Origin of the sequence: Parabacteroides sp. D25, assembly GCF_000307475.1 — a bacterium.
Classification (GTDB): Bacteria; Bacteroidota; Bacteroidia; order Bacteroidales; family Tannerellaceae; genus Parabacteroides; species Parabacteroides distasonis.
Genome location: NZ_JH976500.1, coordinates 810,700 through 867,557, shown reverse-complemented (window position 1 = coordinate 867,557; position 56,858 = coordinate 810,700). Strand labels below are relative to the sequence as shown.

Below are 56,858 nucleotides of genomic sequence, written 5' to 3'. Positions count from 1 at the left end.
AAAGAGGCTGTGAATTGGTAACAGAGGTTCGACAGAACATGGTCTATAAAAGTAATCGGACTGTTATATAGGAAGATGATAACCACCCGCTTGAGTTGCGGGTGGCTTTAAAAAAATCATATGGAGTATCAGAAGTGATAGTCGATGACTCCTCCGATATAGAGTATCGTTCCCGGTTCAAGCGTGCAGACAAACTCCATAAATGCAAAAGATTTTTCGGCAAATGACTGGTATCCCTCTCCGTCCAAATAGAAATGATACGCAATATCCAATGGATTTTCCAATGCCTTTTCAAGTTGATAAACAGGGCCTACAAACTCCAACATATTTTCCGTCGTAATAGCTTCAGCTTTCTTACGGATGTTAGTCACAAAGTTCTCTTTCCATTGTTCCACACCACCAATGTAGCGCATGGTGTCATCGCCTACAAGTTCGAATATATCTTTGGGTAGGGCAGTATTGACCAAATAACGAATATCTTCCTTACGTTCTTCGTCATCTATCTCCGCACAATAGTCATAGAAACTGCCATCTCCCTGATGGAGAGTGTCTTCATTCAGATAGTTTTCTTTTTCTATCCCCATTTTAGAAATCTGAAAAATTCGGCTGTGCATAATTTTAAAATTTAAATGATTAAACTTTATTCCCTTTGCTTGAAGCTCTTCCGGCTTCTTGTCAGGAATGATTTTTATGCGAAATTGACAGCAAGGAAAGGATGGATAAGGCAAGTGAATAGTGAATGGAATGAAGTGGAATACCCAAATCTTCGATATGCGGAAGGCTGCCACAAGTATCCGGAAACTGTTAGCGCAGCGTTACTTGACGACCATTCTAAAGCTGTATCTTTGCATACAAAATCTCTCAGATAAGAACTGCCGATGTGCGATATAAAGAATATCCGGATTGGAAGAATATAAAAGACTGGAGAAGCACTCTGCGACTGTATAAAAGGGCTGGAGGCGACAAAGTCTCTCCAATCTGCATGGCAAATTAGAGAGGCTTATCGGATAATGATAGTTCGCTGAACGCTGTCAGCATACCGTCATTTCGTTTTCTGCATCGGATTAGTCTTAGCCTGCGGCATATTCATAGATGTTACAGAAAGATTTGTCATTTTCATTTTTCCATTGTTCGGCAATAGCAAGAATTTCTGTTATTGATTCGACAGACTGACCGCTTATCTCTTCAAACCACTTGAATATTTCTGTCTGGTTGACAAAATATTCCTTGTACCATTTGTCGTCTGGAGTACATAGGTCTGCAATGTACTTGTCGGGAAAGTATTTGCCCTCTTGGTCATTTGTCCAATACTCAGCCAGACCTGGCTCTTCCGATTGATAGAAATAACATAGTGTTGGGAATTTCTCACATACAAGTTCAAATGTTTCATCACACGGAGACCAAGCTGTTTCCGTTGTGAATTTCAAGATATTGCCCTCCATTTCGAGGTTACTCCAGTCACCTCGGCAATGAATTTTGTTATAATCGCCACCCAAAGCATTCACAAGGCATCCCAACCATGTTTTACCGAAACCGTTAGGAACAGACGGTTCTTTCTGTTCTTGTAACCTTTTCATCAACTTGTAGAGGCTTTTTACTTCTTCCGCGTCACCCTCTATAGCATATGACGCACTGCACCAATTTGGCATAATCGTAATTTTTTATATTAGAATTTCTTTTATTCCCTTTTTTAAAGCCTTCCGACTTCGCCCAAAAGGAGTGTTTTCATGTGCGTTTCAAACGGTGAATGCAAAAACAACGGACAAGGAACCAGAAATGAAATTTTATGAATACCGGAATCTGTGATTACGGAAGGTTACGTCAAATTTCATTTCAGGTAGTGACAGCGGTACTTGGACCGTGTTTGTCCACCGTACCTTTGCACACGAAAACAGACCTACGGCGTATGTCAGGTCAATAAATGTGTTATACTGTTAGAAATGGAGTACGACGAGTAAACAAGGAATAAGAGCGGTAACGGGAGTTCGGTGGAGCATGGCTATAAGAGTAATCAGGCTGAATATACAATACAAGGAAATGCTATCCACCTGCTTTGGCTACAGGTGGATATGTTGTTGTCATTCCGCACCTCTTATGATGGTGAGTTGGTCGGGACGGTTAGGAAACCAATAAGAATCACTGTCAATATATACACATCTGCCACTATTACAGAGATTCCCAAAAGCTAAGACCTCACAAGGTCCAAATATCACTCCATAATCGTTTGTAAACGCCACCATATCTCCCACACTCAAGTCGTTTTCCGTATCCATCACTTTGGAAAGGTGGTCGTAAAACTCAATACCTTCAGCTTCACGTTCTGTTTTCCAACGCAAAAAGTCTTCTTTATGACTTCTACCGGTATGTATCGGTGATAATTCTGAAGGAAAAACCTCCGCTTCCGAAGTATCAGATGCAATCAAAATAACGCTATCCTCTTCAATGTTTTCCGGAATAGAAGCCACTTGGTAAACCCCATTAGACAGACCACTATCTGGGTCATGCCAATAAAGAAGATTACCCAGCTTGATAAAATCGTATTTTCCCATATTCTTTGATTTATTATTTCCCTTTGCTTGAAGCTCTTTCGGCTTCTTGCCGGGGATTGATTTTTATGCAGGATTAACAGTGGAATAAGGGCGATAAGACAAGTAAACAGTGAATGGAATGGAACGGAATACCCACCCTTCGAATGTCAGAGCAGAAGCAGGCTTGTCCTTTTATACCTTGCAATGAGAAGGGGACTGAAAGTCAATCTTTGATTTGAGGAAGGCTGCCGTAAAATATCCAGGAACCGTTAGCATAGCGGTGCTTGACAATCGCCCGGACACTGTACCTTTGCATATAAAATCTCTTCGGCCAGATTTGCCGATGGTGCGATAAGGGAATACTCAGAATGGAAAAACATAAAAAGGGGTATCATGTTATAGGCGAAATATATAACAGAGCTAATATAAGTCCTAAAAAAATATTTTTGCTATCTTTGCCAACGTATTATATAATATTAAGAACATAACAATGAAAAAAACATTTACACAAATCTGTGAATTGTTCGATCAATTCTCAAAAGATGCCAACCTCCAGATGGAGAAAGGCAACAAAGCTGCCGGAACTCGTGCCCGCAAAGTATCACTTGAACTTGAAAAACTTCTCAAACAGTTCAGAAAAGAGTCACTTGAAGCATCGAAATAACTTTCATTCTGGTTCTGACAGTAGGAATATGGCGAACTTCACGTGTACCATATCGAAAAAGCCTCTTCGCTTCACAGCGGAGAGGCTTCATTGATTATGACAAAGTTAAACATCAATTATGCGAAATTTCTATTTCGCTTTTGGAAAAAACAACTCCACTTTCGTATGTCTGTTGGCTTCCACGGGCATATAGTCGGCAATTCCACCTTTGCTAACTCTGATAATCCGCTTGGCTGGTATTCCACGTTGTTCCAGTTCTGCGGTAATAAAACCTGCTCTCGATATACTCAAAGAATCATTGATACTTGATGTTCCTGTAGAACTGTCGGCAGCACCAGTTACCCTCACGGATAAACTGTATTTCTTAGCTACACGAGCCAGTTCGTCAAGATTAAGCCTCTGTGAGGTATCCGTCAAATGTGTCGTATTGAGAGCAAAGAAGAAATAGATGGGTGCACCGATGCACTCTCCATCAGCGTATGAAAGAACCGTGGAATCCATAGCGAGAGTGTCCTGATGGGCGGACGGCACATTTCGGGAAGCCGTATAATTATACGATGGCTTTCCATTCTCAGTCTGAAGAATAGTCGTGTCAAGAGGTGACGACCCGTCCCAATAGCTATGCTTCAACCTTGCACGAAGCGAGTTCAAACCGCTATAATTATTTATAGGATATCTGCATCCGGTTATATCGTCGTTGTCAAAGATATGGCTATATGTATCGAGTAGTCCTTCGATTTCCAGAATTTTCTTTAATTCCACGAGCGTTCGCTTGTCTTGATTGTGACGTCCCACATAACGCCTGTTCTCCTCCGAAAGGAAGTTACCATAATCGACAAGCAGTTCGTTCCGATGGATGTAGGGTGCTGTATCCACCGCGCGCTTCCAGCCGACCTTACCGAGATGAAAGGTGAATCCGGCAGTCAGCGAAAGCATGTGATCGCCCGGACGGTTTGGATAGCCATACCCGTCGAAATCCTGGAATGTAGTTGTGTTAGAGAGTTCCAGCATAGCACTAACCCGTTTGGAAATACGGTATTGTGTTTGTATGCCGTAAGAAAGCGCAAAGGGATTGTTCCCGTTGGTGGCGTTATGTAGCAGACCGACACCCATAAAGGGTGCAAGTCTCCAACGTACCTGTTCCTGTCGGGCATATCTGCGTCCAAGGAGATTCCACAGGAGATCTGCATGGATATAATGGTAATCCTGCGTAGATAATTGTGCATCCTTAAACTGCAAGCCACTATAATTTACCCTTGCGCCGACCAAAGGAGTAAACCACTTGCCGACAGCGAGGCTGTACGAAGGTTTCACTCGTCCAAAAAGGTCTTCACAACCGAGAGGTGTACCAAGAAGAACTGTCGCACCTCCGGATATGCTAACAAACCAGTTGCCGGTTCGGGATGCCGGAAGTAGCACCCCGTTGAGATAGACGGGCTGCATCGGTTGAAGCAATTCCGCTACTTCATAATGAATAGTGTGTCGTACAGTGTCCTTCTGTACGGGTTGTACACTTGCTTGTGCCTGCAACGTGCAGAGCAAAGCGAAGATGAAAATAATTTGTTTCGTCATATTCCAATGATTTCATTAGTTATACTTTTAATCAGGTGTAAGGCGTATGCCATTTACCGTTTAGATTTCTTGCCGATAGTCGAGCGCATCATGCGGCTCGCCATCCTCATACAGCGGAGTGCCCATGCCCGATTGTCCTCGTCCTCGTCGCGTCCCCATTTGAGGTCACTCCCTCCGCCTCCACCACCATGTGATTCGGCAAATGTAGTGGCATCATCTACCATTCCGAGAAATAGCATTGTCGCACAGTGCATGATTTCCGTACCCCGCTCGGCGATAGACTGTACCAGTGAATCGTCAAAGAGCTGTCGTTCTGAAACATTCATTTGTGCCGATGCGTTACGATACTCGCTGATTATACTCTCCAGTAGGACGTCTTTAAACAAGCTATCCACTTTGGAGTGTACATCACGGGAATATTGATAGGCCTCCTCTTTGAGTTCTTCGGTACGTTCTTCAATGGCCCCCATATCCTTTTTCAGTTCGATGAGTTGCCGGTCAGCCGTCTGCAACTTTTCCTGCTTGTCTGCCAGTTGTCTGATGATTCCTTGCAGCTCTTTTTCCAACATTTGTATTTGGATTGCCAATTCTGCCGCATTGCCTTTGTTTTCTTTTAAATTGTACTCGGCTGCCGATAACAAAGTTTCTTTTTCAGTTTTCTGCTTTTCAAGATTGCTAACCATTGTCGTAAGCCCTTTGACTCTGCGTTCTGCCAACCGGATGTCTGATTGAAGTTCACCCAATACCTGTTGATGGCGTTTGATATTATCCTCGATTGTTGTACACTCTTCAGACAACATTCGGCGGTATTCCTCAGTCGTTCTGTGCCGTGCACCCGTTTCGGATATGCTTGTTCCTCTTGACATTCCCCACTTTGTATTGACTTCTGCGAAAAAGTCCGTATGAAGTTGTTTCATTCTTGCACTATATTCAAACTTATCCTTACCGGCGAAGATTTCCTTGTACGCAAAGCGACTATCCTTGATTGGCAGAAGCGTACAGTGGATATGCGGGTTCAATTCATCCAGATGTACAATGAATGCAGCGATGTTCTGCTCACCATATCTGCCACAAACGAATGAATAAACATCCTTCGCCCAGCGTTCAATGTCACGCTTCCGTTCGATGCGGGTATTGTCCGCACCTTTTTCAAAGTCCACCTGTTGCGTACCGAAAGCAAGTTCCTGCATTCGCTTCCGTGAACCGCCGAAGATGATATTTACCACCGTGCGGTATTTTGGTTCGAGCAGCCCCTCATTAGGATCTTTGATTCCACGGTGACTTAATATGTCCGCCATCCGTTTGGGAATGCTACGGCTTGTGTCGATGGGATGTATTTTACCTCCGGGCGCAATCTCGAAGTTCAGCCGTTTACGCGTAGGATCATAATTTCCCTTACTCATAGCGTACTTCTCTGCCTTTTCACTACGGTCACGCAGATGTTCATTACTTTGGGCGGTGGTAATCCCTTTCGACACCTGCACGTCAAGTACCTGTTTTTGATTTGCCATACGTTTTTCATATTGTTTCGGACAATCTACCGTGTCCCAGCTTGCTGCTTGTTCGGACACCCTTCCCACCAACGTCAGGCAGGTGGGGTATTAGGCTCCCCCTTCCCTTTGTTCGTGGCAGACGGGCAAGCCCAGATGCCTTCTATAACTGGCAGGGATCTTCACTGGATACAAAAGTAGATTGTTGCGGTTATACGTTCTGTTTTCAATCTCCAATCTGGTACGTTGCCTCTTGTGCCTTTGCAGCGAATGCCAGAAAAGGCTTAAAAAGCGTTTTAAGGAACTCCCTGTCATCTTCATCATAATCGGTATTGTCATCCCTATCTACATCAAGAATAAGCCCGGCAATACCTTTCGAAGTTGCGACAAGTCCTGTCCAGTCCCCATACAATTCCAATCGGAAGTAGTCCATAAACTCTGCACTGTCGTCGAATCTCGACTTACGCAGTGCCCGTTGTATGGCGGCAAATGCAATGCACTCCAAAGCTACCATACGAATCTTGACAGCCCGTTCATCATCATCCGCTGCCAGATTGATGCGAGTGATACTGTCCGGAGATGGGCAGTTATCGCATATGCCAGCTTCATCCATTGCCCGACGAACAAGTTGTTCACACTTGATACCGGTCTCGTCAAGGGACACTTTGCCGATTATCCAATCGGACAATACCTCACGTAGCTGTTCTGCAAGGTTCAACTTCTTCTGTCCATTGCAAGACTCCGTGGATTGGCTGGTTTGCACAGTCATGGTAATGATGACGCTTTTGGAAAGCCGGATGCGATTCAACAAGCCGAACTCTTCCATTACATCCAAAAAAGAACGGACAGTAGCCCTATGCCAATGCCATTCCGATGAAAGGTCGGAAACAGTCACGTGGCACTGGTTGGGTTGAAGTTCGTAGCCTTTGTTCCTTAAAAAAGGGGAAACAAAACCTGCCAAAGATTTATCCAACAAATCACAGAAGGCTTCTGTCTTTGTTTTTCGTTCACCGACTTTTTCCTTGAGGTAGTCAAATACTTCTCTGTCTGCCAATATAGGGACAGCTATTTTCTGCTTGGTTTTCATTTTCATTTCATTTTTAAATTATTACTATTGTGCGGATATATCAGTGTTGCCGCTATCCGCATCTTGCGGCAATATCGCGTGATGATGGTCATAATAACTTTCGGCTAATAGTCCGGGGAATTTCATCCATTCAGAGATTATGCCTATGTCCTGAAATTCGGTCATAACCCGAACAGAGGGATAGAACAGGGCAGCCAAAAGAAGATAGGCGGCAGTTACCGCCGTCGTGTACAAGTGTGGAACAAAACTGATGGCCAATGCCACCAATGAGAGTATGGCAAACATACATGGTCGGTCACATAAACCTCTTAATAACTTGTCCGCTCTCCTAAATGAATATATAGTGGCACAGACAGCGGTTGAAAGAAAAATACCTAACTCTCCAACATGTCCGCTGATGTAAACATAGTGGAAGAGCAATAGCAAAATCAATACGACCCGTACATATAGTTTACGAGCCTTTACACTGTGTATCATAGCATCATAGAACCTTACCATAAAAGAACGGTGGCTCTTGTACAATGTTAATGGCAATACGAAAAGTATTATACAGAAGATAAGTTGTAGTATATTCCAAATCATAAATAATAGGGTTTTTCGCGTATTTGAATGGGTGGTATCACCAACTCTAATTGGACAATATTGTGGGTGGCCAACAGGATGATAACTTCGGCATCCCTCGGTGAAAGGTATATCGCTGCTTTCTTAATACGTTGCTTGAACGTATGCTCCTGCTTGCGGTAGGCTGCCAATGCCTTATCCAGTTTATGTTCTGGAATTGTCCATGTCATGCCTTTGGCGTATGAGCCTTTGTCTTTGTAAGCCCGCAGTATCAACGTGCGGGAAACAATGTAGTTGATATATCCGTTTCTTGACAAAGCATACTCCTTGTAGAAATTGTCATCAACAACCTCTATCCACGTCCGGTATTCCCTAATCCAATAAACCATTTGTCGGTATAGTGTATCCCGCATAACATGGCCATTAAAGGAAATTCATCAAGAGATCGTCTTTGTTCTTCTTATACTTGAATGTACCACTTTTGGAATGAAGTTCCAAATCAAGGCACAGCTCGCCGTACATCTGCTCAAGAGAATCATAGATGGTAACAAGAATGCTATTTACCTTACCGTCTGCATCTGTCTTGCAATTCATCTTGAACATCTGTCCAAATGCTGGGTTGGAGTATGCACAGGTGCTATGCCCGAATTTGTCAGCGTGCGTGGGGATGTGGTGGTAGAGAGTTATAAGCTCCATATCGTCCTCAAACAGATCCATCACTTCCTCCAAGTCGTAAGGGTCGCGTAGCGGGAAGGTCAGTAGGGCGTAGTCACCGTAGAATTGTGCTTCCTCCATTGTCGTCACATCAAGCAGTTGCGGTAGTTGCAGAGGGACAAATGTCATAAAGTCATTGAAAAAATGTCGTAACATATTCATATTTTTATATTGTTAGAGCGTCTGTATGAAAATATCCATAAGCATTCCTGGCAATTCAGTCAGTTGACCACTTTCCGATTGCAGGATTCGGCTCAAGGTTTTGAACGTCACAGGTGTCTGTGCCGCCATCCGGTCAAGTTGTTTCCGTTCTTTATCGGAAAGCAATGTCATAGAGAATCCGTCCAATGAAGTATAAGGTTGGATAAGCATCCATATATAGGCATGTGCTTGCGAAGAGGTCTTGATTTTTTTGTTCCGAACATCTTCTATACAAATCTGCATATTTTGTATTTGGCGACGGTTGGTGCGCATCGTCAAATAAAGCATAGCCTCCCGATAGGTAATCTCTTTTCTCTCGGCGGCAAGGAATATCTGCGAACAACACTGTTCGGTACCACGTGTGATGTCAGCCATACTCTCACCCTCGAAATCGTGCAAGTGAGAGAGGAACGCACGGAATATGGCATCTTCTTTAGTGATATAAGTAATCAGTTCATTGCGGCTATGTATGCCATTACGGATAGTTCGGGTCAGTAACATACGGTATGCCGCAAGGATTTGCTCTTTGTTACCCTTATGAAACGGAAGGTTATCCAGTGAGTTGAAAAATGGGCGGATTTCTCCAGCGGCATGATGCAGTTCCTCATCATTGTTATAAGGTGAGAACTCTCCTTTGAGAGCTAAAAGTTCCTGATAAGTACGCGTCTTTGAGAGGGCTAAGCGTGAGAACTCAATGCGGATAGAATCATGCAGTCTGATACACTCTTCACGCTGATTGGAATGGGGGTGACTGATCGTATCATTCCGGAAATGCCTAAAAACAGAGTCTTTTACAGTTTGCCATTGTAGGATATGTTCGGTCAATACTTGAAATGAAGAATCTTTCTGACGTCGTATATTGTACAAATACTCCCTGTATATTCCGGCAGGATCGTTCGTAGCTTCAGACAATGATTTGCCATTTCTATCGCTGCATGATATCAGGCCCAATATGGTCAATGAAACGATACATCTTCCAGTCAAAAATGATGGAGCCTTGTAGTATGATTTTAAAATTTTCATATTCAACAATTCATATTTAACAATGCAAATCTATATATTATTTTTGTTGCAAAAGCCCTTTTATATCGCATTTAGTATAATTTTTGGTATCATATTAACAATATGATTGTCAATGAAAATAAGTGCAAGAAAAAGAGCTAAAAAAAGGATTCAGCGAGATTTTTTCCACGATATGATTTTAGATTCAAATGAAAGTGCTATATTTGCACTTGTTATCAAAACAGTGTATATTAAAATGGCAAAAGTTGGCTATATATTCAAGGAAAATAATGACAGTTTTGATGCTGAGAGAGAATGGATGCAGCGATACGGTTGTGTACAAATCGTAGAGGAAACAGTTGAACATGAAACATTGAGACCTATGTGGAAACAGCTTATGGCGAATCTTCAAAGGGGCGATGAAATAGTCATATCCAAATTCAGCAATGCCGCACGCGGCTTAAGAGAACTGGCCGCGTTCATCGAACTATGCCGTATCAAAATTGTACGTGTCATATCCATTCATGATAGAGTTGATACTCGCGGTGAATTATTCCCCGGTACGACAGCAGCCGATGTGTTGTGGATAATAGGGGCATTTCCGGAAGAAATTGCCGCACTACGAAAATATTCCGCTCATGTCGAGAAGTTACGCCAGAATATCAAAGCCCCGGCTGTGCCAAAGGTATTACCTAAAGCTGAACGAGATAAGACAATCGTGGATATGTATATCAACGGTCATTCTTTCGATGATATTTGGGCTGCAAGCGGTTTTAGCAGCAAAAGTTCTATTTGGCGCATACTCAATAAATATGGCGTAAAACTTGATCGTGGCCAAACCAGCGGTCCGCGTGTCAAACAGAAACCGGAAGAGGACGGAACAAATGAAGGTGATTCCTGATAGAATTTTCACATAATCAAGATCGTATATTTGTTTTTCGGTTATTATTTTGTATTTTTATTATTGTTAAAACTATAAAAGTAAGACTTATGGGAGATATTATAATTGTATTGCTGGTATTCTGGGTTGTCGGCAAGCTCCTGAAGGGCGTGTTTGGCGGTTTCAGTAAAAGCAGTTTCAAAGATGATAAGTAGGCCAGCCAAGGGATGGGTACATACGGCCAAAAAGACTGGTTCAAGAGGCGTGAAATTGTAAAAAGGGAGTGGAATGGAATAAATATAAACGGAGCTTCCGGCAACAGGAATCCAGGATACATCGGTTGCGATATACCCTGAATCCATGTTGGATATTGTCTGTCCGGGAATGTTTAGGTTTTCCACCTGTACCCCTCGTCTGTCAGTTCCAAGTATTCCTTTAATTCCGGTTTTACGAAAAAAAGAATTTCAAAGGCTTCGTTACTTCCGTCATCGGGGAATGTCATGTCGGTTTCTCCATTTCGGATAATCCCTTTACCCACGTTGGAACCAAGGTCTTCATCCGCATAGGCATACAGAAACTCGATGTCCGGAAATTTCTCGGAGAGTGTTTGGATAAGCAGCGGCACACCTGCCCAAGCCGTATCAAACCAAAGCACGTTCGGTTCTTCAAAATTCTGATTAAGGGCATTCCATTTTGTACCCCAGTTGGCGATAGACCACTCGTACCAAGTGGTATAACCGTACTTTCTTTGATTTTCCAGATACAATACTCCAAGCTGTAACGCTTCTTTTCTGCCTTCTTCCGTCAATCCTTCCATCCATTGAATGACTTTCAAATCGTCCGGAGAATTGAATGGCTTGCGTTGCATTGCTTTGAGATATTTCATACCAAATTCCCCAGAAGTGGACGCCTCTATCAGTAGGTCCTTTGGCATAGGGATAATGTTGTTGAAATCAATATAGCAAGGCGTACTGTCTTCATCAGTTTCTCCTTTTAAGAAATCCATCACATTTTGTACTGTTTCTCTGTCTGCGTTTATTTCTAAACGGTTTGTTACATAATTGGGCATGATTTTAATTGTTTAAAAATTGGTTAGTATTAACTTTTATTTTCCCTATTGTCGGTTCTTTACTGATTGAACCGTTTTGGGATTTATGGATGCGGCAAACGGCTGTTGATACAGCTTCATACGGCAACTTTTCTTGCCAAATTACTCTTGCGCAGGAAGGAAGAATTTTGCAAGAAATACATTTCAAGTAGCCGAATCAAGCGCGACAGCCGACCTTTGCATCTGATAAAACCAAACCGGTGATAGGATGAAGAATAGATGGGAGATAAAATGAAAAATAATTAATATAAAAGAGGAATGCTATTCTTTTTGCAGAAATATAAAAAAGGAATAGAATGATATAATTATAAAAGAAGGACTATTATTGCCCTCTCAATTATAAGAGGGTATGTTCTCAAACCCCGACCCTTGTTTGTAATAATGTAATACCGTAACACCTCCGTTAAAGGTCGTTACGGTATTTTTTTGAATTATTCTTGTGTTACTTCCATAGCCTTGCTGTATTCTTTGATTTGCTCCATTGTCAGCCATTCGGGTTTTTCGTTTCCCCGGAAGCTGTCGTGGATTTTCGTCATATACTCAATTTGTGTCTTTTCAGAACCAGCCCACAAACGACGAGGACTTTTGTTTCCAAAGCCAAGATAATATTCACAGTCGGCTTGCAAACGACCCAATAACATATACCTGAATTTTAAATCATGCTGTAATACTTCTTCTATTGTCATACTCGTTTTCGTTTTAATTAAGTTTTTTATTTTCCCTTTTTTCAAGTTTTTCGACTTTGCCTGAAGGGTTGTTTTTCATGTGCGTCCCAAACGACGAAGCAGGAACGCAGTGCAAGGAATCGGGAATGAAATTTTATGAATACCGAAATCTATGATTTAGGAAGATTACGTCAAATTTCATTTCGGATAGCGTAGCGATACTTGGATAGCGTTCGTTCGCCGTAATTTTGCACACGAAAACAAGACCGGGCGAAAGTCTGGATAACGACAAGAAATATCAACATTCATTACATAAGGACTGTAAAAGAGAGCAGGCAGTTACGCTGCTATAAAAGGGAAACAAGGAAATTAAAAAAGTGGGCACGGGGCAATCTGTAAAAAAGGTGGCTGCCGCCTGTCTTCGGGCAAAAGAAGATACCATACCGATAGGATTTAACCAGTACGGTATCTCTTTGGTAGTCATCAGTACCATACTTTCAGAAAACCATTTAAAAACATTCGATATTCGCCTCTTGGAAAATCTGCGGGGCATGCTGATAAAGCAAAGGAAGATTCAATACCGCCATTGGATATTCCACAAATCCGCTTCTACGCTTGTAACCGGAATAAGTCGCTAAATTATTTGTCTCCAGAAACTCCATTGCATCCGGATAATGGTTCACATCAATAAATGTACGGTCTGGCAAATCGAGTGCATCCATGCTCTCCAAATTGACGGATAGCACGATATACTCTGCTTCATCTTCCACACTTTGCAAAGTAAGTGCTAACCAGCCATTGCCATAAAATTGAGGCATGAGATAAAAGCGTTCTCCACGAAACTCGTATTCTTTCCGCATTAGGGAGCTGTCCGGCTCTACCAAGCAAAATTCATCCTCTCCAGAAACAAATTCTGTTGATGGGTCGCTGACATCCATATACGTTCCATTTACATTGTGACACAAATACTCTGTATTTTCTGAACGAACAATCACAAATTGAATTTCCATACTTTTAAAATTTAGCTATTAAACATCATATTCTTTTTTTCCCTTTTTTCGGAAGCCTTTAGGCTCCTCCAGTCGGGATTTGATTTTTACGTGCATTCAAGATTGCCTTTAAGGAAAAGCAGGCAAGGAATTTGGACAGAATTTTTACAGTTGCGGTATGGAGCGTATGCGACATTTGAGCGATTGAAAATCGGGAAAGCTACTGAAAAATTGTGTTCAAATAGCGTAGCGGTACTTGAATGTTTTTCCGTGGCAATACCTTTGCACAGGAAAAAACAAGTCCTGACTGGTAGCAGCCTGAAACGAAATAATTTCGTTTTATACAAGGGTAAAACGGAGTGATAAAAAAGGGAATGACCACACAAAGAACAGCCGACAAAAGCCGGCTTTCTTTTGTTCCTGTGGGAGGAGCTGAAGCATTCAATCCGTTACATCATAATAATAGCTTAGCTCGTCATCTTTCAGATACTCCATTGCATATTGACTGGCTTGTGCCCAAAGGGTATTATACAATGTCGCAATTTCTGGCCTTGTTTCATAATACTGCCATATCTTATGGTTAAGCACTAAAACCAGTTCCGTGAGATACTTGTAGTTCTCTTTCCACTCCTTAAAAGCACGGTTGAAAGTGTCCTGTACCGCCGAAAGACCAAATCGGTCAGCAATGGAAAAATCATTCCAAAAGGTTGTTTGCAATTCATAACCGTTCTCTAACATAAATTCTCTGAATGTCATAATGCCTCAAATTTTAAAGATTAATATTTTATTTATTTCCCTTCGATACTTCCTGTACCGAAAGGTTGATTATTTTTCTGCCCACGGGATTGGCGGCCAGAACAGGCAAGGAGGATGCGGAAAATACACTCTTCGATATTTCGGAGAGGAAGATTTTACAGCAGCAAGTGTCAGCGGTCCTTGACAGGACAGACAGCCGACAATCGAATTTTGCAGGGAAATAACCAGGCTTGCGGGACAGAAATATAGGGGGGTAGCTGGGATGGGGCTATAAAGGAGAGCCGGAGTCTAAAAAAGGAAACTGACACAAGCGGCCACCTACAACAGTTGGGCGGGGACATTCATAAATGTGTAAAAAGGACTGGTTTCCCACCACATTTTTGCAGAAATATACGGCATAAAACACAAGTGCCGTAACAGCCTCTTGAGAAAGCGTTACGGCATTTGTTTAAGTACAGGTTACAGGCTTTTTACCTGAACGAGGTTGTCCTGTAGAGTTTTCCAGCCATACACTGCTGCCACATAGGGGTGGAGGGAACGTGTAACTTGGCGAAAACCATTCTCGTCAATTTCATAGTTGTAGATTTTTGCGGCAATCTGTTCTGCGTCGTCACGATTTTCAGCGACACGGTACAAAACATAATTCGTGCCATCATGGTGCGACATACGGCCTCGTATATCGTAGCCGTCACCGTACCACTCTGCATCATACTGTGTAGATTGTAATATCCTGGCAATGTTGTCACCCAAAATTTGATAGCCTTGTTTGCGTCCGTTCCACAATCCTAAATCTCCAAATGCAATAATGACTCCATTGACATCCTTGTTTAGGTTCTTCCGCTCATCCCCCAATTCATTATACACTTCGTCCGACCACTCTTCATCGCTGACTTTGTAGGCATCATCGTCCAGTTCTTCTCGCTTGAAATTTTGATAGTACTCTCTTGCTGTTTCATCCAATAGAGCATCACTTGACCAAATTATTTGTTTCATACATTAGACATTATATAGAATAAAGTTTTAGGGTACTGATAATCATAAGCCCTGTTCTTTATTCTGTATAAACTCTATTCTAATTTTTTATTTTCCCTTCCCTTCAGAGGCTCTTACCTCGTCCGGTGGGATTTGATTTTACGTGCAAACCACAAGGCGGAAGAAGGGAACAATGCAAGGAGGAAGCGGAATCCGAAGGATTTCATTTGAACGGCATTGACTGCAAATGAAACGCGCCTTGCAGGTTCACTTCCGACTTAACTTCGCACTGTAAAATTAATGGACGGCGGATGTAACCTCACTTCTGGGAAGAATACATGGTTATAAGAGGGACTGGAAAGCTACTCAAAGGTATGGAATTGAGAGAGTCTTCTTTTTTCTATTGAAAATCGTAATCTGCCTGTTCATCAAGCGGAGCTAAGTATAACAGTATTACCGGGTGAAGATTTCATTTGGAGTTTGGCATCGCAACAGCCACTTATAAAAGTATGATGCGTATTAATCCGGTCATGAGCAAAACAAAGCGACCAGAAGGTCGCTTTGTTCATGATAAGGCAAGAATTATTTCTTGCCTTTTTTCACGGGTTTTATCGGCTTTTCAGGAACATCCTCCTTTTCGATAGGAGGATAAAACTTGACAGCCACCATAACAATACGATTGTGCTTCACACCGCCCTTATCGGTCCACTCTTCAGACCTAAAGTAGCCTTCAATGGTGAGCATCGTACCTTTGGTCAGTTGGTCGAATGACCCAGTATTCTCGTTTTTACGCCAAGTCTCAATATTCATAAAGGCTGAAATGCGGTTGGTTTCCTCGGCATTCCTTTCCTGACGGCTTACGGCCAATGGGAAACGTGCGACACTGCTGTTGGTGAACTCTCGGATTTCAGCGTCTTTACCTAAGAATCCGGTTACTGTGAAATTGTTTTCAATCTTTTTCATGTTGAATTGCTTTTAGAAGTTATTAAATCAATTTTTACACTGCCTAAAAAGTAGATGTCGTTTAAGGGATGCGCCAAGGATAGCGCGTCAATACGCTTTATTTTTAGCCACAGGCAAAATCGAAGGCTCGATAAAGGAAGATTGAGGCGGCTACGCCATTGGTCAAGACAACCATGTCGTTCCCGTCGGCATACTATCTTTGCAGAGGAAAAATGATGATTGCTTCGATAAAAAGCGATTATGGAAAATGGGAAACAAGTAAACCGGTAATGATAAGGAAAAAGAGCAAATCCAAATGTTGGCACAAAGGCGAGACATCCGTCCGAAAGTCAGTGAAGAATAGCAAAGCCAAAGCGAGACATGCCTGGTTTGAATTGAGACTGTAACAAACAAAATACCGTCCAATCAGAAAAAAGGTCATTGCATAAGGAATGGGGCAGCCAAGAGTGGATAGAAGCGTAGGCAGCCCATCCTTGGAGGATAGTGATATCCGCATCGAAAAAAAATGGAACTGGAAGGAAAAACGGCAGGGAGAACCAGACTTTTCACAAAGTGGTTTCCAATTCGCTTTGCGCGAATGGCTGGTTTCTACAAAAGGGAGTGGCGCAGCCAAAAGAAAAAGTTATAAAAGGAAAATGGAAGTAAGGCTGAAATGGGTGATTCCATTCCAGCCAGTCGATGATATTTGTCCAAAGGTGTCATTGAAATTCAACCATCATAATACGATGCTCGAATATTTTGGTTTTGTCGCTGGGACATCGCTGGCAAACCCAAAGGTGTCGTGCACCGTAACCGTATGTGAAATACTCATCAAGTGGAGTTTTTTTCTCCAACTGTCTCATGCTTTCACGCAATTCCGCCTCATTGCCAGAAAAAAGAATCGTGTTAATGATTCGGAAATAAAGTTCAGTTACCTCGTCACAATAGGGGCAAAAGCTGTGTTCAATTGTTACTTTCATGCTTCTTTTGATTTTTATTGTACTTCGATTATATCTTCAATTCGACCATATAGGACAGAACGTAGTGCGGTTTTGTCAATGGCATAATATTCGGCAATATGTCCGTGTTGTTTCACAAAATACCGTTTGAGAACATCGGAGAAGTCAAAACGGTAGCCCATTAAAGCGATACCTCTTTTGAAATAGCAGCACTCTTTCACATTGCGGGTGAGCCAGTTCTTTTCTTCCCGACTCAACTTGTCGCCATTATCAAGACGTTCCCGTAATTTGTAAACCTTGCTATCTTTCAGTTTTTCCAATTCGGGCACATCCCATTGGACGAATTTCATTGCTATCTGTGTCATGGTTTCTATGTTGTAAAATTGTAAAAATTACTTCGTCAACAGTATTTAATAATCTCTCTTTGCCACAGATGAAACGAACAGTGATTTTGTTGTCGAAATCACCGACAATCGTTCCATCCGTGTGTCTCTTATAGAAATAAGTAAAGTGTAGGATAGACCATAATTTTACTTTATCTTCTTCTACTCATTCAGTTACTAATTTGACCTTCCATTCTCCCTGAGAGAATATTCTAAAGCTCACGTACTCGTTTTCAAATTCATAGGATAGAATCTTGATATAGACTTTATCTTTGTCCTCCAACGATTCTACCATTTTTTTGATTTCTTCTTCTGGATACACCCAACGAGAGGAAAATTCTGCATCTACACTATCACCATATCGATTGGTAAATTCGCTGAAAGTGTCGTTCAAGAAAGCCTCTATTTTGTCGAGGTCTGTTTTATTTTCCGTTCTTGCGTGGAAAATGTTGGTTGCATAATTTGCCATAAATACTAAGTTTTAAGTTTGTTACTTTCCCTCCTGTAGCATTTCACTTACTTTCGGGCTTGATTGAAATTATGTCGCTTCAATAGGTGGCATGGCTATGTATGCAGGGTTTCACTACAAAATACTACCTCTGCGAAGCGGAGCGTGGAGATTTTGTAGTGAACCTTCAGGTTACAACCTTGCATACAATAAAGACATGGCAAATACCTTTGCGACACAATTCCCATCAGCCAGACCGAAAGTTGAAATGCGAGCATGTGGGAGTTTGCTCGGTACGGATATGTGTAAAAAGTGGCTATGAAGTAAAAGAGTATCGCAGCGAAAAGAGAAAAGAGGCAAGAGCTTATCTTCTCTTTTGGCTGTATGAGTAGAATGGGAAAATCACAAAAGTAACATGAAAATCCAGTTTGGTTTAGTTTGTTAGCCTTATATATGCTAAACTAAATTAAACTAAATATAGGCAGGCATTTTTGGCTGCCTGTACAAAAAAGATTATCTTTGCTAAAGCAATACAACTTCAAGAGATAATAATTTGCATTCTCTTTATGAGCTGCAAATAATTTGTTAGTTAAAGTTAGGAGCAAATTCTTCGAATGATGAGAGCAGATAAAATTGCTCGGAATGCACTCTGAAAGCAAACAAACGAAAAGAAAGAAACAGAGTGCAAATAGAAAAATAAGAAATCACTTTAATTCCTATTTTTGTTCCTTATTTGTTTCTCTATTAAAACTACACACCTTATAATATATTGATTATAAAATATTTAAGTGTGCATTTTTAAAAGAGTTAAGAATATTACAAATATCTAAGGAATACATCGACTCCCAGCAACATCCGATCCGCATCAAGGAAGAGTCCCCAAGGCCCACTCCCGAGCGTCAAGCCCAACGCCCTTTCGTTCGCTTGGATTGCTTATACGGTTTCGCTTGTAACCCTTGCTCTTTCGCTTGTCCTCAAAAGGCAATCACCAAAAGCTCCACCAGCGTAACGCCCGAGATCGATTACGAAAAATGTACCGGCTGTATGCAATGCGTATCCCATTGTCCGGGGCTGGCTATTTTCGGCTACGATACCCGGAAGCAAAACTTATTCTTACCGGTAGAATACGAGGTAGAAGTAGGTGCCGAGGTGTGGCTTGTCGATGATAACGGGAAGAAACAAGGCGAAGGTATCATTGAGAAAGTATTAAAGAAGCCGACAAAAACAAACGTGGCCCGTGTGAAAGCGGCAGGAATGGAAAACGATGCCTTATTGAATATCACAGGATTCATCGTAAAAGAAAACTATCCGGAGGAGATCGACTTCAAGCAAGAGCCGGAGTGTGAGTCGGAGACCTATGTTTGCCATTGCGAGGACGTATCTTTGGACGAGCTACTTTCCGCCATTGGGGATCGTAAATATATCTCCGTCGACGAGGTAAAACATATCACCCGCCTAGGAATGGGGCCATGCCGTGGAAAACGCTGCATACCCCGCCTACGCATGAAACTAAGGGAAAAAGGTATCGAACTGGTAGGCGACGCTACCCCCCGTGCTCCCCTATCTACTCGCTTCGTCCTAGGGGAAATGTATCCACAGCGTCAGATAGCGGATACCTATAAAGTAGATTCTGGAAAGCAGGTTCGTAAGACGGAAGTCTTAATCGCCGGCGGAGGTATAGGTGGTAGCGCATTGTTCCGTTATTTTGCGGAAGCCGGTAAAAAGACCGTGCTTATTAATGCGGATCGAGGATCATCATGGCGTAATATCGGTGGTGGTCGTCCAGCGTTCTCGATCCCCGAATTAGCGGAGATCGCCCGTAATAACCAAACGATATTCGAGGAGACACAAAAAGAATACGATATCCATTACCGTGAGATACGCTATATCACGTTCGCCCACGACGAGGCTACCTACAATGATCTGGAACGTTCCTGCGGTTGGTCCAACGCTTATTTGATCGACAAGAAAGACTTTCAGAAAGAGGTGTCCCCCTACTTCAACACGAACCAAAACACCTATTTCGCCGCACAAATCTCCCAGCATTGTTGGCAAGCTACCCCGGGGCGTGTGATAGACTTTATACGAAACAAAGGCAAAGAGCGGCAAGGTGAGGTTTGGGAAGACACACACCTAGTGGAAGTACACAAAAACGGTAGAAAATATCACGTCTTATTATATACGCATGATAAGCGATACATCGAATACGAATGCGATCATTTCGTGAACGCCCTCGGTTATAGCGCCGAGCGTTTCGCCCGCATGCTAGGCCTTTACACCGGCCTCTATCCGGTCAAGTACCAAGCGTTGATTACCCATCGCCTACCGAATCTGGGTAAAAACGGGGATATCCTCGATATGTTGATAGACCGCCGGAAACGTAACGACTTCTCCGCTGTCTACGGTCAGCAATTCGCCGAGACCGGACAGATTATCGCTTGCGCCTCCCCCGCTGTCGACGCTAAAGCGGAGATCAGCAACTTTGATGAGTTGAAGTTTAATACCCGTCGTTTCATGGAGATCATCTCCGAGGTGTTCTGCGATTGGATTCCATCGTTAGCCACAGTACCCGTACAAGCCACATGGTCCGGTTATTATGTAGAGCCTCGCTACATTATCGATCCGGATAACGGACTATTCGTAGGTTTGCAAGGTCACGGCTTCATGCTCGCTCAATACTTGGCTAAACTATACGTAGATAAAGCGTTAGGCCGTACCGTTCCGGATTATATGGAGCGATTGAGGCTCGATGGAGACGGAATTAGTGAGAAAGCTTTCAAATAAACTATAAATAAAATAAAGCCTCCTCTATCACAATTGGTAAGGGGAGGTTTTGATAAAACCAATCTTTTCTATTTTCGTTATTCTATATCCATAAATAGTAATCATATGAATATAGAAACAACAGACAACTCTCCTTTGCTACAGGAATGTATAGAAGAATTGATCAATAGTAAAATCGATGAGGGGAAAGGAAGAACCGCTGGGAATTATCGAAGCGCATGGAATAAATTATCCACCTTTTTAGGTCCGAGGGTAATGGAATTTATATTTGCCGACTTAACGACCGATTTTCTTCATCACTATCTTTTATGGTTGATGCAAGGGGAAGACGGGAAACAGGCTCCCTTGAAACCGGGTAGTTTGGACTTCTACATTCGTAATCTAAAGACAATGTACAACAAGATCGCCCAAGATAAACAAATGGATGTTCCGAGAGAAAGCCCGTTCTCTGGCCTGCAGATAAAGGTCCCACCCACCCGGAAAAGGGCTTTGCCAAGTCTCGACCTACAAAATCTGGCGACTCTTGAGCGGCCCAAAAACCCATACGCCTGTACGGCCCTTCACTTGGCTCTTTTCTTATTTTACGCTAGAGGTATGTGCTTCGTGGATGTCTTTAATCTGCGACACAGCAATATAAACGATGATTATATCCACTACGTACGTAGCAAGACTGGCGTAGCGATGCAAGTAAAGATCACCCCCGAGATAAAGAACATCATATTCTCTTATCGGCGTTTCAATAACCCGTGGATATTCCCTTTCTTACACGAGAAAATCAGCGGAGAGGGAGAAGTCACGGCTCAGTCCGCGCTTCGGAGAGTGAACCGCCACTTAAAGAAAATGGGAGAGCAATTACACTTCGAACAGCCATTCACTACCTATGTGATGCGGCATAGCTGGGCTTCCATGATGCTGGAGGCGAATTCGGAAATCGGCATTATCAGCCAATCCTTAGGACATATGTCCCTACGGACTATCGAGATCTATCTTGGCCGGATATCAGTATCTAAAATAGACAGGGCCTCCGATAATATGTTGAACAATTTGGTTCGCAGCTCTTCCACCCGACAAAGAAGTAAAAATAAGGTGATGGCTTTAAGAGACAATCGGCAAGAAATGCAAGAAGCTCATTTCCTCGATTGCCTCTAAGTTATTCTCATTTATTTAAGATAGTTCATGCAGGAATGCCAAAGGGTAGATTCGTCAAGGCATTCCTGCACAGCCCTTAGAATGGATACTATTTCTCTTCACCAAAATTAACGGTATTCTCGACATTGTCCACATCATCAAAGACAGCCACGTTGCCGTTTGTTATCGTTACACGGAGGTCGGCACTATTAGGGCCGGCGATATTCACCGTCAGCTTATAATGATAATCTTGATAGATATTGTAATCGGTCACCAAGTCACCCCAAGATAGAATTTATACTATTTATCCGTCATTCTGAGAGTTGTCTCTTTCTGCGTAAGAAAGAGACATTTTTTTTCTCCATACTTCTTTATTCTCAATCACTTCTGTTTTTCGATTCATTTTACATTATCGTTTATTTTACCGTTTGTCTCTTTACATCTCACTACTCATTTAACATTTAGGACTTACTGTCCGAAACGGCACGCACGAGGTAGCACGATTCCCGACGGGGGAACCGTGTAAAGATCCATACATGCAAACTTCATATTGTTACATGACGTTGAATTGATAAGGACTAGGAAATACGAAGGCGCAGACATCTTGCCGTTATGTCCGTGCCTTTATGATTGACTAAACCGTGATCGCAATATTACGATCCGTGGTTTAAATGTCTAATTGTTTCGATTTTGTCTATATTCATTAGGTGTAACCCCAACCATTTTCTTGAACCAACGGCTGAAATGTTGCGGATATGGAAATCCCAATTCGTAGGATATCTCGCTGATGGATTTGGTGACATCGAATACACGCTCTTTCGCTATATCGAGCATCTTCTGCTGGATATGTTTCAACGCAGAAACACCGGTTTCCTTTTTCAGAAGGTCGCTTAGATAGTTAGCCGACAGGCAAAGCTTGTCGGCACAATACTGCACGGTGGGCGTACCTTTACTTATGGGAAGATTGGACGCAAGATAATCATCCAGCGTTTGCTCAAATCGGGCTAAGATGTCAAGATTCACATTCTCCCGCGTTTCGAATTGACGGTCATAGAACCGCTCACAATAATCAAGTAGGAGTTTTATATTGTCTGTAATCAGTGATTTCGTATGCTTGTCTATGGGATGGAGCAATTCTTCTCTGATTTTGCACATGCAGTCAATAATGGTTCGCCTTTCCTGTTCAGACAAGTGGAGTGCTTCATTGGCGGAATAGGAGAAGAAACTATAGTTTTTGATGAATTGGGCTAACGGAGTGTTACGTACCAGTTCGGGATGAAAAGCGAGCAGCCATCCACCGGGTTGATGCAACTGACCGTCATCGTCAGACCCCATGACCTGCCCCGGAGCGAGAAAAAGCATCGTGCCTTGCTGATAGTCATAGATGCTACGACCATATTTAAGAGTACCACAGTCCGGGTCTTTCATCAAGATAGCATACAAATTATAGAGTTTCGGACAGAAATGTACCGGATTAGCCTCTCGCGCATCGATGACCGTAACCAGCGGATGCAACGTTTCCATACCGAAATAATCGTTGTATTGCTGCACAGTGTCTATTCTCTTTATCTCATTCATCTTCAATTGTATTTGGCTTCGATTGCAAAGATAACCTTTTCTTTCATACGTTTCTCACCGTCCGATGAAATTGGTTATTATATCTGTGGAATTGATACAGTCTACACCCCAAATAACCGCTATTTTTTCAATAAAAACTTTTAAATAATAATTATATGGGAACAAGAAAAATTATCTGTATGTAAATCCCGCAAAACGAAACGTGATGGTTGTGAAAAACGAAATGCGTTTATTGAAACAAAAACGAAATGTGCTTCAAATTTAATCCGCAAAGTAACCGTCTATTTGCAAAATCAAAGCAAAACACCTTCTTTATACATAAAAAGAAACGGCATTCAAATGGACTTCTAACCCTATTTGAATACCGTTTTTTATTGCCGGCTGTGGTAAAAAAGCGTCTACTAAAGTTGTTTATTCCATACTTTTTTCGTACCTTTACAAGGTAGTTAAGATGGGTTGTTATAGCCTTTTATCGTATGTCGAATAGGCTTCTACTTGCGGGATGCGACGTATAATGCCTTTCCCGATGTTATCCAAACAACGTCCTAACGTCCGGATCATGGCCGGAATGATCTCCTGTTCATAAAAGATGCGAGGCCGCATACCATAGTCTATTTTTACTATCTCCTGCTCGCAAATATCGCCGGTGTCATAGCCGGAGTCTGCCCAAAACCATGTGGCGGCGGTTATCGGTTCCCCTCGTTTATACGCCCATTTGATAGATGATGCCCCGCGCCCATAAGGTAATGGGGACGGATGGAATATCAACGTACCCCAGTTCGCCTCTTTCAGTTCTTCATCGGAAACTTTCACCGTAAGGAGTGGCGCAATGGCAAGGTCACAACGATACCCCTCACACCAAAGCGTATGCCCTTTTGCCTTAACGAACATTTCGGCCGCTTTGAATGCCACCGACTCGCAATTTCCCAATATTTTAATTACCATTCCCTATATATTTAAATGCCTGAACCGCCCTGAAATGGCCGCCATAACCGGTTGCCGCACGATCAGACTTATTTAACCTTTGGGCCGAACGTGCCATCGAAGCCGCGCTGCGCCCTTTATTAACTCCATATAAATGTGCTCCGGTTTGTATCCACTTTTTAGAGTGACGTAACGCTCCACATAGTTGCGGGTGTGAAGTGTGAAAGAACACCGGGTAAGGTTTACCACATCTACCATGTCCCTGAAGATGATATTCACAAACGGCCGCTAAAAATTTAGTACCAACACCTATTCCCTGCCATTCGGGAAGTACTACCAACCGGGTGGACCGGTAAGCCTTTGCCGTAAAGAGTGGTGTTACCGCTAAATGGCAGACGGGCTCACCACCGACAAAGCCCACGAAATACTCGGCCGCAACCGGCATAGGAAGGTCTAAATAATAATGCCGCTTAAACAATCTTGGGAATATAGTTCCCCTGACTTTATAAATTTGAAGTTCGAGTTTTGGGCGTTGCCGAAGGCAGTCACGGTCGTAAAACCGTGCCTCCGCAGTATCATACACCCAGTCAGGTTGTAGCCATTCGATTATATCATAGTGGCAGGAAAGAAGCACGATCTGCCCTCCGCCACGTCTCCACGTCTTCGAGAATGCCGCGGCTCCGACTTTGGCTATCTGCCGGTCAATGACTGATGTAAACTCGTCCACCACGGCGTGCTGCGGTCGCTCGCACGCCAAACGCGCAAGGCCCGCCCGGAACTTCTCGCCGTTGCTCAACACATGAAATGGCCGGAGCCATGCCGGAACATCACCAAGGCCAACGGCCGAAAGCATACCCGTCACCGTGTTGAAGTCTCCGTCAGGAGCAATACAGTCCACAATCGGCTTATCCTTATCCCAGCCGGAATAGAGGTCATAAATAGGTTCTTTGAATATTTTGTTTCCAATACTGGTTTTTCCACTACCGGATGGTCCGACTATCAGTCCGATTTGCCATTCCCGGTCCTCGATTGGTAGCTCTACTGTCTTTTCCCAATCACAGCCTTTTTCTGCGTTGAAAAGGCTTTTTACCCGTGCGGCCCGATAGCTGTTGAAGTCGCTACAATGGTGTTGTACCTCTATTTTCATACATTCACCACTTTAAGGGTTAGACCTTCTTTCAAGAGACGTTCGTAAATCTCCTTTTGTTCTTTTTCATCTGTGCAAATGACGATTACGCCATATTGCGGCTTGTAAGTGTACTTGCTCATACTTTGTTTTGTTTTATGGGTTTGGAACAAAGGTAGAGCCAAACTATTGGACGAACTAATTTAAACCGAACGTTATACTGCACCGCTTGTGCAGTCACTTTGGAAACGTTTCAAAAGACCATACACTTTCCGTTCGCTCACGGCATACCTTTCAGAAAGTATAGCTACAATATAGGACACTTTTTCACCATTCTTGTACAGATTCATATAATCGGAATACAAGTCAATATACTGGGTATCTTCGAGGCGTATTCCCGTCTCATGTAACTTTTTCAACAACTCACGATTGAAGTTTAGTATCTCTATCACTTTCATACAAACAAAAATTTAGTACCTTTGCAATGTCTCACTTATTAAACAACAAAAAAACACCCAAGTGGCGTGGCAGAGGGCATTTGCCCCCGGCCGCGCGCCGCTTGGGTGTGTAAAGTTGAATAGTAAGTGAGACGACTGTTTTAACAGGCCGGGGGCTTTTTTCTATCCCTTCCCCCGCAGGGATTCATCCATTACCCGGCTTCATACAAAGCCAAGTCCAATGCGTCCTTTTTCTTCCATCCTTCAGACAACGCATCTTGTATGTGCTTCATCGCTTTCACGTAGAAATCCTGAAGGTCTGAGACCGTTTCAAACGTCCTGTAATACGGCTCATCATCCGCACCCAGCTTGAACGTCACCGGCAGGTTCCGCCCTCCCGTTTGGACGGCAAGATCGTATGCGGCTTTATAGTTGAACTGGTTCTCGCCGGACAGCCATACCGGAATTTCCTCGTATGTGAATCCGGAAAGGATGGCCTTGTCAGTCTCCCGGTTATACCAGGCCGTGACCGTTGACCGTATCTCCTCGTCGGTCGGCTTATGGTTGAACTCCTCTTCCATGTAAGAAGCGGAACCGTCTTCCTTCTTTTGCACGTCCCAGCGGACGCGCCACTTTCCTTTCACCGGGTTCGTGCATTCCAGCAGCGACACACCGGCACTTCCTTCTACTCGTTTCATGTAAACACGTATTTGGTTCTACCTTTGCCAAACGTTTCCGTCTTTATCGTTGTCTCAAACGGAAAACCGTCCGGCATTTCCCTTACCTGCGCAAGGATGTTTTTCATTTCTTCCGAATTAGTGAAAAACTTCTTGGACTCGCCATTCTGCTCGATACTCACGATACAGCGGTCCTCGCCCTGCTCTGTCTTGATTCCCGTTTCAAAGTCTTTCACTATGATGGGAAGGTTTACCAGTTCCCGGATGCTTACCACAGTGCCGGGAAAACGTTTCTTGCCGTCCTCCGGCTTATAGGAAACGTTCAAATCTTTAAATGATCTCATTTCTTTGCCTGTTAATTTTTTAAACAACATATTACAATCCGCATGCTTGGCCATGCCATAAAAGCTGGCAACCAGCTCACGCCGTCTTCTTCTCGATTTTACCTCGTGCATTTTTCGGGCAAATTTCTGCTTGATACGCTTCCTGAGCCGGACATGGTCCGGAGCATAAATCACGTACCCCAAAAAGTCAATGCCCTCGCCCACCGGGAACACCCTCTCATTTGGCTTTATGGAAAGCCCGATAGAGTTTATCCGCTCATGGACGGCATCACGAATCTTCCACAATTCCGCTTTCGTTTTACCGAGCACGACACCGTCATCACAATATCGATAGTAATAACGGATACCGTACTTATCTTTCAAAAAATGATCTAAATAAACAGACAACAACAAATTGCCCAGCCCCTGCGAACTCCTCAGGCCGATACTGATACCCTCAGGCATCAGCCGGACAAAGTTATCCAGCATGGCGATGAGCTTCCTGTCCTTGAATATCCGGTTCACGCAATACATCACGAAATCTTGTTTCACGCTTTCGTAGAACTTCTTGATGTCAAACTTATAACAGAACCGCGTGCCTTCCGGATCTTCTTTCATATCACGGCGAATATACGCCATCAGATCGTGCGAGCCACGTTTTTTGATGCTGGCCGAAGTGGTTCGGATAAACCGTTTCCTCAAACGCTTGTCTACGATGGTCATGATAGCGTGTACGGCGATACGGTCTCTCATGCTTAGTACCTGAATACGTCGTAACTTGCCACCTTCCACTATATCCCGTTCATGATAATCCTTCACCCGGAAACTTCCGGATGAGATAAGTGCGGTCAGTTCATCCAACACCTCTTCCTTATGCGCAAGCAGGTAACGCCCTTGGCGGCTACGCTTTCTTTTCGTGCCGCGAAGGACTTGATTAAAGGAATCCTCCATATTGGACGGTTCTATAATCTCTTCTACTATGTAACCTTCTCTACGCATTTTATATCAAATTACGGCCACACGGCCTTCAATCTCCCGGGCCTGACTTCTTCGAGCCTTACGGCCTACCAAACTCTACCCGACGCTTGTTTTTTCAGTTTTCCAACCCTTCCGGGCCGCTGTTACTGGGGCTTGTTTCCCTCGGCTCCACGGTGGGGACAAGTCCCCGGTGTTGTACGCCGATTTGAATTTCCTTCGATTGTTGTTCAGACGGGAACCGATATTCGAGTTCGAGTTCGAGGCATCGTTATTCGCATTCGCGTACGACACACCACCATTCGCATTCGCATTGTTGTACCCACGAAAAACCACACGGCTTAAAGGAAACGCCACCCTTTGAAACACAAAGGTATTATTTTTCATGCGGAAACACCGGTGATTTTATATTTTCGACGGGCTTACGCCCGTTTTTCGTTCGCTTCGGATCACACAAACGGGAACGAAAACGCTTTACGCTTTGTCGCTTCGCTCCCGTTTTCGATCATGCTTTCTCGGACAACGCCTTGTACGCTTCCACGCTTTCCGCTTTGACGATCCGACCGCGGAAGGCCAGACGGGAACCGATACACGAGTTCGAGTGCGAGGCATCGTAACCCGCATTCGCGTACGACACACCACCATTCGCATTCGCATAGCTGCACCCACGAAAAACCACACGGCTGGCTGCGGTAGATATGTAGTATTTATCGCAATAATACGTGCTGGACGAGCCGTTTGCGCTTCCTACTGGCACCATATCCATATACTTACCGTGTGCGACACCTACTATCCATTGGTCACTCGAGGTCTTGCCTTTGACAAAACGGATACTGCCGTCTGGCATCCAAATACGCCATTTGCCTGAATTACCGCTATCGTTGGGTAAATCAACACCGTCCATCATGTCGTATTTATGGCCGTAGATGTCCTCATAGCCAAGACAACTGATATTGTTTACCTGCGTCACGGTCGGAGAACCATACTCGTCCTGGCCACGATACCAGGCATATTGGTGGATTTGGTTATTGTCCACAAGCGAGTTCGTTATCTTGTTGTTTATTTTATACGCTTCATCATAACCGATCGTATCCTGCATGCCGTAGCCCGCCGTACCGCCCGTTATGCGGTTGTTTGTATGCTGACCGCCTCCGCATTGCTCCTGGCTGTCACGACGCCCATAACGGGCATAAAACAGGTTTGCGATACGCGAGTGCATCAATGCGTCTATCTGTTGCATACCACGTTGCTGGCTATAATAATGGAAGTCGATCCAGTTCATGCTGGCCGTCGTGGAATTACCCGTTATGCATGAACGCAACTTGCTACCTACCACGCTGCTACCCACCACGGCGCAAAGGTGCTCCTCGTTGGCCACCCAATCGGGCTCCATATCCTCGATCTTGTCGCTGTTACTTAGGACCACCTTGTCAAACTCGGCCGTGTTCAGGATCGAGAAGTGCAAGGCAGTGGCGTCCTCCGGAACATCCGATATCAAGTACATGCCGGCCTCGAACTTCAGACCGATCGTAGGGACCACGATGGTTTTGACCACGTTTCCGGAGCCGTCAACAAATAGACTGCCGACCAAACCCGTACCGGGAACACTCGGAAAACGTACACGCTTATAGCCTTGTACATCCACCTTGCAGACTGAATAGGTCTTGTCCGTGCTATAAGAATCCTTCAACGTGGGTTTGCCACTCAAAAGTTTGCGCTCTGTAAGGAAACCGCCCTGCGTGCCTTTGATGTCGTCCAACGTCAGCACCGTCACGTCCGGAACAGGAGGCATATCGTCAGGGCCGTTGGAACTGTAACAGCTGTAATATTTCTCGTTCAGGTAGTCATTGACACCTTTCGACCAAAAGAACGGTTCGTACATCATCCAGTCGCCCTCGCTGCTGTCAAGTTTGGCTGCGCTGCCATCGTAGTATTTATTACTGCTGGTATCATCCAACGGACAATAGGTCATCTCGCCGTCCGGATTGTTCACGTCAACCGTCTGGCCCGCCATCTCCACTTTACGGCTCGTGGGCTTTTTCGTCACCTTGGCAAGCACACGGTGGCGCTTCTTGAGGATCGCCGCCACGTGGGCATTCATGACGTAAGTATTGCCATACTTATAACCGGTCTCGTTGTCCGGGTTGGAAATGTTGGCATCGTCCGGAGCGCTTTCGTCCGACTCGATGATACTGTAGGCCGGTTGCACGATCTCCAGTTCAGGGTACCGCTCCCTGTATCTGTCCGCTTCTTCGTCCTCCATGTACTTTGTCAGGCGGAGCCTGCCACGCAATCCGGAATGACGGTTGTCTATCGCTCCGGTGGAGGTATAGGTACCATAATCGTAGTATTTTCCGAGCAGCCTGCCGTCATCCTCCATATCGATGTCAAGGACAAAACGCTCCAGTTTACCGCTACCGTTCAACTTGGCCTGATGAAGACGTTCCAGCATGGCAAACCCGTCAATGCCCGGACAACCCATGAACCGGTAGCCTCGCACGTTACCGATGCCATCCAGTACCAATCCGCTCTCTGCCAACCTGGGAAGATATTCCAGAAACAGTTCCTCTATCGTTTCCGGCAAGCATAACTGCACAACAGGCGCACCGGTGGCAAGTTTCACGCGGGTAAGCCCCGTGCCTCTCACGTCCAGCTTCTTCAACCGTCCCTGCCAGCTCAAGTCCAAGGTCGTCACGTTGCCGTTATCGCCATTCCGTGCCAGCAGGTTGTTGCGCATATTAAGCTCTTCCAGAAGAAGCATGCCGTTCGTAGAGGCCATGAATGAACCGTTACGATAACCGCTGGCTTTCTCCACGCTCATGTCAAGTTTAACCAATGAGGTAAGCAAGCCGAAATTGAATCCGATGGCGAACGCGTCCTCATGCCACACCAGCTCCTTGATTTTGGCCGCGCCGATAATCTTCAGCGGGTCGTTCTCACCGAAGGCACGGGCCAGCTGCAGGGAGTGGAGCACGTCCGCATCCACCACGCCGCTGTCGGCCTGCACGCCGTTGCTGGTGGAAAGCTGCACACGGTACGGGATGGTCAGCCGGTACTGCATCGGCTTCAATTTGTATGCCTTGTCCAGCGATGCCGTACTCTGGTAGAACTGGGCGCCCAGCGTAGAGACATAACCGTACTCCACCTGCTTCAGGTCATACCTGCGCTGGATGAAGTAGTTCCGGTGCGCCTTTAACGAACCCTTCAGACCGTAGATCTGCGGGTAGGTCTGTTTCGCGCCGTCCGCACCCACCGGCATCTCGTTCAGGAACGGATACACATACTTGAAGATACCTGATTTGTTGTACAGCCGGCTGCACCACCTCTTCATCTGCTCGGTGTCGAAATGGTCAACGGCCTTCTGGATGCTGAAGGCACTCATGAAGCTGGTACCGCCGTTCACACCCCTGGTCATCACTTCCTCCAGCAGATTACCCATATTGCCCAATATCAGGTTCCACAGCCAGCTGTTGTGTCCCTGCATCACATAGGCCCCGTCCCGCTTGGTCTGCCGGTTGTCATCATACTTCCCGGTCAGGAACGACTTGTTGTCCGAACCCAGCTGGCAGTCTCCGTCGTAATAGGTTATCCACCACATCACGCCGTCCCACGTCCGCACAAGCATGTTTTTCGCCAGCTGGTCCACACCCAGGTTGAACTGTACATACAGGTAGTAGGCGGCCAGGTTGGGAAGGTTGAAATACTTCCCGGCTTCCGCCTTGAAGGTCGGGCTCACCCATTTGGCCGTCGGGAACTTGTTGCCGTCATCCTCATAGTCCACCCCGTCAAACGTGTGCGTCTCCTTGTTATAGGTCATGCCCTTGCCGGCAGGCGTTTCCTTCACGCATTTATATAGGAAACTCATCATGCGGTCAAGCGCCTTGTACATCTTGTCGTACTTGTCACCGGTGCCCAGGTGTTCCTTGATGTTCGGTTCTTCTTCGGCATCGCCTCCGCCATCGTTCCAGAACACGTCTTTCGGGTGGTTGAACTCGAAACCGCCGTCAAAGTTGAAATCCATGAAGTCCATATGGTCGGGCTCCGTGGACGGAAGCCAGCGGAACAGGCACAGGTCGTTCGAGTTGTTCAACGTCTCGATGCAGATGGGCAGGTATTCCTTCGGCCGGTCGCCGTTCGCCTGCAGGTAGTTCAACGTATCGCCGGTCCCCCACTGTTCTTCGCCGATGGTCTTGTCCTGGCCGAATATCGGGTAGCTGTCGCTCTTCTCGTTGTTCATGTTGTACTGGCCGTAGTAGGTCAGATCCTCATCCACGCTCTTTGCCACAAACAGGTCACAGGGCAAGCCGTCAATGGCCGAGCGTATGTCTTCCTTGCACGTATCCGCATGGTCGGCGGCATACTGCTGGGCAGGGGTCAGGATGCCCATTTCCTTCATGCCGTCATGAATGAACTTCGCGCCACCGGTGTTGGTGGTCATGGAGGAGTCCGAAAAGTCACACTTCGCACAGGCGAGTTTTGCCCCAACCGAGTTGTCCCGCAGTCGGAACAGGTTCTTCTTACCCTCCGTAGCTGTCGGGTTGCTCTGCTGCCCGTTACCGTCTATCTCGCCGTAGCTCATCCGTGCCGTGTAGCCACTGGCTGTCTTCTGGAAGTAGAAGCGCAGGTTCTTGCGGGCATAGTTCACCGAACTGGTACCCTGGATACGCAGATAAATGTCACGGGCTATCCAGTCCAGCGCCCGGTTCTCACCGTTGTAGAATCTAACTTCCCGGCACAGCTTGTTGGCCTTCTTGTTGTTCAGCTGGGCCAGCGCGTCCATCACGTTCAGCGTGTCGCTCTCGCTTGGCACCTCACTGCCCACGCTGCCCGTGCCTATCAGTACCAGGATCGAGTTCCGCCGCTTCTTCATCAGTCCCATCAGCTTCTCCATGCTCACCGTGTCCCCCTCGTTCAGCACGCGGTTGTCCTCATCCAGCGAGCGCACGCCCGGTTCCCCGTCGGCATCCTCCAGATGGTTGCGGTCCACGATGTAGTTGTTAAGCACCTCGTCCGAGGTCAGCGCCTTGTTATAGATGCGCACGCTCTTCACGTTCAGGTCAGCCCCCTCCGATTTAAACTCCAGCTGGCTCCGGATGTCAAAGCTCACCTTGTCCAGCCACTTCGAGGCGGCCGACTCCTCCCCGTTCACATAAAAGCCGATCAGCGTCCGCTGCTCGTTGGTCTCCACGTCCGGGTAGAACACGTAAGTGATGCGGATATTCTTACCGGGTTCAAACTTCGTACCCACCGAGTCCTCATAGCGCAGGACCTGACCGGCATCCATCGCCTCCGTCACCACGCCGGTAAGGAACTTCGCCTCCTCCGGGGTCACCACCAGCCCGTAACGGTTGCCGTTTTGCAGGGTGCCCAGACAGGTGATCAGCTCCGCGTCGGTGTCAGTCACGTTGGCCGTGCTGTATTCTATCTCCAACGTCATGCCCACGTCGCGGATGGCAAAACCCTCGGGCTTGTCCGCCTCATTGAACGGGCGATAACCGCCGTCTGCCGTCAGTGTCATGCCCGCACCGCCGGCCAGCAGCAGGCGGTCCTTGTGCCAGCCGCTTCCTGCGCCGTATTCGTTCACGCTCCACAGCACATCACGGAATTCCATCCGTTTGTCCCCGCTCACCCAGCTTTCCGGGTTGTTTTCCGTGTTGCTTCGCCCGAAGGCATCGAACGTGCACACGGCATCCGGTGCCAGCGTGGCTTCAATGTCGGGGTGCGATGTGGTGTTCACCTGCACCTCAAGCACGGCATCACCGCACGACACACGGTAATCCAGCGGTTCCACGTTCACGTTCGTACGCCCGTAGCTGCCGGTCTCACCGCGCTGCAGCAGGTCTTCCTTCACCACACTGCCCCGGCTGGTCACTTTCACACGGGCCGTGTACGCATCCCTGTCATAGCCGGCATACGTGAAGTTCCACGCCGTGAACTGCTCGGCCTCCAGTACGGGGTGCTTCCAGTCACGCTGGAACCCTGCCGCCCGGTGGTTGAACATCATGCCGGCATAGGCCGTCACACCTTCCCCGGCTTTCAGCAGGGTCAGGTAGTGTATCTCGCTCACCACGCCGGAGTTCTCGTGCAGCGCATAGGCTTCCACCACGTTCATGCCCTCCCGCATTTCACTCAGCGCAACGGTGACGTTCTTCTGCTGGACACCGGAACCGGCTGACAGGCCAAGCGTATAGGGCTGCCCGCCGTTGATACGGTAGTAGATGTTCTTCTCGCCACTCGTTCCCTTAGCTGTAAATGGGATGTTCACGTCGTTCCGGTATCCCCCGTCAGCCAGTCCGTTCCCAACCGAATAAGTGGTACTTAGTTCCATAGCCACCATCGTCACCCTGGCGGTAGCGGTTTTCATCAGCGTACCGCCATCATAACCGGCCTGCGCCTCCACCTGCACGGTGTAGGTCGTGGCATCCTTCAGGTAAGGCGACGCGTCAAAAGTATAGCTCTGACCGGCCGTAACGCCGACAAACTCCGCATCCTGGAATTCCGAAAGGACCGTGGAGCCACGTTTTACGACCACCTTGGCCTTCAGGTCGCTGTAGCCACTCACCTCGCCGCCACCGGCCGTGCCCACGCCAACGGCATATCTCACCACGAAACCGGTACCCAACGACAAATACTGGGAAGCGGGCAAGGAGGAACCCGAAGCATCGGTCAGGTCTATATTCACCACCACCTTGTCATCGTCGCTATACTTGGAAAAGCGCACCTCCCTGTCGCTTTCCCCGCCTTCGCCATCCTTCTGCGTGACTGTCATCACGTACTGAGTGCCGTCCTCGCTGTCCGTCACGTCGATATTCGTCACGGTACCCACCAGCGAGGCGAACACCGCGCCGCTCGTGGGGGCTTTCGTCTCACCGGCGACCAGCTCCTCCGTAGGGGTGGCCTTGTCATCGATACTTTTGATATAGTTCTCCACCAACCGGCCGCTCACCGGAAGATTACCCGTGGACTCGTCACCGGACCAATCGGTCTTCTGCATATCCAGACCGTCCTCGTCATACACTTTTTTCGCCATATCGTTATTCTTTAAAAGTTATTTCATCCGTTTCCAGCCATCCGTTCGGCTCCAGGGTTTGTCACCGCGCCAAAAGCCCGCGCCGAAACAGCTCCGGATGGCTTGCCAAACCAGCCTGGCCCCTATATAGACCGTCGCCACCACCCGTTCGCCTACACGGATGGCCGTCACCTCTTTGTTTCCAACACTTATCATACCTATTCCTCCTCGTAAATCAGGTAAATGGTCTTGCCGTCCTTTTCCGGGAGACTCTCAAAGTCTTCCTCGGTCATCTCCTTATGTTTGTAACCTTGGGCTATCGCGTCCTCGGCCTTCTTCGCGGCCGCCTCCGCCTTTGCCGCCGATTCACCCGCGGTTTGGATAGCTTTCTTTGTCTCCTGGGTGGCCGCTTCCATTTTCGGGGCCAGTTCCTCCACCCTTTCGGCCGCCGCGATGGCCCTTGTCGCCGCGTCATCGGCCGATTTGGTGAGCAAATTGATAGGAACGCTCACCAGCTTGTCTCCTTTCTGTCCCGGTAGGGACTTTACCCCGCTCAGCGAGCCGACCGTCTCAAGGGATTCGACACTCTTCGATTCCGCCTTGATCGCCTCCAAAACCTGGGCGATATCCGATTCTGTCAGTGCCATGTCAAACCCCTCCCTCTATCAGTTCATAAACCTGGCCGTAACCGCCGGCCGTCAGGCTCTCGCCGCACACCTCCTTGATAAGCGTACCCTCCTCGGTGGTGATCTCAAGGATTCCACCGCCTTGGATGATACGCTGGCACAGGACGTAAGCCTTGAACTTCTCGTCACGCCCCACGGGCTTGTCCTTCCCGTAATTGAACAGGGCCTCCGCCACGGCGGTGGCGACGTTGTCACCGTCAAGCTCGTTCCCTTTGAACCCCCTGAATCTCCTGTTTAAGTCAACTTTCATATTCTTTGGTTTTAAATGTTTATTCTCCTGTATAGCCGACAATGATGCCGCCCCTCACGATAAGGCGGATCTTGTCAAGGTCGGGATTTTCCGACATGCCGCCACCCCAGTTCACTCCCTCGTTATACACGTATGTACCGTCGGAATTACGGCTCTTGATGTACCGGAACCCTTTCGACGCGCAAACATCACTTATCAATCCGTTACCGGTGTCCCTTACATCTACCGGACCGACAAAGAACCCGGCATAGGTCATACCGCTGGCCGGATAGGTCAAGGGGCCTGTCGACGCGTATATGGCGGCCCCGCCGGAGGTCGCCCCGACCGACTTCACGCCGAACCGCCCGTCGGTGGCGCCATTGAAGGCCACGTCCACGATCCCCTCCGTCGAGGAGCTCGAGACCCCCAGTTTCAAACTCCGGGAATCGTTACCGAAATAATCGCGGCTCTTCCAATACAAGCGGCCGGACTCGATGGTGAAGCCGCCTATCTTGCCTTTATCGGCCTTGACGATCCCGCTGACGTTCGCGTTCCGGGTCTCGATGCTCCCGTCCGTGAGGACCTTGAAATAGCCGTTCGCCGTAACAAGCCCCTCCAGCTCGATCTGGTCGGCCCGGATGGTGACACCGGAAACAAGGTCCCCGAACTCGTCACGCTTGACATAGACCTTCAAATCCGCGCTCTTGACAAGACCGTTGTCGCTCACCCCTTGGGCGAACAGCTTGGAAAAATCAGCGGTCGTCACCAGGCCGGACTTGTTCTTCAGGCTTCCGTCAGCGTTGAAACGCTCGGATATGAGCCTGTTGTACTTCGATGTCGTAATGATGGATGACTCCTCCAGCACGTTACCGTCCTTGTCGAAATTCGCCGCCGCGATCTTGATCATCTTGTCCGACTGCTCGAAGAACGTGGCGTACTTATATGCCAGGGCATCCGTCCGGTCTGTCGAGAATACCAACAGGGACACTTGGATGACACCCGTGAACGACAGCTTGAAGTCCCCCGTCCCGTTCCACAATCCGGAATGGTTGAGTACCTTTTCCCCGCCGACCGGCAAATCACCGTCGTAAGCGAACATATTGAAGTTCTCGAATCCCGCCTTATTCCCGTTCACGAACTCGATACGAAGATGGCCGGCTTCGATCACCTTGTAATGGAAGGACAGGTAGACATAGCCCGGAATGCGAAGCCCGTCCCCGTTCAACTCCTTGAAATCGGGGATCGTGCGGAAATCCCCGTTCTTCTGCATGATGTAGCTGTTCGTTATCCTGACGTAAGGAACCTTGCCGGTCTTTACGACCTCCACGTTGCCGTTCTCGCTCGATGACAACAGTTTGTTACCGGCAAGAATCCACTTGCCGCCGAAAGTCAGGAACGCGGCCTTGTACCCGCTTATCCATTTACTCATCCCCTCGGTAAACGTGGTGTTATCGAAAAAGCTCTGCTCCTCCCTCACCTCGTCACGCAGACCTTCTACGGCGGACTGTATCTTACCCTCCGTAATTTCAAATTTCGTCAGGATATCCTCGCCGGTCATAAGGATAAACGTACCCTTGAGGTACACGTTGTCGCCATAAAGACCGTTCCCGTGCGGCTGGTTATTCGCAGGGAAAGCGCTGTCCTTGATACCGTCGAGATTACCCACCCGGCAACGCAAACAGCCGTTGAAGTTTTTCGCGTTCACGCCGTCCAGTATGTCAACACGTGGCTGGCCGTCCTCGGTAGCCGATATGCTGATCAGGTTCTGCCGGAGCGGGTTTTCCGTGTTACCCATCAACACGCACTCATCACCCGCCTTCGGTTCCGTCCCGCCAAACTCCCTCTGGGGTACCGTTATCCCTTCCGTGTCGCCTTCCGACACTTCCACCCAGTAACCCAGAATCTCCGCCCCCGTAAAAACGGCACAGCGCATCAGGTCGTGCGCCACGAACGTGTTCTCCTGCTCAAAGGTGATGCGGTAATTGTTGCCCTCCTTGGTCACGGTCTTGATCTTACCGTTGGCTGCGGATACAACCAGCTGCCCCCTTACGCTGCGAACCGTTTCTATGAGCAGTTCCAAGGCTACCAACGTCTGCCGGATGGTCGCCTTGTCTATCGTGAGATTACTCAGCCCCGTTATTTTATCTATCCATAGCTGCCAACCCTCGCCGAACATGCCGTCCACGAAACGGGTACTGCGGAGCAATTCCCGGATAACAGCCGTCAGAAACTCGGCGTTCCCGTCGCCGTCAACATTGCCTCCGGATTCACCGGCTTTGTAATCCCCAAAATAAGCCCCTTTCAGAAAACCGATCACCTCGGCAGCGGTATCCCGATGGCGTTTACTCAGGAATTCCCTTTGGCTTCTTTTTGCCGAGAAAAGGTTGTTGTCGGTCGGCAGCGTATTATCGAAGCTCCGGATAATATCGGGAAGCCCGGAACTTTCGGCCTTGGCTTTCGTATAGCTTTTCAATTCCCCTATACTGTCGTTTACCCTGTCAAATTTCGACACCTGCAGGGCGTCGCTGATCTCCAGGTCCATCTCCCCGGGAAGGTTTACCCTGCGGGTGATCTTCGTAATGCGGCTCCTGCGGTAACCGTCTTTCGGGAAATACTCCGAGCTCTCCAATTTTACGCGCCGGCCGACAAACAGATCGGCCTCCTGCTGCTCGATCCACACATGATCGGTCGGAGCCTTGTAAGCGGCAATATCCAGCCAGTGGTCCTTATTGTATTCGTCCACCGCGGCTGCAAATTCCTCCTCTGCCAACCGGTAATATTTATCCGGCATCCGGATATTCCAAAGGATATAGGTGTCCCCGGCCTTCGGGACGAGCTTGCCGCCCGGAAGCTGCGTGTCATCGCCGTAAGGCCAGATCGTGACGATCTCGAACTCACGGGTGGCACTATCGAAGTTCACCTCGAAATAATGGTCGTCCCCCTCTCCCAGCCCGGAAAGGTCACCGCTCTGGAAGGAGACGCGTTTCGTCTCACCGGCCAACTCATAATCGTTAGGATCGAAATCCATCCCGCCGTCCTTGAAGTAATAGACGGTAAAGGCCTTACCTTCCTCGTCCGTCACCTCCTCGCTCCGGACACTGCTTATCGTTCCCACCCGCCGGGGATAGATATCGCTGAAGGCGGCCTGTTCGTAGTGGTCATAGATACCGTACTCGTCCACGCCCACCTCCACGTACTTCTTTTTTCCGGGGAGCATCAGGCGGGGGCTGCCGTACTTCTCGGCGTCGATGTTCCGGCTGCTGCCGATCGGGAAAAGGCGTGTGTAGAACTTCGCCGTATTGCTCGTATCCCGCTCCAGGGAGGTCAGCCCCTTGCCGTATCCCAACGTGATCTCCTCACCGTGTTCGCAACGGCACACGTTCACCGTCTGCCCCTCGACCCACCACTCGGCCTTGCCTCCCACCTTGCCGGCGATCTCCTTCAAAGCCTGGTCGCAGTACATGCCCTCATAGTCGATCACGATAAGATCGGTACCGTCCACCTGCCCCACCTTCCAGTCGGTAATGTTACCCATGCCATCGTTGATGGCCTTCACCACCATCGCCACATGGTCCCGCGGCGTGGCCGTCAATGTAAACAGGGGATTGGTGTCGCCGTCCGTTGTCTCCAGCACGAGAAAACGCCTGATCAGGCTCTCGATACCGTACAGCTTCAGGTTATACTCCCACTCGCTCCCGCTTTTCTCTTTCGGGGTGTACCGCTCCGTCAGCCAGTACCGCTCGCCCATGTAGTCCGTGAAGTCGCCTACATCAAGGGGGATATGGGCATAATGCGTGAAGGAGAGCGCCAGCACGTTGTCGCCCTGCACCTCCTTGCTCTGCGTCGAACTGTCACTTGCGGCCACGTCCGCACGCTTGGCCCCGGCTTTATCGTATATCGTTAGAAGCATATTCGAATCGTCTTTGAATGGTTATATAATCGGTACCGGCTCGCGGAACTTCACCTTGAATTTCCCGGCGTGGACCCCTTCCTTCCACAAATAGGTCAGCGGGGTGAACTTCGGACTGTCCGTGTATTTCACGTGCAGGGTCAGATCAAGCTGGGGAAACGCGATGTCGAGCCACCCGTCCTTCCCTTTTTTCAGAAAATTGATGAACGCGAAATATTTCCGCAGCCATCCCTCCTTTGTCTTGTTATACAGGGCAAAGTGCAGCGTCACGTCACGCGCCTCGTTCCTCGGGGTAAGGACCGCGCTGTATTTCTCCCCGTCCTCCTCCCGTATGTCCACGGCCGTCTCCTTCTTCGTCTTGCTCGGGGTCAGGATCGCCGAGAGGTTATCCATGCCACCGCGCCGGTCCTCCACCAGGAACACGCCGTATTCCGTCCAGATGTCCGTGCCGTTCACCAGCACCAGCCCGCCCAATATATCTGCCATGTCATTTCACTTTTAGTCCGTCACGTATCATTTTCTTTATCTCATCCTTTATCTCGCCCAGGTGTCCGGCACTCACACCGGTGTTCTCGGCTATCCGGGCCAGGTGGCCTTCGGCCGTGTCCATCTTCTCCGACACGCTTTCCAGCCGGTCGTCCATGCTGCTCCAGTGCTGCAGCCCACCGGTGAACATGCCCTCCAGCTTCGTACCCTGATCCTGCGTCATGGCCGTAAAGCCGCCCGCTTTCGCACTTTGGCTCGTACCGCCCTGCTGCGTCTTGTCATAACCGGTGGCTGCCGCCAGGTTGTCACGCAGGTCCACCGCCTCTTCCACATACTGCAAGTATTCATCGGCCAAAGCCTTCCGTTCCGCTTCCGTCAGGTCGTTGTCTTCCATCGCCTTGCCGAACCGTTCCCACCAGCCCTTCAACTTCTCGCTGTACATCTCACCGATCTTGTTGCTCAGCATCGCCCGCATGAAGTACTCGGATATATCCTCCGCCGCCTCCTTCGCGCCATACTTCATGTCCATCAGGTTATCGATAAAGCTGCCGTACATGCCATCGAACGAAATGCCGGTAAGCCCTTCGTACAGCCGGTCGGTCAGTTCCTCCAGCTTTCCGGCCTGGTCTATGTAGTCATCCAGTTTCTCGGTAAGCCGCCCGCCGTAACCGCCCTTGCCCGTGTCCTGTATCTGTGTCCACATGTCCACGTTGCTTCTGAGGGCCTTCATCTCCTCCGGACTCAGGCTCCACAGACTGCCGTCCCACTGGCGGCCGATCTGTCCGCTCAGCTTGTCTATCTGTGCCTGGGAAAAACCATCCCAATAATAATTCCAGGAGCGGTGGCTGCCGTGGTAACCGGCCTGCGCCATCGCCATCTGAAGGTAGTTCGAATCCGTCTCTTGCTGCATCCGGTAAGCATCGCGGTAAGCGGCTACGGATTTGGTACCCTTGCTCTGTTTGATAGTGTCGGTCAAGTCCTCAATAGAAGTCTGAAGCATTTCGTTCCGGCTGGTCAGCCGGTCCATCGTGGCCTGCACCTCTTTCGCGTTACTTCCATTCCAGTTGATGGTGCCACCTAAACTGAACAATGTCTTCACCGCGCCGCCTACCGCCTTGACACCGCCGGTAATGACGCTCATCGGTTTGGTCAGGTCGATGCTTTCCAAGCCGTCCAGCGTCTGCCCTAAACCTTCCAGGTATTCGCCCATCCATTCCGGCGGATCGATACCGAACTGTTCCACCAGTCCCAGCAGGTCTTCTGCCGCTCCCACGTATTCCTTCACCTGCCCCACGCTGCCGTGCAGGGCGTCCGTAGCCTCGGCCAGTGCCCCCTGCCTCGCGTTTCGGGCGGCATCCAACGCGGCCCGGGCATTCTTCTGCTCGGCTTCAGTCCCTTCTTCCACGGCCTTGTTATAGGCTTCCTGGGCCTCCTTGACGGATAAGGTCGTGGATTTTACCCGCGACAAGGATGATTCCAATGCCGCAAAGGGATTGCGCTCGCTAAGTTTCCTGTCGATGGCGTCAATGGCACGCACCAGGTCTTTCAGGCTGTCCGGCTGCAAGTCCTTCTGGGTATCGATATATTCCTTCAGACGGGTACGGAGGGATTGGAGGCTTTCGGAGGATACCTTGTCGAGGTCCCCGAATACGGCTTCCCAATTCAATCCGTCCTTCAATTCCTTCAGATCAAGACCGGCCATCTTTTCCTTCAGTTCTTCCTGAAGTGTTTTCCGACCGCCTTCCGTGGTAGCTTCCGCGATACGTTTTTCATACTCCTTGGTAATGGCCAGTTTCTTTTCTTCATAGCTCCCATATTCCGCCAGGTAATCACGCATGGCCTGGGCTTCTTTTTCCCTCTCATCTTCAAAAATGGCGGCAAGAGCCGCGCTCCGGTTCTTATCGTTGGAGTCGCGTGCGCCGGCAAGGGCATCCCTCTGACCGGGAGTCAGGCCATTGCCACCGGTGGAAACACCGGCTTCCTTGTTTTCACGTTTCCATTCGGCTTCCTGACGGGCTATTTCTTCTTTTCTCTTGTTATAGTCGTATTCGATCTGTGCCAGTTTCTTTTCAGTGCCGTCTTTCATCCGGTCTATCTCCTCTTTCCGATTCTCGGCCTGGAGTGCGGCAAGTTCCTGCGCCAGCCTACGCTCTGTAGCCATACGCTGCCTGGCTTCCGTTTCCGTTTTTTTACCGGACTGTTTAGGATCGGAGTGTCCGCCGATATTTCCCTTCCTGGCGGCTTCGGCGGCTTTCCTCGTTTCCTCCTCCGCCTTCTTCAGATAACCGTCACGCTTGTTCTCCGCATTTTTCAGCAGGATATCATAAGCCTCCTGATCATGTTTTCGGATAGCCTCCTGCGCGTCATACACCTGGCCGACTTCCGCCATATTGCTTTGTATCAAATACTGCCCTATCTTTCCGAAGAATCCCATAGCACTTTCAGCCTCTTCCGGTTTCTGGGCCTTGATCTTGTTTACTTCTTCGTCAGCTTCGGCCGCCTTGCTGACCAGATTCTGGACGTTGGCCTGATGAAGCAAGACCTGCACGTAGTCCTCGCTCTTTTGGGTAAGGGTATCGTACCACTCGGAAAGGGTTTTATAATAACCGAAACTTTCCCCGTATTTGCGGTTCAGTTCCTCCACCTTCGCCTTTTCCTGCTCCTTGCTGCCGGTGAAGTCCTTTATTTCACCGATAACCGATTTCAGCTCAAAGCGGGTACGCACCATCTGGGCGCGGCCGTCCTTCTCGATCTCGGTCATTTCCTTCAACGAGATATTGAATTCGTCCACGCCTTTCTTGGCGCTGAACAAATCCTTCGTCCACTCCACAATCTCGTCACCGTACATCACAAGCAGCATGATGCCGGTCGTAAGTGCCGTCTGCCAGGAAAAAAGAGAAGAGAGTACCTGCTTCCATACCGGCGTGCCTTTCTGCCCCGACTTCCGCAGCTCGTCGTATTCCTTACGGGCACGGGCCAGCTCATCGGTGAATATCGGCAGGTTGTTGCTGATGGCCAGAAAGAACATCTGCGGTCCCATGGCCAACGAGGGCATCTCACGGGCAATCTGCTGGATGCTGTTATGCAAGCCGTTAAACTGGCGCTGCGCATTGGGAATGTCCGGCGGGGTGACCTGTACGGTTTCCGATTCCGCCTGAAGCTGTCTCAACTTGCCACGCAATTCCTCAAGCTGCTTTTCCAGCGCATGGATCTGGGCGATGTTGGCGCTCTGGTCCAGATTGGGGGCGGCCGTCTCACCGGCAAGGCGCAGCCTTTCCAGTTCCGCCTCCAACACCCTGACGGTGTTACGAAGCTCCAGCGCCTCACGCCCGGCCTTGTCCATGCCGGGCGTAAGGCCGTCCTTCATCAAAAATTCAACTTCTACAGGTTTCATTCCAGTCTGCTTTGAAAAAATCCTACAATATCGTCCGCCTCGTCCTCCACGCTACGGTCCGTTCTCCGGCTGCCTTCACCGCCGCCTTTCTTCCGCCTCACATACCGGGGCGCGTCGCTCAGCATCATGATCAGCGTCTGCCAGTTCACCCCGTCAAGGATGTAATCCACGCTCCAGCCGGTCGCCGATGCAATCTGCCATATAAATCCGAAGGGGCTATGTGAACATTCATACTCTGTCCTTAACTCCCCTTCCCTTTTTGGCTCAGTCTCGGCTTCATCGGGTTCGCCCGATCCACCGATCTGATAATACGCATAAAATCCTTCGTGCCCATCAGACGCTCGAACGTCCGGAACACGGCCACCAGGAACCTCCAATCGACAAGCTCCCGGAGTATCCATGCCGTCAGCCCTATGCCTACACGCCGGGCCACGCAGCCCCGGCATACCGTATAAGCCAACATCCGGCTGACGCCTTTTCCGTACTTTGCCACAAAGGCCATTTCCTCCGCCTTGTCCTTCGGTTTCCAGCCGGGTGCCATACCCAGCCTCAGATACTCCCTGGCCAGCAGCATCTGGCCCCGAAGCCGGGGACGCTTCATCGTCACACGCAGTTCCAGGGGATGCTTCTTAAAGGGAACGCGCCACCTTTTAAGAGGAACGGACACGCCACCGTCCAGCAACGCGTCCGCACACTCCATTTCTATCAGTTGCTCCAACCGGTCATCCATACGCTAACCCTCCTCGTCCGAGGTCTGTACTTCCGCCGCAGGCAGTCTGTATTCACCCCACTCATCCGGCAAGGCATCCGTATCGAACACGCCGTAGGGCTGCGAGCCGTCCGCCGGCATCGCCACCTCCAGTGTACACTCGATCTTCGCCGTTTCCGTAAGTGTCAGCTTACCGCCCAAATTGGAGAGCAGCGTCGCGTTGGGCATCAGGACGCTCTTACCCGACACAAGGGCAAGTTCCCAGGGGCCTTGCATCACCATCGCAGCCGAAGGGGCGGTCCAACCGATCGGATTTTCCTTCGACACGTCGGAGCTCTTGTGGTGGAGGGAGCCGCCAAGCAGCTTGTGCAGGTTCTTGTAATCCATCTGGATCACGTTGAACGTCGGTGCTATGCTGCCGTTCGACTGGGCGATGACCAGCACCGGGGCACCGGGTACCTGTTCCGCCTCGATTTTCGCCGCCTCAGGCTTCTGGCCGCCCAGGTCAAAGGAGCCTTTCTCGATGTAGCCCACGATAAAATCCTTATATTTCACGGCACCGATGCCGTACATGAAATTCTTATCCGCCATCTTTCTTTTGTTTTTGAATTAATATTACCGCTAAAACGCATATCACTATTCCAGTCCCAAAACCATAGAAGAAGATTTGAACGGGGCTTGAACGCCGTTTTACCTCCGCTTCGTACAAATCCGCCATTTCCTCCCAGGCTTCCCTGTACGTCTCGGACCTGCCCGCATAATACTCGACCAGGATTTGCAGACTGTCGCAGCTCGCGTGCACGGCGATCACGTCTCCGTCGCGGCTTACCGACACGTTCGCCTGCCCGCTCTTTCCGCTATACGACGCCTTGGGGGGCAGCTTCATCAAACTGTCAGCCGGTATCGCCAGCCGTACCTCCGACTTCGGGACCGCCTCCGTCCGTACAAGGAGGACTTCTTTGGCCATACTGTCCACCGCCATCCGATTCGCCTCCGTCCGGGAGGTCTCCTTCACTGTCTTTCGGGTGCTCGCGCAACCGGAAAAGCACAGGACAATCACCAGAATGCTTGCAATTGCCGGCATCACCGATAGCCTTGCGAAGACGGGCCATCTCACGTTTGGTTGAGCAAAACTCCTTCTTGGTCGCACGCAGTTCTTCCCGGGTCTCATTCAATTCCTTCTTTAATGGTTCAACAATATTATCTATCAATATCCGGGTGGCTTGCTCAGTGTTGTCAATCCGGACCGTCTCGGCCTCGGCCCTCGCCTTCTCCGCCTCGGCATTCGCCTTGCGGACCGTAGCCTTCAGCGTGAGAAGCCCGATGACAGCCGCCAATAAACCGCCGCCCAGTACCAGGTTGAGTATTTCACTAAGCTCCATCTCTGATACCTGTTTATGCCTTGCTTTCCGATTTCTTGACTATAAGGCCGATAAGCCATTGTACCAGTCCCGTGTCCGCGATCCCGTTCGCGACAAGGGACGCACCTAAACCGTAAAGCAGGGCTATATACCACTGGACATCCGACACGAATCCGGCATCCAGCCACCACAGCAACATGGCGCCCGCAATACCGACGCACCAGCTGACAATCTGGGTAACCAACCCGTTCATTTTCGGGAACAGGGACTTGATCCCTTCCGTCAGCAACACCACCATACCGGAAAAACCGGCGAAAGTGGCGATCATGCCGTCATAGTCCACAGCGGTGGATACATCGCCCGTCTCAGCGAACACGGCTGACACAGAGCAAAGCATCAGCGCAAAAAACAAAATCAACTTTCTCATTTCTTTCTTCTTTTTTATTGGTTAATACCGATCTCTTTAAGCCATTTCTGTACGTCAAAGCTGGGGCAGGCTTTCGCCGCCAGCTCATTGTGTCCTACAATCCGAACGTCGGGGAAACGGCGGTGGAAGTCCTTCACATAACGTTCGAGGGCTTTCTTCTGACAGGCGGTACGCGTGTCCTTCGGAGTCTTGCCGTCAGCGGCACACCCTCCGGCATACACGATATGCCGGGAAACGGAGTTATAACCCGCCGCACCGTTGGTGATTTCCCACGGGTCGACATTTGCGTCCTCGTTGTTATCCACAAGGCGTTCAACGCCTCCGTTCAGGTGGAACAGGTCGGTGTAGCCTACCTGTTTCCAGCCACGGCCGCCCTCGCTTACCGGGGCGGTGTGCCAACGGCGGATGTCCGCCGATGACACCTCACGGCCCTCCGCCGTGGCCGTGCAATGGATGACAAGGTATTTCAACCCGGCCATTACGCACCCCCTCCCTGCTTTTTGGCGGTCAGGGTGATTTTGGCCGTCTTACTACGATCGGCATCAAGGGTGAGGGTGATCGTGCCGGTCTTGTCGTTGCCGGTCGTGTTAGGCTCTGCAGTAACGGTCAGGTCCTCGTCCGTTTCCACCACCTTGAAACCTGCCGGAGCTGCGCTCGCTTTCCATTCACCGGAAGCCGTTACCGTAACCTTCTGCGTACCGCCGGTATTCTCGAACGTGAGGGTGGCCGGTTCTACGGAAATGGTTTTCTCTGCGGCCTTGAACACGGGGTTGGTACGGGTATCCAGCACGACAGCCTCCTCGCCGAAAGCGATGTTCGTGTCCGCCTTCATCAGCAATTTGAAGAAATACAACTCGCTGGCGTTGGATACCTTGTCGATCTGGATCACGTCCTCGTCATCCTGCAAGTTGACAGCGGCGAAGAAATTGCCGTCCGCGCCCATCGAGCAAAGGGTGGTCACGATCAGATCGTCCGGCCACGCGGAGAGCGTCTCGATGGTGATGCCCTTGTAACGCTTGCTGTTTACGTCCGTCTCGCTGGCGTTCTTGGCCTCCCGTTCGGTCAACTCATCGTCGTACTTGTCGAAATCGTTAACGCTCATGATAATGCGCAGGTTCGGATTGTTACGGATGGCCACGGGGATAGCCTTACGCACGGCCTTCAACTTCTCCAGCATGGTCGCCGGCTTACCCGATACGATGATAAGCTCGGTATCTTTCGTCATCTGTGTCAGGATACCGTTCATCAGATGGTCGTCGTCATCCCCATACGTGCCGTTGATAAAATGGTCGCCCAGCTCGAACTTCACCTGCTTGGTCAGCTCGGCCAGCAGGGCGTTCTGTCCTTCAGGGGGCAGTTCGGCGAACACGAGGTTGCCCTTGGGCTGCCACTTGCGCCAAATCTGCTCGAAGGCGCGGGGATTGAACACGGTAAAGGCCATGAAGTCCACCGGGTCAAGGGATTTCTCCGAATAGTTGAAATTCCCCTTGGAATCCTTAATGTCCGGGTGTTCCTTACGTTTCTGCAACATCTTGCCGCTTTTAAGACGCGGCAGGCTGATCTTTTTCTCCACACCGGGAATGACCATGATCAGCCCCTTCTCGACGATCTCGTTCCCCGTGGCGGCAAGCGTCAGGATCTGCTCCAGTACCTCGCCGTTGTAATTGGTGTTCTTTACTACTATTGCCATTGTTTATCGGTTTAGTTTGTTCTTGATTTCCGACATGCGCTTGTCCCACGGGCTTTCGCCTCCCACTTCCACGCGCAGGTCAGTGGTCACTCTCTTTTTCGGTTTCAGGCTCCGAAGGGCTTTCTCCCCGTTCTCGCGGTCAGAGCTAAGCAGGTTCTCATACACCGGACGCGTGGTCGCGTCGATACGGCCGTCGGCCTCGGCATCGTCCAGCAATTTTTTCCTTGCCGCCTCGTCCTCCTCCTTGGCCTTGTCCGTAAAAGCCTTGTTCTCTTTTTTCAACCTGTCCACCTCGGCTGTCAGGCCGGGAACCTTTCCCGCCTCCTCCTCGAGCGCGTCCATCACGCGGAACACGTCCGAGTCCGTCGCGCAATCCTTGAAGCGCGGACGTTTCTTTACTTCTTCTAAATTCATTTGGGTATCGTTTAATGGCTGTTCAAGCCGGTTGTTGAATATGCGGTAAACCTGTTCGGGCGTACTGTCCTCCGGTACGGGATCGGCATCATAGACCCCGTCGATAAAACCCAGCGCGAGGGCCTCGTCCGCCTTCAGCCAGTGGTCGGCGTCGTCAAAGTAACGCGCCCGGATTTCCTCCACGCTGGTGCCCAGTCTCGGGGCGTACATCTCGCAGAGGGTGTTTTCCAACGCCTCCACCTCTTCCAAACAGCGCCTGAGTTCCGTCTTGTTGCCGTAACACCCCCCCGAAACGCTGTGCAGCATCAGTCTCGCGTACTTGCTCATCTCGACGGGCTTTCCGCACAGGGCGATCACGCTGGCCATGCTGGCGGCGATGCCGTCCACATAAATATGGATATCCGCCTTGCTGCCGCGCAGGGCGTTGAAGATGGCAATACCCGTATAGACATCGCCACCGTTGCTGTTTATCCTGACATCGATCCTTTTTCCCGATGCCTCCGCCTCCATGAGCTCGCGAACTATGGCGGCCGCCGTGACATCGCTGTATTCGCCGATGTCACCGTACAAAAGGATGCAGCAGGCGTCCTCACCGGGTATCATATTAAAAAAACGGTTCATTTCTCTATATCGCTTAGGGCGGGTTCCCGCCGTGTTTACGGTGCAAAAATGAAGGTATTTAGGGGATCAGGCAAATCGGATTTTTATCATACACGGCTTATAATGTTATCATTACGCTATAAAGTTGTATCATGCGGCAAGTTTTTTCCCGAACGTCGTTTTTTAGCCACCTTTGTCTAAAAAAAGACACTATGGCGGATAAAATGACTACCGGACAGCGCAAGGAATGGGCGAAACTGCTCTTCGTAAAGGAAAACCTCACGCAGGCGGAAATCGCCGAGCGGGTGGGGGTATCGCGCGTCACCGTGAACAAATGGATCAACGCAGAAAACTGGGAACACCTGAAGGTATCGGTCACGATCACCAAGGAGGAACAACTAAAGAACCTGTACCGACAACTGGCCGAGCTCAACGGCAAGATCGCCCAGCGGGAACAGGGACAGCGGTTTCCCAACGCCGCGGAGGCGGATACCATCTCCAAGCTGGCGAACGCCATCAAGAAGATGGAAACGGAGGTCGGACTGGCGGATATCACGTCCGTGTTCGCCGACCTGCTCAAATGGTTGCGTACCTACGACGCGGAGCAGGCCAAACAGGTCTGCCCGCTGCTGGACGCTTTTGTCAAATCAAAACTCGCATAGGACATGGCAAAGAAAAGGCTTACACCACAGGACCGGATGGCATTGGAAGGGTGGAACGAACTGGTCGCTTCCATCCGGGAAAGCTCGGACATCAACCCGGCGGATTCCACCGCCGAGATCGAGGCCAGAAAAAAAGGGCTGGAGGTGGACGACGAGGCATGGTTCCGCTACTACTTCGCGCAGTATTACACCTGCAATCCCGCCGACTTCCACAAGAGGGCGACACGGCGTATGATGGCGCATGAAAGATGGTACGAGGTCAGGGCCTGGTCACGAGAGCTGGCCAAGTCCGCACGCGCCATGATGGAGATCATCAAGCTGGCGCTGACCCGCCGGGTGCGCAACGTGCTGCTCATCTCCAACTCGCAGGACAACGCCCAGCGTCTGCTCCTGCCCTTCATGGCCAATCTCGAGGAGAACCAGCGTATCATACAGGACTACGGAACGCAGAAAAAGCCGGGCGCGTGGGAAACAGGGGAATTTACCTGCCAGTCGGGATGTTCCTTCCGCGCCATCGGAGCCGGGCAGTCGCCCCGTGGTACACGTAACAAGAACTTCCGCCCGGACTGCATCCTGATTGACGATATAGACACCGACGAGGAATGCCGCAACCCGGAACGCATCAAGGCCAAATGGAAGTGGCTGGAAGAGGCACTGATACCGACCATGTCCGTATCCGGACATTACCGGGTGCTGTTCAACGGGAACATCATCGCGGCGGACTGCTGCATCACACGCGCCATCGAAAAGGCGGAGGAACTGAAGGCGAAGGGCATCGGGCATGTGGATATCATCAACATACGGGGTAAAAACGGCGTATCCTCATGGCCCGAGAAGAACTCGGAAGAGGACATCGACCTGTTCCTATCCCTGGTCAGCGCGTCCGCCGCCCAGAAGGAGTTTTTCAACAACCCGGTGGCCGACGGCGAGGTGTTCCAGGAGATCGCCTACGGGAAAGTGCCCGCCCTCTCCAAATTCAAGTTCCTCGTCATCTACGGCGACCCCTCACCGGGCGAGAACAAAAGCAAGAAGAGCTCCACAAAGGCGCTCTGCCTCCTGGGAAAAATCAGCGGGCGGTTATATGTCATCAAGGCATTTCTCGACCGGGGATTGAACGCGGAGTTCATCCAGTGGTACGTGCAGCTACTGGATTTCGTAGGCGGACGATGCCCCGTGTACTGTTACATGGAGAACAACAAATTGCAAGACCCCTTCTTCCAGCAGGTGTTCCAGCCACTGGTCAGAAAGGTGCGCCGCGAGCAGGGCGTGGAACTCTACATCAGAGGCGACGAGGACAAGAAAACAGACAAGGCCACCCGTATCGAAGCCAACCTCGAACCGCTCAACCGGGAAGGGAACCTCATTTTTAACGAGGCGGAACGGGACAATCCGCACATGAAGAGGATGGCCGACCAGTTCCGCCTGTTCAACCTCTCCCTGACCTACCCGGTAGACGGTCCGGACTGCGTGGAAGGCGGGAACCGTATCATAGACCGTAAACAGCGCGACATGGAACCGGCAAAGAAGATCGCCCGAAGCGTGTTGCGCAAAAATAACAAGTACAGACAATGAGCCAATTTATCGAACTGACAGATTATGACGCCAGCATCCACCGCGAGATACTGGACGCGTTAACACGCGAGGACGAGTCCATCGTGGAGATATGTGAGGACCGTGCCGTCACCGATATGCGGGGCTACCTGTCGCGAAGGTACGACTGCGACAAGCTGTTCTCGATGACAGGAGACGAACGCAACCAACTGGTGCTGATGATGGCCATCGACATCACGGTGTACCACATCTTCTGCATCCACAACCCACAGAAACTGTCCCAGACGCGCAAGGACCGCTACGAGCGGGCCGTAGAGTGGATGAAGGCAGTGGCGGCCGGGGACATCAGCATCGACGGCGCGCCGCTGCTACCGCAGGAAGAACGCCGGACACGCTCCGGCTTTATCATAAAAAGCAACCGTAAACGTTCAAACCATTTTTAAATCATGGGAAGAAGAAAGAAAAATACAGGGCGCATCACCGTAGGCGGGAACTTGCGCCGGCCGGGCATCACGGGCACGCAGACCATCGTACTCACGCAGCCCAGACGTTTCGGCATCGACATCGCCGACATGACGGCGGCCATCCGCGCTTTCGAGAACGTGGACTACTCACGCCGGTTCAAATTGTACGACCTGTACAGCGACATACTGATGGACACGCACCTGTCCAGCGTCATCGACAAAAGGGTCGAGGCCGTGCTGGCACTGGACATAGAGTTCCAGCGCGACGGGAAACCGGACGAGCGCATAAACGAGCAGTTGCAGTCGCCGTGGTTCCGGCGCTGCATCGAGGATATCCTTGCCGCCCGCTGGTGGGGATTCTCGCTCATGCAGTTCTACCGCGAAGGGCCGTGGATCAACTACGACCTGATCCCCCGAAAGCACGCCGACCCCGTGCGCCGCCTCATATTACGCCACCAGACGGACATCACGGGAACCCCGTGGGATGAATACCCCGACCTGCTCTTTGTCGGGGACAAGGACGATATGGGGCTATTGGCAAAGGCCGCGCCGTGGGTCATCTACAAGCGTAACGACATGGCCGACTGGGCGCAGTTCGCCGAAGTCTTCGGGATGCCCATACAGGAGTACACCTACGAGACAGACGACGACGAGGCACGCCAGCGCGCCATCGAGGACGCGACGGGTATCGGATCATTGGGCGTGTTCATTCATGGCAAGGACACGGAACTGAACCTCAGGGAAGCGGGAAACAAGAGCGGATCGGCGGACCTATACGACAAACTCTGCGAGCGTTGCAACAGCGAGATATCGAAACTGGTACTGGGCAACACGCTGACCACGGAAGCCTCCAAGACCGGGACACAAGCCCTGGGAACGGTACACAAGAAGGTGGAGGACAAAAAGCTGAAGTCGGATTGCCGTTTCCTGCTGAACGTGCTTAACTACGACATGACCGACATCTTCCAGAGGGTGGGTATCGATACGGCGGGCGGGAAGTTCTGTTTCCCCGAGCAGAAGGAAACGGACACAAAAACCGAAATGACTGTCCTCTCCACCCTGAAAAGGGACTTCAACCTGCCCATCGATGACGATTTTCTCTACGAAAAGTTCGGCATAGAGAAACCGAAGAACTACAAGCGGCTGAAAGCGGAAGCCGCCCAAAAGACACAAACACCGGCCTCGCCCGTTCCGCCAGAAGGCAAAAAAGAAAAGCCCGAGGAAAAGCCGGACAAAGAGGATGAAGCCCCCACGGGGAGACAGAAAAGGAACTTCATGGCGTGGCTAAAGAGTTTTTTCGACCACGCCCCGCACAAAGACGGGGCGGCTTTAAACTGGTAGTCGACACTCTTTACCGGGATGCCGCAGGCGAGGTATCCTCCGGTTTCACTTTTGACCGGGATGTACTGGAGGCGTTCGTGCGCCGCATCTACGAAAAGGACTTCCACCCCATGACGGACATCGAGCTTCAGATGTTCCGTGCCGTCTGGGATACGCTCGACATCGCCACCGACAAAGGGTTCGGAAAGCGTCCGGCAGATGATCCGGATCATGACTTCTACGAGGAACTGAAACGAAACAACGCCGTGTTCGCCGCCTTCAAGGTACACCGGATGCAGAACGACATGGTCGCACTGCTGCTCGATTCGAACGGCGTTTTAAAACCGTTCGAACGGTGGGCGAAAGAGGTCATGCCCATCGCGGACCATCAAATCTACCAGTGGCTGGAGACCGAATACGATACGGCGATAATCCGGGCACACCAGGCCGCCGACTGGCGACAGTTCGAACGCGAGAAGGACGTGCTGCCCAACCTGAAATGGATGCCGTCCACCTCACTGCATCCGGGAGCCGACCACCGCCGGTTCTGGGGAACGATACGGCCCATTGACGACCCGTTCTGGAATAACCACCGGCCGGGCGACCGATGGAACTGCAAGTGTTCCCTCTCATCCACGGACGAGGAGCCTACCCCCCTACCCGACTCCGATCCCGCCGACAAGCCGCAGGACGGGCTGGAGAACAATCCGGGCAAGGACGCCAGACTGTTCTCGGACAAGCATCCGTATGTAGTCAACGCCCATCCGGGAGCTGGGGAAGCGGTGGAAAAACTCATGGAAGAAATTGAAGACAAGGAACGGATGAGAAGGCAACGTGCGGAAATTAAGGAACAAGCAAGGTTCTTAACATCCCGGACGCTTCATAACAATGATTTTGGAAAGGATATCGTTGTCAGCATGGCAAGTATCAAGGAGTGGCTTAACCAGCCCCATAAATGGATTACGGAGAAAAACGCCTTGCTGCCGGTAATTGAAAATGTCATCGCGGAATCAAATTATATAGGATACGGGCCGGACAAACATGACCCGGACATTACAATGCACCTGTTCGAAATCACCATACACGGGGAGAAGAGCTGGGTTATCGTAAGAGAGCTGATCGATGGAAGTGTCAAATTGCACAGTGTGTCTGACAGCGATAACATTTTAAAATATTTATCCAACAAAAAAGGATAACCTGAAAGCAGCATCCTTGGAACTGCAATCCAAGGCCACGCTTTTTAAGCTATCCCTTCTGTGGCAAAAATACAAATTAATCTGCAATGTACAAACCTATGACATCATTTTTGTTCCTTGGAAAAAAGTTCCGTCATGCAGGCTTCATCAGGAAAGTGGATGGAAAGCTGGCGTTTGTCCCCTTGGCCGCGCAACTCGGTACGGCGGTCCTCAAACCGTGCCTGTATTTCCTTCATGACGAAAAGCCGGTGGTTCATGTACCACTGCCCTTTCCAGTTGCAGAAAGATTGGGGATAATTGCCTTTCAGACCATAGAAAGAGTGCATGGACTTTCCGAACGCCTTGCAGTATTCAGTACAACTTACCCACTGCTCGCCACCCAGACGGAACAGGCTACTGTCATTCACTATCAGTTCGCCCCGGGCTATACGGTCAAGGAAATCATCCACTTCCCATGCATATTCAGGACTGAGCCACTGGAAGAATCGTCTCGCCACTCGTGTATCTGTAGCCCATGTTCCTTGTTCGTATTCAGAGGTGTTTCCTTTACGAATAATAATAGGCTCAATTTGTGTTTCGAATATTTTCGATTCACTTTCTTGAGTGTTTCGAATATCTTCACCACACTTCATTCTCTTTCTTGCTACTTCGAGATACTCTTGTGCCGATTTGGTCTTCAACCAGTCGTCAGGTTTCTTACCGAATTGCTGTGCGATACGTGTAAGGTTAATCCAGCATTTGTCACCGTGACGCTCAAAGATCAGGTCTTTGCCGTCCACTCTTGCGAGTTCAATCAAATTCTTTTCGACAGTCATACTTCCAAAAGAATTGCGATAAAAGAAAAAGCCCCCGTAGGTGTGACTGTCACTACATACGATGGGGGTAGGGAGTCGCCGGTCCTTTCGTTCCGGCCACCATAGGGGCCATTCTTTGTATCTTGTTCAAAATAAAACTCGGAATCTTTATTTTGCCCGAAAATGATATGGGTAACAGTCGCCAATAAAAGTACTGGCAATTATTCAAACTACCAAATTATGGATATAAAAGATTTTTCAGCCTTGCTCAAGGCCAAGCAAAAGGAACTGGACACGCTCATGCGACGCGAGCTGCCCGTCAAGGTGGGACGCATGGCCAAAGACCATTACCAGGACAACTTCCGCAAGGGAGGCTTTGTCAATGGCGGCCTGCGGCGCTGGCCGGTGACAAAACGCCAGCGGTCCGGCTCCAAGTCTGCGGCGGCAGGTTACGGCCCGCTGCTCTCACGGCGCAACCATCTGTTCTCATCCGTCAAATATACGCCGGGAGACTACCGCGTCAGGGTGGCCAACGACGTGAAATACGCCCCGCCGCATAACTGGGGAGGCGAGACGCGTCCGACCGTGACACCCCGGATGCGGAAGTTCGCGTGGGCGATGTATTACAAGGCGGCAGGCATACGAAAAAAGGCCGCTAAGGGGAAAAGAAAGGGGAAAACAAGGCAAAGGGAACTGCCGCCGGAAGCCGGTATGTGGAAAGGGCTCGCCCTTACCCGGAAGAAAAAGCTGAAGGTAAAAATCCCCCAACGCCAGTTTATCGGTGAAAGCACGGAATTGAACAAACAAATCAGGCAAACCGTCGAAACGGAAATAAGGAACATTTTAAAATAAACAACATGGAGGAACTGTACATCGCAATCCTGAAAAGGATAGAAAATGAAATGCCGGAAATAGCCTACATCGACGAGGACTACGGCCAACTGGAAGGAATGGATTCGGAAAACGAGGATTTTTATCCGGTGACGTTTCCATGCGTACTGGTGGGAAATACCGAGGCGGACTGGAAAGACATCGGAATGGGGACGCAGGCGGGGGAAATAACATTGACCGTCCGGCTGGGCATCGACTGTTACCACGATACCCACATCGGAAGCGGAACGACCGAGCGTATCAAGGAGCGCATGGAAATGGCCGGGAAACTATACCGGACACTGCAAAACTTCCAGTTCTGCCGGAACATGGACGAACTGGTCAGAGTCAAAAGCCGGGATTATACCCTGCCCGGAAACATCAAGGTGTATGAATTTGTGTTCTCGTTCAGCTATCGCGATGAATCCGCGCTATTGGATAGCCGGCATCGTCCGTGAACAGGGAAAGCTGCTTGAAGGTTAAACGGGGCGCACGGACTTTGGGGACCGGGTGGATATCCGGATCGACCTTGCTGCGTTCACGGATAATGGCCATGATGCGCTCCTCCGACAAAAAGAACTCCTCGGAAAGGATCTTCAGGGCACGGTCGAAGCGGACGCTCTGCGCCTCCGTCCAATAATAGTAGCGGCGGCACAGGGCTTCATCCCGTTTTCTGATCAGCTGTTTATCTCGTCCTTTGGCCATAGAATCAATGTATTTAATACAAAAGTACAGCTTTATACCGTATTTCAAGGCGGCATCGGCCTTTAAGTTTGTTTGGAACAGACGGTTTTTAAGTTTGTTTAAATCAATCACCCCAAAAAACAAGCGGCGGGACAGCTTTTTGTACTTCCCGCCGCTTGATAATTATTATCCGGTTATTTCATCGATTCCAGCCGTTGCAATCGTTTCAAGTGGTAAACCACCGCCTCGAAAAACTCAAGGCTTCTCTTACTTTGCCGCTTTTTGACTCTGCTTCTCAATCTTGGGATTTGTTCCTTGATAAATTCCGCCATTCCTTCAGCATCTTTGACGCATTGTGCCACACTGGGAACCAGTCCTAAATCTTTCATGTTCATAATTCAATCCTCTATTATATCGTTGCTTTGCAATAAACGTTTCATGCTCCTGTCCCTTTCCGCTTTGCTGGGGTAATAATCGCCGTATCTTTTCCAGCTATGCGGATTGGCTTCACTTTTGAATTTTATGCATG

General features: G+C 49.2%; 59 protein-coding genes (1 of these 59 running past the window's edge). 12 read left to right on the top strand and 47 right to left on the bottom strand.

Annotation, left to right across the window (positions count from 1 at the left end):
- Nucleotides 1–128 precede the first annotated feature (128 nt).
- The gene (locus HMPREF0999_RS03565) at nt 129–614 is read right to left on the bottom strand and encodes a hypothetical protein (RefSeq protein WP_008669119.1); all 486 of its coding nucleotides are present in this window, start codon (nt 612–614) and stop codon (nt 129–131) included.
- 15 nt (nt 615–629) lie between these two features.
- Here HMPREF0999_RS03565 and HMPREF0999_RS23200 point away from each other — a divergent pair, with 15 nt between their 5' ends.
- Nucleotides 630–869, top strand: a complete 240-nt coding sequence (locus tag HMPREF0999_RS23200; RefSeq protein WP_007761481.1) for a hypothetical protein — start codon at nt 630–632, stop codon at nt 867–869.
- Between the two features lie 201 nt (nt 870–1,070).
- Here HMPREF0999_RS23200 and HMPREF0999_RS03555 read toward each other — a convergent pair whose 3' ends face one another.
- Entirely contained in the window at nt 1,071–1,649 is a 579-nt protein-coding gene (locus tag HMPREF0999_RS03555; RefSeq protein ID WP_008669116.1) for a hypothetical protein, read from the bottom strand.
- Between the two features lie 429 nt (nt 1,650–2,078).
- Complete coding sequence (locus HMPREF0999_RS03550) at nt 2,079–2,549, bottom strand: hypothetical protein (protein ID WP_005836725.1); 471 nt, start codon at nt 2,547–2,549, stop codon at nt 2,079–2,081.
- A 469-nt stretch (nt 2,550–3,018) separates the two neighbouring features.
- On the opposite strand from HMPREF0999_RS03550, the gene HMPREF0999_RS03545 reads away from it, so the two are divergent.
- Nucleotides 3,019–3,192 carry a histone H1 gene (locus tag HMPREF0999_RS03545; protein ID WP_007898898.1) on the top strand — a complete coding sequence of 58 codons (174 nt, stop codon included), beginning with the start codon at nt 3,019–3,021 and terminating at the stop codon, nt 3,190–3,192.
- A gap of 129 nt (nt 3,193–3,321) precedes the next feature.
- Here the strand turns inward: HMPREF0999_RS03545 and HMPREF0999_RS03540 are convergent, their stop codons facing one another.
- The 7 genes from HMPREF0999_RS03540 to HMPREF0999_RS03510 all read right to left on the bottom strand — a co-directional run bounded on the left by HMPREF0999_RS03540 (nt 3,322) and on the right by HMPREF0999_RS03510 (nt 9,840).
- The gene (locus tag HMPREF0999_RS03540) at nt 3,322–4,764 is read right to left on the bottom strand and encodes an OmpA family protein (RefSeq protein ID WP_008669113.1); all 1,443 of its coding nucleotides are present in this window, start codon (nt 4,762–4,764) and stop codon (nt 3,322–3,324) included.
- A gap of 53 nt (nt 4,765–4,817) precedes the next feature.
- Nucleotides 4,818–6,275, bottom strand: coding sequence for a MobV family relaxase (gene mobV, locus HMPREF0999_RS03535; protein WP_008669111.1), 1,458 nt, complete (start codon nt 6,273–6,275; stop codon nt 4,818–4,820).
- A gap of 205 nt (nt 6,276–6,480) precedes the next feature.
- The gene (locus tag HMPREF0999_RS03530) at nt 6,481–7,341 is read right to left on the bottom strand and encodes a hypothetical protein (RefSeq protein ID WP_005836721.1); all 861 of its coding nucleotides are present in this window, start codon (nt 7,339–7,341) and stop codon (nt 6,481–6,483) included.
- Between the two features lie 24 nt (nt 7,342–7,365).
- Nucleotides 7,366–7,923: a hypothetical protein gene (locus HMPREF0999_RS03525; protein WP_008669107.1), complete on the bottom strand. Its 558-nt coding sequence runs from the start codon at nt 7,921–7,923 to the stop codon at nt 7,366–7,368.
- Entirely contained in the window at nt 7,920–8,315 is a 396-nt protein-coding gene (locus HMPREF0999_RS03520) for a hypothetical protein (RefSeq protein ID WP_005836719.1), read from the bottom strand. The genes HMPREF0999_RS03525 and HMPREF0999_RS03520 overlap by 4 nt, the downstream gene beginning before the upstream one ends.
- Before the next feature lie 10 nt (nt 8,316–8,325).
- Nucleotides 8,326–8,772 (bottom strand): hypothetical protein, encoded by a 447-nt coding sequence (locus HMPREF0999_RS03515; RefSeq protein WP_007761496.1) that lies wholly within the window; start codon nt 8,770–8,772, stop codon nt 8,326–8,328.
- Between the two features lie 18 nt (nt 8,773–8,790).
- Nucleotides 8,791–9,840, bottom strand: coding sequence for a hypothetical protein (locus HMPREF0999_RS03510; protein ID WP_008669104.1), 1,050 nt, complete (start codon nt 9,838–9,840; stop codon nt 8,791–8,793).
- Between the two features lie 235 nt (nt 9,841–10,075).
- Here HMPREF0999_RS03510 and HMPREF0999_RS03505 point away from each other — a divergent pair, with 235 nt between their 5' ends.
- The gene (locus HMPREF0999_RS03505) at nt 10,076–10,720 is read left to right on the top strand and encodes a recombinase family protein (protein ID WP_029257182.1); all 645 of its coding nucleotides are present in this window, start codon (nt 10,076–10,078) and stop codon (nt 10,718–10,720) included.
- 44 nt (nt 10,721–10,764) lie between these two features.
- On the opposite strand, the gene HMPREF0999_RS22630 is transcribed toward HMPREF0999_RS03505, so the two are convergent.
- From HMPREF0999_RS22630 to HMPREF0999_RS03455, 10 genes are all read right to left on the bottom strand, one after another.
- Complete coding sequence (locus tag HMPREF0999_RS22630; protein ID WP_185150583.1) at nt 10,765–11,061, bottom strand: hypothetical protein; 297 nt, start codon at nt 11,059–11,061, stop codon at nt 10,765–10,767.
- A 26-nt stretch (nt 11,062–11,087) separates the two neighbouring features.
- Nucleotides 11,088–11,768 carry a hypothetical protein gene (locus HMPREF0999_RS03495; protein WP_008669101.1) on the bottom strand — a complete coding sequence of 227 codons (681 nt, stop codon included), beginning with the start codon at nt 11,766–11,768 and terminating at the stop codon, nt 11,088–11,090.
- A 470-nt stretch (nt 11,769–12,238) separates the two neighbouring features.
- The gene (locus tag HMPREF0999_RS03490) at nt 12,239–12,493 is read right to left on the bottom strand and encodes an LPD11 domain-containing protein (RefSeq protein WP_008669097.1); all 255 of its coding nucleotides are present in this window, start codon (nt 12,491–12,493) and stop codon (nt 12,239–12,241) included.
- A gap of 488 nt (nt 12,494–12,981) precedes the next feature.
- Nucleotides 12,982–13,482 (bottom strand): DUF4313 domain-containing protein, encoded by a 501-nt coding sequence (locus tag HMPREF0999_RS03485; protein WP_008669094.1) that lies wholly within the window; start codon nt 13,480–13,482, stop codon nt 12,982–12,984.
- Between the two features lie 420 nt (nt 13,483–13,902).
- The gene (locus HMPREF0999_RS03480; protein ID WP_005836700.1) at nt 13,903–14,217 is read right to left on the bottom strand and encodes a hypothetical protein; all 315 of its coding nucleotides are present in this window, start codon (nt 14,215–14,217) and stop codon (nt 13,903–13,905) included.
- Between the two features lie 459 nt (nt 14,218–14,676).
- Nucleotides 14,677–15,210, bottom strand: coding sequence for a hypothetical protein (locus HMPREF0999_RS03475; protein ID WP_008669090.1), 534 nt, complete (start codon nt 15,208–15,210; stop codon nt 14,677–14,679).
- Nucleotides 15,211–15,771: 561 nt separating this feature from the next.
- Nucleotides 15,772–16,152 (bottom strand): single-stranded DNA-binding protein, encoded by a 381-nt coding sequence (locus HMPREF0999_RS03470; protein ID WP_008669088.1) that lies wholly within the window; start codon nt 16,150–16,152, stop codon nt 15,772–15,774.
- 698 nt (nt 16,153–16,850) lie between these two features.
- Nucleotides 16,851–17,111: a hypothetical protein gene (locus HMPREF0999_RS03465; RefSeq protein ID WP_008669086.1), complete on the bottom strand. Its 261-nt coding sequence runs from the start codon at nt 17,109–17,111 to the stop codon at nt 16,851–16,853.
- 14 nt (nt 17,112–17,125) lie between these two features.
- Nucleotides 17,126–17,455 carry a hypothetical protein gene (locus HMPREF0999_RS03460; protein ID WP_008669085.1) on the bottom strand — a complete coding sequence of 110 codons (330 nt, stop codon included), beginning with the start codon at nt 17,453–17,455 and terminating at the stop codon, nt 17,126–17,128.
- Between the two features lie 184 nt (nt 17,456–17,639).
- Entirely contained in the window at nt 17,640–17,942 is a 303-nt protein-coding gene (locus tag HMPREF0999_RS03455; RefSeq protein WP_008669083.1) for a hypothetical protein, read from the bottom strand.
- Nucleotides 17,943–18,845: 903 nt separating this feature from the next.
- Here HMPREF0999_RS03455 and HMPREF0999_RS03450 point away from each other — a divergent pair.
- Together HMPREF0999_RS03450 and HMPREF0999_RS03445 are read left to right on the top strand one after the other, a co-directional pair.
- On the top strand, nt 18,846–20,705 hold the full coding sequence (locus HMPREF0999_RS03450; RefSeq protein ID WP_084797518.1) for an FAD-dependent oxidoreductase: 1,860 nt from the start codon (nt 18,846–18,848) through the stop codon (nt 20,703–20,705).
- 105 nt (nt 20,706–20,810) lie between these two features.
- The gene (locus HMPREF0999_RS03445; RefSeq protein ID WP_009275185.1) at nt 20,811–21,854 is read left to right on the top strand and encodes a tyrosine-type recombinase/integrase; all 1,044 of its coding nucleotides are present in this window, start codon (nt 20,811–20,813) and stop codon (nt 21,852–21,854) included.
- A gap of 88 nt (nt 21,855–21,942) precedes the next feature.
- On the opposite strand, the gene HMPREF0999_RS22625 is transcribed toward HMPREF0999_RS03445, so the two are convergent.
- The 23 genes from HMPREF0999_RS22625 to HMPREF0999_RS03325 form a co-directional block, all read right to left on the bottom strand.
- Nucleotides 21,943–22,110, bottom strand: coding sequence for a hypothetical protein (locus HMPREF0999_RS22625; protein ID WP_008779843.1), 168 nt, complete (start codon nt 22,108–22,110; stop codon nt 21,943–21,945).
- A 398-nt stretch (nt 22,111–22,508) separates the two neighbouring features.
- Nucleotides 22,509–23,411 (bottom strand): helix-turn-helix domain-containing protein, encoded by a 903-nt coding sequence (locus tag HMPREF0999_RS03440; RefSeq protein ID WP_005857092.1) that lies wholly within the window; start codon nt 23,409–23,411, stop codon nt 22,509–22,511.
- A 459-nt stretch (nt 23,412–23,870) separates the two neighbouring features.
- Entirely contained in the window at nt 23,871–24,356 is a 486-nt protein-coding gene (locus HMPREF0999_RS03430) for a formyltransferase family protein (protein WP_009275184.1), read from the bottom strand.
- The gene (locus HMPREF0999_RS03425) at nt 24,346–25,482 is read right to left on the bottom strand and encodes a GNAT family N-acetyltransferase (protein ID WP_009275183.1); all 1,137 of its coding nucleotides are present in this window, start codon (nt 25,480–25,482) and stop codon (nt 24,346–24,348) included. Before HMPREF0999_RS03425 ends, HMPREF0999_RS03430 begins: the two co-directional genes overlap by 11 nt.
- Nucleotides 25,479–25,604, bottom strand: a complete 126-nt coding sequence (locus tag HMPREF0999_RS23120; protein ID WP_005647379.1) for a hypothetical protein — start codon at nt 25,602–25,604, stop codon at nt 25,479–25,481. Before HMPREF0999_RS23120 ends, HMPREF0999_RS03425 begins: the two co-directional genes overlap by 4 nt.
- A 72-nt stretch (nt 25,605–25,676) precedes the next feature.
- On the bottom strand, nt 25,677–25,919 hold the full coding sequence (locus HMPREF0999_RS03420; RefSeq protein WP_009275182.1) for a hypothetical protein: 243 nt from the start codon (nt 25,917–25,919) through the stop codon (nt 25,677–25,679).
- A gap of 191 nt (nt 25,920–26,110) precedes the next feature.
- Nucleotides 26,111–26,596, bottom strand: coding sequence for a hypothetical protein (locus HMPREF0999_RS03415; protein ID WP_009275181.1), 486 nt, complete (start codon nt 26,594–26,596; stop codon nt 26,111–26,113).
- Nucleotides 26,593–27,897 carry a reverse transcriptase domain-containing protein gene (locus tag HMPREF0999_RS03410; protein WP_010183096.1) on the bottom strand — a complete coding sequence of 435 codons (1,305 nt, stop codon included), beginning with the start codon at nt 27,895–27,897 and terminating at the stop codon, nt 26,593–26,595. The genes HMPREF0999_RS03415 and HMPREF0999_RS03410 overlap by 4 nt, the downstream gene beginning before the upstream one ends.
- A 75-nt stretch (nt 27,898–27,972) precedes the next feature.
- On the bottom strand, nt 27,973–28,260 hold the full coding sequence (locus HMPREF0999_RS03405) for a hypothetical protein (RefSeq protein WP_009275179.1): 288 nt from the start codon (nt 28,258–28,260) through the stop codon (nt 27,973–27,975).
- A 118-nt stretch (nt 28,261–28,378) separates the two neighbouring features.
- Nucleotides 28,379–34,903: a hypothetical protein gene (locus HMPREF0999_RS03400; protein ID WP_009275178.1), complete on the bottom strand. Its 6,525-nt coding sequence runs from the start codon at nt 34,901–34,903 to the stop codon at nt 28,379–28,381.
- A 197-nt stretch (nt 34,904–35,100) separates the two neighbouring features.
- A complete protein-coding gene (locus HMPREF0999_RS03390; protein ID WP_009275177.1) occupies nt 35,101–35,529 on the bottom strand; it encodes a hypothetical protein in 429 nt (142 codons plus the stop codon).
- Between the two features lies 1 nt (nt 35,530).
- Nucleotides 35,531–35,818 (bottom strand): hypothetical protein, encoded by a 288-nt coding sequence (locus tag HMPREF0999_RS03385; protein ID WP_009275176.1) that lies wholly within the window; start codon nt 35,816–35,818, stop codon nt 35,531–35,533.
- Between the two features lie 19 nt (nt 35,819–35,837).
- Nucleotides 35,838–39,707, bottom strand: a complete 3,870-nt coding sequence (locus HMPREF0999_RS03380; protein ID WP_009275175.1) for a hypothetical protein — start codon at nt 39,705–39,707, stop codon at nt 35,838–35,840.
- A gap of 21 nt (nt 39,708–39,728) precedes the next feature.
- Nucleotides 39,729–40,193: a hypothetical protein gene (locus tag HMPREF0999_RS03375; RefSeq protein ID WP_008778313.1), complete on the bottom strand. Its 465-nt coding sequence runs from the start codon at nt 40,191–40,193 to the stop codon at nt 39,729–39,731.
- Between the two features lies 1 nt (nt 40,194).
- On the bottom strand, nt 40,195–43,587 hold the full coding sequence (locus tag HMPREF0999_RS03370; protein ID WP_010183105.1) for a hypothetical protein: 3,393 nt from the start codon (nt 43,585–43,587) through the stop codon (nt 40,195–40,197).
- Nucleotides 43,584–43,790 (bottom strand): hypothetical protein, encoded by a 207-nt coding sequence (locus HMPREF0999_RS03365; protein WP_029257184.1) that lies wholly within the window; start codon nt 43,788–43,790, stop codon nt 43,584–43,586. The genes HMPREF0999_RS03370 and HMPREF0999_RS03365 overlap by 4 nt, the downstream gene beginning before the upstream one ends.
- A 38-nt stretch (nt 43,791–43,828) precedes the next feature.
- Nucleotides 43,829–44,317: a hypothetical protein gene (locus HMPREF0999_RS03360; protein ID WP_009275173.1), complete on the bottom strand. Its 489-nt coding sequence runs from the start codon at nt 44,315–44,317 to the stop codon at nt 43,829–43,831.
- A 3-nt stretch (nt 44,318–44,320) separates the two neighbouring features.
- Nucleotides 44,321–44,869: a hypothetical protein gene (locus HMPREF0999_RS03355; RefSeq protein WP_029257185.1), complete on the bottom strand. Its 549-nt coding sequence runs from the start codon at nt 44,867–44,869 to the stop codon at nt 44,321–44,323.
- A gap of 320 nt (nt 44,870–45,189) precedes the next feature.
- Complete coding sequence (locus tag HMPREF0999_RS03345; protein WP_009275171.1) at nt 45,190–45,678, bottom strand: hypothetical protein; 489 nt, start codon at nt 45,676–45,678, stop codon at nt 45,190–45,192.
- A 13-nt stretch (nt 45,679–45,691) separates the two neighbouring features.
- Nucleotides 45,692–46,084, bottom strand: a complete 393-nt coding sequence (locus HMPREF0999_RS03340; protein ID WP_009275170.1) for a hypothetical protein — start codon at nt 46,082–46,084, stop codon at nt 45,692–45,694.
- 14 nt (nt 46,085–46,098) lie between these two features.
- Nucleotides 46,099–46,563: an N-acetylmuramoyl-L-alanine amidase gene (locus HMPREF0999_RS03335; protein WP_009275169.1), complete on the bottom strand. Its 465-nt coding sequence runs from the start codon at nt 46,561–46,563 to the stop codon at nt 46,099–46,101.
- A complete protein-coding gene (locus tag HMPREF0999_RS03330) occupies nt 46,563–47,774 on the bottom strand; it encodes a BACON domain-containing protein (protein WP_009275168.1) in 1,212 nt (403 codons plus the stop codon). The genes HMPREF0999_RS03335 and HMPREF0999_RS03330 overlap by 1 nt, the downstream gene beginning before the upstream one ends.
- Nucleotides 47,775–47,777: 3 nt before the next feature.
- Entirely contained in the window at nt 47,778–48,809 is a 1,032-nt protein-coding gene (locus tag HMPREF0999_RS03325; RefSeq protein WP_009275167.1) for a head maturation protease, ClpP-related, read from the bottom strand.
- 191 nt (nt 48,810–49,000) lie between these two features.
- Between HMPREF0999_RS03325 and HMPREF0999_RS03320 the strand changes: the two genes are divergently transcribed.
- Genes HMPREF0999_RS03320 through HMPREF0999_RS22620 form a run of 5 tightly spaced genes read left to right on the top strand, consistent with a single transcriptional unit; the run spans nt 49,001 to nt 53,981 of the window.
- A complete protein-coding gene (locus tag HMPREF0999_RS03320) occupies nt 49,001–49,450 on the top strand; it encodes a helix-turn-helix domain-containing protein (RefSeq protein ID WP_005647416.1) in 450 nt (149 codons plus the stop codon).
- 3 nt (nt 49,451–49,453) lie between these two features.
- Nucleotides 49,454–51,022, top strand: a complete 1,569-nt coding sequence (locus HMPREF0999_RS03315) for a hypothetical protein (RefSeq protein ID WP_009275166.1) — start codon at nt 49,454–49,456, stop codon at nt 51,020–51,022.
- A complete protein-coding gene (locus tag HMPREF0999_RS03310; protein ID WP_009275165.1) occupies nt 51,019–51,444 on the top strand; it encodes a phage protein Gp36 family protein in 426 nt (141 codons plus the stop codon). Before HMPREF0999_RS03315 ends, HMPREF0999_RS03310 begins: the two co-directional genes overlap by 4 nt.
- 3 nt (nt 51,445–51,447) lie before the next feature.
- Nucleotides 51,448–52,806, top strand: a complete 1,359-nt coding sequence (locus tag HMPREF0999_RS03305; RefSeq protein WP_009275164.1) for a DUF935 family protein — start codon at nt 51,448–51,450, stop codon at nt 52,804–52,806.
- Complete coding sequence (locus tag HMPREF0999_RS22620; RefSeq protein ID WP_009275163.1) at nt 52,746–53,981, top strand: phage minor head protein; 1,236 nt, start codon at nt 52,746–52,748, stop codon at nt 53,979–53,981. Before HMPREF0999_RS03305 ends, HMPREF0999_RS22620 begins: the two co-directional genes overlap by 61 nt.
- Before the next feature lie 104 nt (nt 53,982–54,085).
- On the opposite strand, the gene HMPREF0999_RS03295 is transcribed toward HMPREF0999_RS22620, so the two are convergent.
- The gene (locus HMPREF0999_RS03295; RefSeq protein WP_009275162.1) at nt 54,086–54,796 is read right to left on the bottom strand and encodes a KilA-N domain-containing protein; all 711 of its coding nucleotides are present in this window, start codon (nt 54,794–54,796) and stop codon (nt 54,086–54,088) included.
- A gap of 219 nt (nt 54,797–55,015) precedes the next feature.
- Here HMPREF0999_RS03295 and HMPREF0999_RS03290 point away from each other — a divergent pair, with 219 nt between their 5' ends.
- Nucleotides 55,016–55,627 (top strand): hypothetical protein, encoded by a 612-nt coding sequence (locus tag HMPREF0999_RS03290; RefSeq protein WP_009275161.1) that lies wholly within the window; start codon nt 55,016–55,018, stop codon nt 55,625–55,627.
- 5 nt (nt 55,628–55,632) lie between these two features.
- On the top strand, nt 55,633–56,103 hold the full coding sequence (locus HMPREF0999_RS03285; protein ID WP_009275160.1) for a hypothetical protein: 471 nt from the start codon (nt 55,633–55,635) through the stop codon (nt 56,101–56,103).
- Here HMPREF0999_RS03285 and HMPREF0999_RS03280 read toward each other — a convergent pair.
- The 3 genes from HMPREF0999_RS03280 to HMPREF0999_RS03270 all read right to left on the bottom strand — a co-directional run.
- Entirely contained in the window at nt 56,054–56,350 is a 297-nt protein-coding gene (locus tag HMPREF0999_RS03280; RefSeq protein ID WP_009275159.1) for a hypothetical protein, read from the bottom strand. The genes HMPREF0999_RS03285 and HMPREF0999_RS03280 overlap by 50 nt on opposite strands.
- Nucleotides 56,351–56,523: 173 nt before the next feature.
- Nucleotides 56,524–56,724 (bottom strand): hypothetical protein, encoded by a 201-nt coding sequence (locus HMPREF0999_RS03275; protein ID WP_009275158.1) that lies wholly within the window; start codon nt 56,722–56,724, stop codon nt 56,524–56,526.
- Between the two features lie 3 nt (nt 56,725–56,727).
- Nucleotides 56,728–56,858: the 3' portion of a hypothetical protein gene (locus HMPREF0999_RS03270; RefSeq protein WP_005647439.1), read on the bottom strand. 73 nt of this gene lie beyond the right edge of the window; the window shows 131 of its 204 coding nt (coding positions 74–204); its start codon lies off the right edge, out of view; the stop codon is at nt 56,728–56,730.

Bases quoted from the DNA above. Each gene is read 5' to 3' on its own strand.
- HMPREF0999_RS03515 (WP_007761496.1), bottom strand. From the start codon at position 8,772: ATGTTACGACATTTTTTCAATGACTTTATGACATTTGTCCCTCTGCAA.
- mobV (WP_008669111.1), bottom strand. From the start codon at position 6,275: ATGGCAAATCAAAAACAGGTACTTGACGTGCAGGTGTCGAAAGGGATT.
- HMPREF0999_RS03505 (WP_029257182.1), top strand. From the start codon at position 10,076: ATGGCAAAAGTTGGCTATATATTCAAGGAAAATAATGACAGTTTTGAT.
- HMPREF0999_RS03400 (WP_009275178.1), bottom strand. From the start codon at position 34,903: ATGGCGAAAAAAGTGTATGACGAGGACGGTCTGGATATGCAGAAGACC.
- HMPREF0999_RS03485 (WP_008669094.1), bottom strand. From the start codon at position 13,482: ATGGAAATTCAATTTGTGATTGTTCGTTCAGAAAATACAGAGTATTTG.
- HMPREF0999_RS03275 (WP_009275158.1), bottom strand. From the start codon at position 56,724: ATGAACATGAAAGATTTAGGACTGGTTCCCAGTGTGGCACAATGCGTC.
- HMPREF0999_RS03510 (WP_008669104.1), bottom strand. From the start codon at position 9,840: ATGAAAATTTTAAAATCATACTACAAGGCTCCATCATTTTTGACTGGA.
- HMPREF0999_RS03310 (WP_009275165.1), top strand. From the start codon at position 51,019: ATGAGCCAATTTATCGAACTGACAGATTATGACGCCAGCATCCACCGC.
- HMPREF0999_RS03495 (WP_008669101.1), bottom strand. From the start codon at position 11,768: ATGCCCAATTATGTAACAAACCGTTTAGAAATAAACGCAGACAGAGAA.
- HMPREF0999_RS03375 (WP_008778313.1), bottom strand. From the start codon at position 40,193: ATGGCAGATATATTGGGCGGGCTGGTGCTGGTGAACGGCACGGACATC.
- HMPREF0999_RS03290 (WP_009275161.1), top strand. From the start codon at position 55,016: ATGGATATAAAAGATTTTTCAGCCTTGCTCAAGGCCAAGCAAAAGGAA.
- HMPREF0999_RS03545 (WP_007898898.1), top strand. From the start codon at position 3,019: ATGAAAAAAACATTTACACAAATCTGTGAATTGTTCGATCAATTCTCA.
- HMPREF0999_RS03390 (WP_009275177.1), bottom strand. From the start codon at position 35,529: ATGGCACTGACAGAATCGGATATCGCCCAGGTTTTGGAGGCGATCAAG.
- HMPREF0999_RS03425 (WP_009275183.1), bottom strand. From the start codon at position 25,482: ATGAAAATAGAGGTACAACACCATTGTAGCGACTTCAACAGCTATCGG.
- HMPREF0999_RS03565 (WP_008669119.1), bottom strand. From the start codon at position 614: ATGCACAGCCGAATTTTTCAGATTTCTAAAATGGGGATAGAAAAAGAA.
- HMPREF0999_RS03420 (WP_009275182.1), bottom strand. From the start codon at position 25,919: ATGAAAGTGATAGAGATACTAAACTTCAATCGTGAGTTGTTGAAAAAG.
- HMPREF0999_RS03470 (WP_008669088.1), bottom strand. From the start codon at position 16,152: ATGAAAAAGATTGAAAACAATTTCACAGTAACCGGATTCTTAGGTAAA.
- HMPREF0999_RS03285 (WP_009275160.1), top strand. From the start codon at position 55,633: ATGGAGGAACTGTACATCGCAATCCTGAAAAGGATAGAAAATGAAATG.
- HMPREF0999_RS03330 (WP_009275168.1), bottom strand. From the start codon at position 47,774: ATGGCAATAGTAGTAAAGAACACCAATTACAACGGCGAGGTACTGGAG.
- HMPREF0999_RS03440 (WP_005857092.1), bottom strand. From the start codon at position 23,411: ATGAATGAGATAAAGAGAATAGACACTGTGCAGCAATACAACGATTAT.
- HMPREF0999_RS03405 (WP_009275179.1), bottom strand. From the start codon at position 28,260: ATGAAAAATAATACCTTTGTGTTTCAAAGGGTGGCGTTTCCTTTAAGC.
- HMPREF0999_RS03325 (WP_009275167.1), bottom strand. From the start codon at position 48,809: ATGAACCGTTTTTTTAATATGATACCCGGTGAGGACGCCTGCTGCATC.
- HMPREF0999_RS03305 (WP_009275164.1), top strand. From the start codon at position 51,448: ATGGGAAGAAGAAAGAAAAATACAGGGCGCATCACCGTAGGCGGGAAC.
- HMPREF0999_RS03315 (WP_009275166.1), top strand. From the start codon at position 49,454: ATGGCAAAGAAAAGGCTTACACCACAGGACCGGATGGCATTGGAAGGG.
- HMPREF0999_RS03355 (WP_029257185.1), bottom strand. From the start codon at position 44,869: ATGTACGGCATCGGTGCCGTGAAATATAAGGATTTTATCGTGGGCTAC.
- HMPREF0999_RS03550 (WP_005836725.1), bottom strand. From the start codon at position 2,549: ATGGGAAAATACGATTTTATCAAGCTGGGTAATCTTCTTTATTGGCAT.
- HMPREF0999_RS03280 (WP_009275159.1), bottom strand. From the start codon at position 56,350: ATGGCCAAAGGACGAGATAAACAGCTGATCAGAAAACGGGATGAAGCC.
- HMPREF0999_RS23200 (WP_007761481.1), top strand. From the start codon at position 630: ATGATTAAACTTTATTCCCTTTGCTTGAAGCTCTTCCGGCTTCTTGTC.
- HMPREF0999_RS03460 (WP_008669085.1), bottom strand. From the start codon at position 17,455: ATGACACAGATAGCAATGAAATTCGTCCAATGGGATGTGCCCGAATTG.
- HMPREF0999_RS03335 (WP_009275169.1), bottom strand. From the start codon at position 46,563: ATGGCCGGGTTGAAATACCTTGTCATCCATTGCACGGCCACGGCGGAG.
- HMPREF0999_RS03430 (WP_009275184.1), bottom strand. From the start codon at position 24,356: ATGGTAATTAAAATATTGGGAAATTGCGAGTCGGTGGCATTCAAAGCG.
- HMPREF0999_RS03465 (WP_008669086.1), bottom strand. From the start codon at position 17,111: ATGAAAGTAACAATTGAACACAGCTTTTGCCCCTATTGTGACGAGGTA.
- HMPREF0999_RS03320 (WP_005647416.1), top strand. From the start codon at position 49,001: ATGGCGGATAAAATGACTACCGGACAGCGCAAGGAATGGGCGAAACTG.
- HMPREF0999_RS03530 (WP_005836721.1), bottom strand. From the start codon at position 7,341: ATGAAAACCAAGCAGAAAATAGCTGTCCCTATATTGGCAGACAGAGAA.
- HMPREF0999_RS23120 (WP_005647379.1), bottom strand. From the start codon at position 25,604: ATGAGCAAGTACACTTACAAGCCGCAATATGGCGTAATCGTCATTTGC.
- HMPREF0999_RS03445 (WP_009275185.1), top strand. From the start codon at position 20,811: ATGAATATAGAAACAACAGACAACTCTCCTTTGCTACAGGAATGTATA.
- HMPREF0999_RS03480 (WP_005836700.1), bottom strand. From the start codon at position 14,217: ATGACATTCAGAGAATTTATGTTAGAGAACGGTTATGAATTGCAAACA.
- HMPREF0999_RS03475 (WP_008669090.1), bottom strand. From the start codon at position 15,210: ATGAAACAAATAATTTGGTCAAGTGATGCTCTATTGGATGAAACAGCA.
- HMPREF0999_RS03295 (WP_009275162.1), bottom strand. From the start codon at position 54,796: ATGACTGTCGAAAAGAATTTGATTGAACTCGCAAGAGTGGACGGCAAA.
- HMPREF0999_RS22630 (WP_185150583.1), bottom strand. From the start codon at position 11,061: ATGGATTCAGGGTATATCGCAACCGATGTATCCTGGATTCCTGTTGCC.
- HMPREF0999_RS03370 (WP_010183105.1), bottom strand. From the start codon at position 43,587: ATGAAACCTGTAGAAGTTGAATTTTTGATGAAGGACGGCCTTACGCCC.
- HMPREF0999_RS03525 (WP_008669107.1), bottom strand. From the start codon at position 7,923: ATGATTTGGAATATACTACAACTTATCTTCTGTATAATACTTTTCGTA.
- HMPREF0999_RS03540 (WP_008669113.1), bottom strand. From the start codon at position 4,764: ATGACGAAACAAATTATTTTCATCTTCGCTTTGCTCTGCACGTTGCAG.
- HMPREF0999_RS03415 (WP_009275181.1), bottom strand. From the start codon at position 26,596: ATGAAACGAGTAGAAGGAAGTGCCGGTGTGTCGCTGCTGGAATGCACG.
- HMPREF0999_RS03380 (WP_009275175.1), bottom strand. From the start codon at position 39,707: ATGCTTCTAACGATATACGATAAAGCCGGGGCCAAGCGTGCGGACGTG.
- HMPREF0999_RS03340 (WP_009275170.1), bottom strand. From the start codon at position 46,084: ATGAGAAAGTTGATTTTGTTTTTTGCGCTGATGCTTTGCTCTGTGTCA.
- HMPREF0999_RS03345 (WP_009275171.1), bottom strand. From the start codon at position 45,678: ATGGAGCTTAGTGAAATACTCAACCTGGTACTGGGCGGCGGTTTATTG.
- HMPREF0999_RS03520 (WP_005836719.1), bottom strand. From the start codon at position 8,315: ATGCGGGATACACTATACCGACAAATGGTTTATTGGATTAGGGAATAC.
- HMPREF0999_RS03410 (WP_010183096.1), bottom strand. From the start codon at position 27,897: ATGCGTAGAGAAGGTTACATAGTAGAAGAGATTATAGAACCGTCCAAT.
- HMPREF0999_RS03555 (WP_008669116.1), bottom strand. From the start codon at position 1,649: ATGCCAAATTGGTGCAGTGCGTCATATGCTATAGAGGGTGACGCGGAA.
- HMPREF0999_RS03360 (WP_009275173.1), bottom strand. From the start codon at position 44,317: ATGGATGACCGGTTGGAGCAACTGATAGAAATGGAGTGTGCGGACGCG.
- HMPREF0999_RS03455 (WP_008669083.1), bottom strand. From the start codon at position 17,942: ATGGCAAATTATGCAACCAACATTTTCCACGCAAGAACGGAAAATAAA.
- HMPREF0999_RS03385 (WP_009275176.1), bottom strand. From the start codon at position 35,818: ATGAAAGTTGACTTAAACAGGAGATTCAGGGGGTTCAAAGGGAACGAG.
- HMPREF0999_RS03490 (WP_008669097.1), bottom strand. From the start codon at position 12,493: ATGACAATAGAAGAAGTATTACAGCATGATTTAAAATTCAGGTATATG.